The organism is Bifidobacterium sp. LH_419 (genome assembly GCF_056356955.1).
This window is the reverse complement of the sequence record NZ_JBKEVG010000002.1, coordinates 173,015-222,950: the sequence shown is the minus strand read 5'-3', so window position 1 is coordinate 222,950 and position 49,936 is coordinate 173,015. Positions and strand designations below refer to the sequence as shown.

Annotated in this window: 38 protein-coding genes and 5 tRNA genes (1 of these 43 only partly in view); 14 read left to right on the top strand and 29 right to left on the bottom strand. The window is 65.6% G+C overall.

Annotated elements, in window-relative coordinates; translation table 11 throughout:
- Positions 1-398: 398 nt before the first annotated feature.
- The gene (locus AC1AYX_RS03530; protein WP_476502198.1) at positions 399-3,530 is read right to left on the bottom strand and encodes a bifunctional [glutamine synthetase] adenylyltransferase/[glutamine synthetase]-adenylyl-L-tyrosine phosphorylase; all 3,132 of its coding nucleotides are present in this window, start codon (positions 3,528-3,530) and stop codon (positions 399-401) included.
- Positions 3,531-3,675: 145 nt separating this feature from the next.
- On the opposite strand from AC1AYX_RS03530, the gene AC1AYX_RS03525 reads away from it, so the two are divergent.
- Positions 3,676-4,050 carry a hypothetical protein gene (locus tag AC1AYX_RS03525; RefSeq protein ID WP_476502197.1) on the top strand — a complete coding sequence of 125 codons (375 nt, stop codon included), beginning with the start codon at positions 3,676-3,678 and terminating at the stop codon, positions 4,048-4,050.
- A gap of 112 nt (positions 4,051-4,162) precedes the next feature.
- Here AC1AYX_RS03525 and metF read toward each other — a convergent pair whose 3' ends face one another.
- From metF to AC1AYX_RS03490, 7 genes are all read right to left on the bottom strand, one after another.
- Complete coding sequence (metF, locus tag AC1AYX_RS03520) at positions 4,163-5,017, bottom strand: methylenetetrahydrofolate reductase [NAD(P)H] (RefSeq protein ID WP_476502196.1); 855 nt, start codon at positions 5,015-5,017, stop codon at positions 4,163-4,165.
- 80 nt (positions 5,018-5,097) lie between these two features.
- Positions 5,098-7,404, bottom strand: a complete 2,307-nt coding sequence (gene metE, locus AC1AYX_RS03515; protein WP_476502195.1) for a 5-methyltetrahydropteroyltriglutamate--homocysteine S-methyltransferase — start codon at positions 7,402-7,404, stop codon at positions 5,098-5,100.
- Positions 7,405-7,687: 283 nt separating this feature from the next.
- Positions 7,688-8,245 carry a SixA phosphatase family protein gene (locus AC1AYX_RS03510; protein WP_476502194.1) on the bottom strand — a complete coding sequence of 186 codons (558 nt, stop codon included), beginning with the start codon at positions 8,243-8,245 and terminating at the stop codon, positions 7,688-7,690.
- A 127-nt stretch (positions 8,246-8,372) separates the two neighbouring features.
- Positions 8,373-9,428, bottom strand: a complete 1,056-nt coding sequence (locus AC1AYX_RS03505; RefSeq protein WP_476502193.1) for a tRNA (adenine-N1)-methyltransferase — start codon at positions 9,426-9,428, stop codon at positions 8,373-8,375.
- 95 nt (positions 9,429-9,523) lie between these two features.
- The gene (locus AC1AYX_RS03500; RefSeq protein ID WP_476502192.1) at positions 9,524-10,462 is read right to left on the bottom strand and encodes a transporter substrate-binding domain-containing protein; all 939 of its coding nucleotides are present in this window, start codon (positions 10,460-10,462) and stop codon (positions 9,524-9,526) included.
- 8 nt (positions 10,463-10,470) lie between these two features.
- Positions 10,471-11,421 carry a magnesium transporter CorA family protein gene (locus AC1AYX_RS03495; RefSeq protein WP_034528002.1) on the bottom strand — a complete coding sequence of 317 codons (951 nt, stop codon included), beginning with the start codon at positions 11,419-11,421 and terminating at the stop codon, positions 10,471-10,473.
- A gap of 156 nt (positions 11,422-11,577) precedes the next feature.
- On the bottom strand, positions 11,578-12,423 hold the full coding sequence (locus AC1AYX_RS03490; protein WP_476502191.1) for a histidine phosphatase family protein: 846 nt from the start codon (positions 12,421-12,423) through the stop codon (positions 11,578-11,580).
- A 109-nt stretch (positions 12,424-12,532) separates the two neighbouring features.
- On the opposite strand from AC1AYX_RS03490, the gene AC1AYX_RS03485 reads away from it, so the two are divergent.
- From AC1AYX_RS03485 to AC1AYX_RS03475, 3 genes are read left to right on the top strand one after another with little or no spacing between them, the layout of a single operon-like run.
- The gene (locus AC1AYX_RS03485; RefSeq protein WP_476502190.1) at positions 12,533-13,777 is read left to right on the top strand and encodes a THUMP-like domain-containing protein; all 1,245 of its coding nucleotides are present in this window, start codon (positions 12,533-12,535) and stop codon (positions 13,775-13,777) included.
- A gap of 4 nt (positions 13,778-13,781) precedes the next feature.
- The gene (locus tag AC1AYX_RS03480; RefSeq protein WP_476502189.1) at positions 13,782-14,099 is read left to right on the top strand and encodes a hypothetical protein; all 318 of its coding nucleotides are present in this window, start codon (positions 13,782-13,784) and stop codon (positions 14,097-14,099) included.
- A gap of 17 nt (positions 14,100-14,116) precedes the next feature.
- Positions 14,117-14,398 carry an addiction module antidote protein gene (locus tag AC1AYX_RS03475; RefSeq protein ID WP_476502188.1) on the top strand — a complete coding sequence of 94 codons (282 nt, stop codon included), beginning with the start codon at positions 14,117-14,119 and terminating at the stop codon, positions 14,396-14,398.
- 98 nt (positions 14,399-14,496) lie between these two features.
- On the opposite strand, the gene AC1AYX_RS03470 is transcribed toward AC1AYX_RS03475, so the two are convergent.
- Positions 14,497-14,901, bottom strand: a complete 405-nt coding sequence (locus AC1AYX_RS03470) for a pyridoxamine 5'-phosphate oxidase family protein (RefSeq protein ID WP_476502187.1) — start codon at positions 14,899-14,901, stop codon at positions 14,497-14,499.
- Between the two features lie 172 nt (positions 14,902-15,073).
- On the opposite strand from AC1AYX_RS03470, the gene AC1AYX_RS03465 reads away from it, so the two are divergent.
- Positions 15,074-16,009: a DMT family transporter gene (locus AC1AYX_RS03465; RefSeq protein WP_476502209.1), complete on the top strand. Its 936-nt coding sequence runs from the start codon at positions 15,074-15,076 to the stop codon at positions 16,007-16,009.
- Positions 16,010-16,171: 162 nt separating this feature from the next.
- Positions 16,172-17,275 carry a hypothetical protein gene (locus AC1AYX_RS03460; RefSeq protein ID WP_476502186.1) on the top strand — a complete coding sequence of 368 codons (1,104 nt, stop codon included), beginning with the start codon at positions 16,172-16,174 and terminating at the stop codon, positions 17,273-17,275.
- Positions 17,276-17,488: 213 nt separating this feature from the next.
- Here the strand turns inward: AC1AYX_RS03460 and AC1AYX_RS03455 are convergent.
- The 9 genes from AC1AYX_RS03455 to guaA form a co-directional block, all read right to left on the bottom strand.
- Positions 17,489-17,561: transfer RNA gene (locus AC1AYX_RS03455), tRNA-Ala, on the bottom strand.
- 55 nt (positions 17,562-17,616) lie between these two features.
- Positions 17,617-17,689: transfer RNA gene (locus AC1AYX_RS03450), tRNA-Ala, on the bottom strand.
- A 121-nt stretch (positions 17,690-17,810) separates the two neighbouring features.
- Entirely contained in the window at positions 17,811-18,521 is a 711-nt protein-coding gene (locus AC1AYX_RS03445; protein ID WP_476502208.1) for a histidine phosphatase family protein, read from the bottom strand.
- Positions 18,521-18,904 (bottom strand): ribosome silencing factor, encoded by a 384-nt coding sequence (gene rsfS, locus AC1AYX_RS03440; protein ID WP_034526502.1) that lies wholly within the window; start codon positions 18,902-18,904, stop codon positions 18,521-18,523. Before rsfS ends, AC1AYX_RS03445 begins: the two co-directional genes overlap by 1 nt.
- An 83-nt stretch (positions 18,905-18,987) precedes the next feature.
- The gene (glmU, locus tag AC1AYX_RS03435) at positions 18,988-20,379 is read right to left on the bottom strand and encodes a bifunctional UDP-N-acetylglucosamine diphosphorylase/glucosamine-1-phosphate N-acetyltransferase GlmU (RefSeq protein ID WP_476502185.1); all 1,392 of its coding nucleotides are present in this window, start codon (positions 20,377-20,379) and stop codon (positions 18,988-18,990) included.
- 99 nt (positions 20,380-20,478) lie between these two features.
- Positions 20,479-20,549 (bottom strand) — tRNA-Gln (locus tag AC1AYX_RS03430).
- 41 nt (positions 20,550-20,590) lie between these two features.
- Positions 20,591-21,610, bottom strand: coding sequence for a ribose-phosphate diphosphokinase (locus tag AC1AYX_RS03425; RefSeq protein WP_476502184.1), 1,020 nt, complete (start codon positions 21,608-21,610; stop codon positions 20,591-20,593).
- A gap of 94 nt (positions 21,611-21,704) precedes the next feature.
- Complete coding sequence (locus AC1AYX_RS03420) at positions 21,705-23,498, bottom strand: acyltransferase family protein (RefSeq protein ID WP_476502183.1); 1,794 nt, start codon at positions 23,496-23,498, stop codon at positions 21,705-21,707.
- Positions 23,499-23,778: 280 nt separating this feature from the next.
- On the bottom strand, positions 23,779-25,341 hold the full coding sequence (gene guaA, locus AC1AYX_RS03415) for a glutamine-hydrolyzing GMP synthase (RefSeq protein ID WP_476502182.1): 1,563 nt from the start codon (positions 25,339-25,341) through the stop codon (positions 23,779-23,781).
- 458 nt (positions 25,342-25,799) lie between these two features.
- On the opposite strand from guaA, the gene AC1AYX_RS03410 reads away from it, so the two are divergent.
- From AC1AYX_RS03410 to AC1AYX_RS03400, 3 genes are all read left to right on the top strand, one after another.
- Positions 25,800-28,277, top strand: coding sequence for a phosphoketolase (locus tag AC1AYX_RS03410; RefSeq protein WP_034526492.1), 2,478 nt, complete (start codon positions 25,800-25,802; stop codon positions 28,275-28,277).
- Between the two features lie 205 nt (positions 28,278-28,482).
- The gene (pta, locus tag AC1AYX_RS03405) at positions 28,483-30,153 is read left to right on the top strand and encodes a phosphate acetyltransferase (RefSeq protein WP_476502181.1); all 1,671 of its coding nucleotides are present in this window, start codon (positions 28,483-28,485) and stop codon (positions 30,151-30,153) included.
- A gap of 130 nt (positions 30,154-30,283) precedes the next feature.
- Positions 30,284-31,513, top strand: coding sequence for an acetate/propionate family kinase (locus AC1AYX_RS03400; protein ID WP_163197983.1), 1,230 nt, complete (start codon positions 30,284-30,286; stop codon positions 31,511-31,513).
- Positions 31,514-31,654: 141 nt separating this feature from the next.
- Here AC1AYX_RS03400 and aroA read toward each other — a convergent pair whose 3' ends face one another.
- From aroA to AC1AYX_RS03385, 3 genes are all read right to left on the bottom strand, one after another.
- The gene (gene aroA / locus AC1AYX_RS03395) at positions 31,655-32,992 is read right to left on the bottom strand and encodes a 3-phosphoshikimate 1-carboxyvinyltransferase (RefSeq protein ID WP_476502180.1); all 1,338 of its coding nucleotides are present in this window, start codon (positions 32,990-32,992) and stop codon (positions 31,655-31,657) included.
- 48 nt (positions 32,993-33,040) lie between these two features.
- Positions 33,041-34,186, bottom strand: coding sequence for a hypothetical protein (locus AC1AYX_RS03390; protein ID WP_476502179.1), 1,146 nt, complete (start codon positions 34,184-34,186; stop codon positions 33,041-33,043).
- A 162-nt stretch (positions 34,187-34,348) separates the two neighbouring features.
- Complete coding sequence (locus AC1AYX_RS03385) at positions 34,349-35,518, bottom strand: ABC transporter permease (RefSeq protein WP_476502178.1); 1,170 nt, start codon at positions 35,516-35,518, stop codon at positions 34,349-34,351.
- Positions 35,519-35,591: 73 nt separating this feature from the next.
- Between AC1AYX_RS03385 and AC1AYX_RS03380 the strand changes: the two genes are divergently transcribed.
- A tRNA-Pro gene (locus AC1AYX_RS03380) sits at positions 35,592-35,665 on the top strand.
- Positions 35,666-36,453: 788 nt separating this feature from the next.
- Here AC1AYX_RS03380 and AC1AYX_RS03375 read toward each other — a convergent pair.
- Together AC1AYX_RS03375 and AC1AYX_RS03370 are read right to left on the bottom strand one after the other, a co-directional pair.
- Entirely contained in the window at positions 36,454-37,473 is a 1,020-nt protein-coding gene (locus AC1AYX_RS03375) for a lipocalin-like domain-containing protein (protein ID WP_476502177.1), read from the bottom strand.
- Between the two features lie 51 nt (positions 37,474-37,524).
- Complete coding sequence (locus tag AC1AYX_RS03370; protein WP_476502176.1) at positions 37,525-38,937, bottom strand: DHA2 family efflux MFS transporter permease subunit; 1,413 nt, start codon at positions 38,935-38,937, stop codon at positions 37,525-37,527.
- A 185-nt stretch (positions 38,938-39,122) separates the two neighbouring features.
- Between AC1AYX_RS03370 and AC1AYX_RS03365 the strand changes: the two genes are divergently transcribed.
- From AC1AYX_RS03365 to AC1AYX_RS03350, 4 genes are all read left to right on the top strand, one after another.
- Positions 39,123-39,668, top strand: coding sequence for a hypothetical protein (locus AC1AYX_RS03365; RefSeq protein ID WP_476502175.1), 546 nt, complete (start codon positions 39,123-39,125; stop codon positions 39,666-39,668).
- A gap of 120 nt (positions 39,669-39,788) precedes the next feature.
- Positions 39,789-40,061: a hypothetical protein gene (locus AC1AYX_RS03360; RefSeq protein ID WP_476502174.1), complete on the top strand. Its 273-nt coding sequence runs from the start codon at positions 39,789-39,791 to the stop codon at positions 40,059-40,061.
- 33 nt (positions 40,062-40,094) lie between these two features.
- Positions 40,095-40,772 (top strand): MFS transporter, encoded by a 678-nt coding sequence (locus tag AC1AYX_RS03355; RefSeq protein ID WP_476502207.1) that lies wholly within the window; start codon positions 40,095-40,097, stop codon positions 40,770-40,772.
- Position 40,773: 1 nt separating this feature from the next.
- Positions 40,774-41,655 (top strand): ABC transporter ATP-binding protein, encoded by an 882-nt coding sequence (locus AC1AYX_RS03350; RefSeq protein ID WP_476502173.1) that lies wholly within the window; start codon positions 40,774-40,776, stop codon positions 41,653-41,655.
- A gap of 874 nt (positions 41,656-42,529) precedes the next feature.
- Here AC1AYX_RS03350 and AC1AYX_RS03345 read toward each other — a convergent pair.
- From AC1AYX_RS03345 to AC1AYX_RS03320, 6 genes are all read right to left on the bottom strand, one after another.
- Positions 42,530-42,617 (bottom strand) — tRNA-Leu (locus AC1AYX_RS03345).
- Positions 42,618-42,733: 116 nt separating this feature from the next.
- A complete protein-coding gene (gene glgX, locus AC1AYX_RS03340) occupies positions 42,734-44,875 on the bottom strand; it encodes a glycogen debranching protein GlgX (protein ID WP_476502206.1) in 2,142 nt (713 codons plus the stop codon).
- A 140-nt stretch (positions 44,876-45,015) separates the two neighbouring features.
- On the bottom strand, positions 45,016-45,633 hold the full coding sequence (locus tag AC1AYX_RS03335; protein WP_476502172.1) for an NUDIX hydrolase: 618 nt from the start codon (positions 45,631-45,633) through the stop codon (positions 45,016-45,018).
- 4 nt (positions 45,634-45,637) lie between these two features.
- Positions 45,638-46,570: a Nif3-like dinuclear metal center hexameric protein gene (locus AC1AYX_RS03330; protein ID WP_476502171.1), complete on the bottom strand. Its 933-nt coding sequence runs from the start codon at positions 46,568-46,570 to the stop codon at positions 45,638-45,640.
- A 53-nt stretch (positions 46,571-46,623) separates the two neighbouring features.
- Positions 46,624-49,470 (bottom strand): DNA polymerase I, encoded by a 2,847-nt coding sequence (polA, locus tag AC1AYX_RS03325; protein WP_476502170.1) that lies wholly within the window; start codon positions 49,468-49,470, stop codon positions 46,624-46,626.
- Positions 49,471-49,503: 33 nt separating this feature from the next.
- Positions 49,504-49,936 carry the 3' portion of an ANTAR domain-containing response regulator gene (locus AC1AYX_RS03320; RefSeq protein ID WP_476502169.1) on the bottom strand. The gene runs 359 nt beyond the window's last position, so only the last 433 of its 792 coding nucleotides appear in the window; its start codon lies beyond the right edge, outside the window; the stop codon is at positions 49,504-49,506.

Below are 49,936 nucleotides of genomic sequence, written 5' to 3'. Positions count from 1 at the left end.
AGCGGGAATCGGACTGGCAATCATTGACTATAAAGAAGTAAGTAGTACAACACACTCTTGAGTTCTCAAACCACCACCACGCGCCGAACACCCCGGAAACCAACCAACAGCAGACAACCGGACCGCTCAGCGGCAGCGAATGAATAACCTACACCACACCGACCAACACCGCAAACCCACACCACAAAACACACCCAAAAACCCCGGAAACACAAGCATCCACCGGCGTGTCGCAACACACACGAAACACCACCCCAACAACCCCCTCAGCCCGCCGAAGACGGGCAGCCCCCCCACAGGGAGAGCAGACACCGTTATCTCTTCCCCGCGCGATTGCAGAGGGCCGGGCGACGGACGCATGCCGCATCGCGCCGCCCGGTTCCCATACCCCGGACCACTCAGCGCCCGTAGAACAGACGGTCGGTGACCTCCCTGGCCTTGCGCATGACGGCGAGCAGGTCGTTCTCGAAATGCTGCCCGCGGTTCGCGTCGTAGCCGAGGTAGACGGCGATGCCGCCGAGCGAATACATGTCGTCGGGCAGGATGTCGGCCTGGTTGACGCGTCCGGACCACAGGTAGTTGCCGTTGCGCGCCGCCGTGCACATCGTCCACGCGTGGCGCAGGGTCGCGGCGTCGCCCGCGTCGATGAGCTTGCGGCGTTCGAGCACGTCGAGGGCCGCCAGGGTGCCGCCAACGCGCAGCTCTTTGATGTCGCCGGCGTGACGCAGCTGCATGAGCTGCACGGTCCATTCCACGTCGGATAGGCCGCCTTTGCCGAGTTTGAGGTGGCGGTCGCGGCGCACGTTGCGCGGCAGTCGTTCCGCCTCCATGCGCGCCTTGAGTTTGCGGATGTCGCCGATTTCGGCGTCGGTCAGGTCGACGTGCGGGTAGCGCAGCGGGTCGGCGAGATTGGTGAGGAAGTCGCGTGCGAGCGCCTCGTCGCCGGCCGCGTACCGGGCGCGCAGCAGCGCCTGCCGTTCCCACGTGCTCGACCAGGAACGGTAGTACTCCTCGCAGGAGGCGTAGGAGCGCACGAGCGGCCCGTTCTTGCCTTCCGGCCGCAGATCCAGGTCGAGTTCGATCTTCGGTTCCAGCGTGGTCGGCCCTTGCAGGATGGCGCGCAGGTCTTCGACGACCTTGCGGGCGAACAGGTTCGCCGTGCGCTCGTCGACGCCGTCGCCGGGACGGTAGATGATGATCGCGTCCGCGTCGGAGCTGAAGTTCACCTCACGTCCGCCGTAGCGGCCCATGCCGATGACGGCGAGCGCGGCAGGCGCCGCGGCGGCCCCACCGGCATCGGCGCCGCCGTCCGCCCCGAATTCGCGCATCCGGTTGTTGACCGCCCAGGTGAGCGCCGCGTCGATGATCGCGTCATACACGTCGGTCATGCCTTCCAATGACGCGGCGTCGTCCATCACGCCGCTCATCCAGGCGAGGCCGATGCGTTCGATCTCGTGCCGGCGCATGGCGCGCATCGATGTGGCGAAGTCGTTGATGTCGCCCGCGTTGCGTTCCAGCGAGGAGCGGCATTGCACGTCGAGGCTGTCGCGTGTGCGCGCCTTGAGTCGTTCGTCGTTGCCGAGCCAGGTGACCGATTCGACGGACTTGTTGAGCGCGTCGCCGAGGAAACGCGAATTGGACAGCACGTGGCACAGGCGCTGTGCGGCGGATGTGGAGTCGCGCAGGAAGCCGAGGTATTCGCTTTCGGTGCCGAAATGCTCTTCGAGTTTGCGCCAGTTGAGCAGGCCCATGTCCGGGTTCTGGCCTTGGCCGAGCCATTCGAGCACGGCGGGCAGGATGATGCGGTTGATCTTGGCGGCGCGCCCGAGGCCGTTGGTGAGGGCGACGACGTGGCGCATGGCGGCGTCCGGATCGCCGAATCCGATGGAGCTGAAGCGTTCGCGGGCCGCATCCTGGCTCAGGTCGATCTGGTCGTCCTCCAGTTGCGCGGAGACGGGCAGCATCGGCCGGTAGTAGATGTCGAGGTGGAGGTGGCGCACTTCGCGGCGCGTCTCGTCGTAGCGTTCGACGAGTTCCTCCGGGTGGAGGCGGAAGGCGCGCGCCACGCGGCGCAGCTCCTGGTTCTGGTTCAGCGCGTCCACGTCCACGTCGCGTTTGCGTTCGAGCCCGCCGAGGTTCGCCCCCGCGCCCAGGTCGGGGAACAGGTGGGTGCGTTTCAACGCCCACATCTGCTGACGGTGTTCGAGCACGCGTTCGAACCGGTAGTCGGCGGACATCCGCGCGGCCTGTTTGCGCGACACGTAGCCGCCTTCGGCGAGACGCGCCAACGATTCGAGCGTGGAGCGGGTGCGCAGCGTCTCGTCGGTGCGCCCGTGGACGAGCTGGAGCATCTGCACGGTGAATTCGACGTCGCGCAGACCGCCTTTACCGAGTTTGATCTCGCGGTCCTTGAGCGGCGCGGGGATGAGGTCTTCGACGCGCTTGCGCATCTTCTGGCAGTCGTAGACGAAGTTGTCGCGTTTGGCGGCGGACCAGACGAACGGTCGGGTCATGTCCATGTAGGCGCGTCCGAGCTCCGGGTCGCCGGCGACGGGCCGGGCCTTCAGGAGCGCCTGGAACTCCCAGTTCTCCGCCCACTGCTCGTAGTAGCCCTGATGCGAGTCGATGGTGCGCACCAGCGGGCCGTCCTTGCCTTCGGGCCTCAGCCCTCCGTCGATCTGCCACAGGGTCGGTTCGGCGACGCCCATGATCACGGACTGGCATACGCGTTGCAGGGTGGTGGCCATCTTCGTGCCGATGCGGATGAGCTCCTGGCGTCCGATCTCCTTGTCGGCGGGTTCGACCGCGTAGATGAGGTCCACGTCGGACACGTAGTTGAGTTCCTGGGCGCCGAGCTTGCCCATGCCGATGATGACGAACCGTACGTGTTCGCTGCCGGGCACTTCGTGGCGGGCGATGGCGAGCGCGCCTTCGAGCGCCGCGTCGGCCAAATCGGACAGTTCGCGGCTGATGGTCGGCTGGATGGCGCACGGGTCGGCGGCGGTGGCGTCCTGCGCCATGATGGCGGCGAGCTGGCGGCGGTAGGTGCCGCGCAACGCGGTGGCGGATTCGGCGAGCGGAAGCGTGGCGGCGGGCGCGGCCGTCTCGTCCGGATCGGCGCCGACGGCCTTGAGGATGTGCGCGCGTCGTTGCGCGTGGTCGTACAGGTGGCTGTCGCAGCTGTCCTTGGATGCGGCTTCGACGAGTTCGGGACGGAAGCGCATGAGCTTGCCGAGCGCGTCGGATACGCCGAGCACGGTGACGAGCCGTTCGAACGCCGGCTGGTCGGGCACCATCTCCTCGAAGTCGCGTCCCTGGCTCTGCACGGCGTTGGTGATGCCGACAAGGTTGGCGAGGGCCGCGTCCGGGTCGCATGCCTCGGCGAGCGCCTTGAGGATGAACCGCAGCCGATCGTCCGGCACCCCGTCGGCTTTGAGACGGTCGAACTGCCCGCGCGCGTCGTCGAGGTTCTGCAGGCCCGCGCGGATCAGATCCATCGCGGAGGGGCGGAATGCGTCATTTGCGTTCATACCTAGCTAATGTACACCGCGCCCTGCGTTAGACTGGGACGCGGTCGCAATCGTTTCGCGGCGGGGCCTCTCACGGCGGCCGGCGCCGCATGTCGGACGCCGCGCCGCGCACGCGTGCCGCGGACGGTCCGGAAAGGGTATGGTCATGAACGCTGTTGATATCGCGGGCGTCGTCGCCTCGTGCGTGGTCGGCGTGCCGATAGGCGTGTTCTTCGGTCTGGTTCCGTTCAGGAAGGACGAGCTCACCGAGGAGCAGAACAAGGCCTCGCAGGTGCTCGGCGTGGTCGGCGTGGGTCTGATCGTCGTGCTGATCTTCATGAAGCAGGACGCCGCCTCCTGGGCGGCGACGTTCGCGATGCTGGCGGGCTTCGCCATCGGCAAGATTCCGCCGTTGCACGCGTGGGCGCTCCGTCGTTTCCCGTGGCTGCAGCCGAGGAAGGCTCCGGTAAAGCGCGGCGGGGGAACGGCGGAAAGGCGTCGAAGAAGCGGAAGTGACGCCCGTTCCCCGCATCGCGGATGACGGAAGGCGGTGGATTCCCGACATGGGATTCCACCGCCTTCCGTCGATTCGGGACCGGCTCGGCGGTGATTCGGCGCCGCTCCCGGACCACAGGATCACCGCCGAATCGCCGTCACTCCTCCGTCTTGGTGAACAGGGGACGCACGTTGCGCCAGATGCGGCGCGTGGTGGCGGGACGGTTCATCGTGTACAGGTGCACGCCGTCGACGCCGTGGGCGACGAGGTCGGTGATCTGCGCGGACGCGTAGTTGATGCCCGCCTCACGCAACGTGGGCACGTCGTTCCCCCACCGCTCGAGCAGCGCCTCGACGGCGGGCGGCACGACCGTGTTGTTCTTCGCGGCCATGGAACGCAGCGACTTCGCGCCGTTGATCGGCATGATGCCCGCCTCGATCGGCACATCGATGCCGGCGGCGCGCGCCTTGTCGAGGAAACGGTAGAAGTCCTCGTTGTCGTAGAACAGCTGGGAGATGAGACGCGTGGCGCCGGCGTCGACCTTGGCCTTGAGATAGTCGATGTCCTGGTCGAGCGAGGCGGCCTGGTAGTGGCCTTCCGGATAGCAGGCGCCGAACACCTTGAGATCCGGCTTGCGGGCGCGGATGTAGCGCACCAGGTCGATGGCGTGCTCGAAGACGCCGACTGGGGTCTCCCCTTCGATGTAGTCGCCACGCAGGGCGAGCACGGCGTCGACGCCGGCGTGCTCGAACATCTCCAACGCCTCGTCGACCTTCGCCTCGTCGGAGTAGAGGGCGGTCAGATGGGCGACCGTGGGGATGCGGTACTCCTTGCGGATCGTGTTGGCGATGCGCGCGGTGGCGGTGCGGTCGGCGTGCGTGCCGTGGCCGTAGGTCACCGAGATGAAGTCCGGGTGCATGCCCTGCAGGCCGTCGAGCGTGTCGTAGATGGTGCCGACGGGCGCGTCCCGCTTCGGCGGGAACACTTCCAGCGAGAACATCGGCTGATGCATGATTGAAACCTTCCTTCGCGAGTGAGGCTCCCTCTTGGGGAGGGAGCCTCACTCATCTCATTGCGTTGCCGCTGACGCGATCACTTGGCGAGCTGGGCGCGCACGGCCTTGGCGGCGGCGACGAGGTGCTCGAGGCTCGGCCAGGTCTCCGCGTTGCCGCGGGTCTTCAGACCGCAGTCCGGGTTGATCCAGACCTTCTCGACGTCCATCTTCTTGAGGATCTCGCCGATGCGCTCCTCGATCTCCTGCTCGGAGGGGATGCGCGGGGAGTGGATGTCGTAGACGCCCGGGCCGGCCTCGGTCTCGAAGTTGGCCTCGTGGATGGCGTCGAGCACGACGAGGTCGCCGCGGGACGCCTCGAAGGAGATCACGTCGGCGTCCATCGCGTCGATATCGCGGATGATGTCGTTGAACTCGGAGTAGCACATGTGCGTGTGGATCTGCGTGGTCGGCTTGACGCCGGAGTGCACGAGACGGAACGCGGGCACGGCCCAGTCGAGGTACTTGGAGTGCCAGTCGGTCTTCCTCAGCGGCAGCTTCTCGCGCAGCGCGGCCTCGTCGATCTGGATGACCTTGATGCCGGCGGCCTCCAGGTCGAGCACCTCGTCACGGATGGCGAGGGCGAGCTGCTGGGTCTGCTGCTCGTGGGTGATGTCCTCGCGCGGCCAGGACCAGTTGAGGATGGTGACCGGGCCGGTGAGCATGCCCTTCATGACGTGGTTCGTGCGGCTCTGCGCGTACGAGGACCATGCGACGGTGATCGGCTTGGCGCGGGAGACGTCGCCCCACACGATCGGGGGCTTGACGCAGCGGGTGCCGTAGGACTGGACCCACGCGTTCTTGGTGAACAGGAAGCCGTTGAGGTTCTGGCCGAAGTACTCGACCATGTCGTTGCGCTCGAACTCGCCGTGGACGAGCACGTCGAGGCCAATCTCCTCCTGGTGCTTGATGCACGCGTCGATCTGGCCCTTGATGAACTCGTCGTACGCTTCCTTGGTGATCTCGCCCTTGCGGAACTTCGCACGCTCGGCGCGCACCTCGCGCGTCTGCGGGAAGGAGCCGATCGTCGTGGTGGGCAGCAGCGGCAGGCCGAGGGCCTCGCGCTGCAGCTTCTGACGCTCGGCGCGGGCCGGCTGGCGCGTGTAGTCGGCGTCGGTGAGGGCGGCGATGCGCTCGGCGACCTTCGGGTCGGCGGCCACGCGGGTGCCGTCGAACAGCTCCTGGTTGGCGGCGAGCGCCGGATCGGCCTTGCGGGCCTCGTCGTCGGCGTCGGCGAGCGTGGCGATCTCCTTGAGCTCGCCGAGCTTCTCGACGGCGAACGCGAAGTGCTTGAGCACGGCCGGGTCGAGGGCGGTCTCGCCTTCGGTGCTGAACGGCACGTGCAGCAGGGAGCTGGCGGTGGAGACGGCGACGTTCGGCGTGACCTGCTTGAGGGCGTCGACGAGGCCGAGGCTCACGGCGTAGTCGTTGCGCCAGATGTTGCGGCCGTTGACGACGCCGGCGAAGATCGTGGTGCCCTCGGCGACGCCGTGCTTGGAGACGGCGGCGAGGTTCTCGTCCTTGCCTTCGTTGAGGTCGAGGCCGATGCCGTCAAAGCCGAGCAGGTTGACGGTCTCGTACACGTCGGCGATGTGGCCGAAGTACGTGTTGAGCAGCACCTTGATCTTGCCGTCGCGGGCGGGCAGGATCTTCGCGTAGAGGCTCTTGAACAGCTCCACGTCGCCCGGCTGCTTGTCGAGCACGAGGAACGGCTCGTCGATCTGGATCCACTTGGCGCCGAGCTCGTTGAACTTGGCGAGCGCTTCGGCGTACACGGTGGCGACCGCGTTCACGAGGCCCTTGTCGAAGGCGAGCTCCTGGGCGTCGTCGTCGCGGGCGAGCTTGAGGAACGTGTACGGGCCGATGAGCACCGGCTTGGTCTCGATGCCGAGCTCCTTGGCCTCGAGGTACTCGTCGAACGGCTTGGTGCCGTTGAGCTTGATCTCGGTGGACGGCTCGATCTCCGGCACGATGTAGTGGTAGTTGGTGGTGAACCACTTCTTCATCGGCAGGGCGGTCACGTCGCCCTTGTCGCCCTGGTAGCCGCGGGACATGGCGAACAGGGTCTCCTCCGGCTCGGTGAAGCCGAGGCGCTGGTAGCGCTCGGGGATCACGTTGAGCAGGATCGCGGTGTCGAGCAGCTGGTCGAAGTAGCTGAAGTCGTTGCTCGGGATGAGATCGACGCCGGCGGCGGCCTGGAGCTTCCAGTGCTTGGCCCTGAGCTCCTTGGCGGTGGCGTGCACCTCATCCAGCGAGGCGTTGCCCTTCCAGTAGGCCTCGATGATCTTCTTCAGCTCTCGGTTCTGACCGATGCGCGGGAATCCGGACACGGACGTGAGTGCAGCCATGAATCCTCCATACTGCTAGCGTTAACGAAACGGCTTTTCAACCCGCCCAGCCTATCAAACACATCCGCAAACAGGGTCATCAGCGACGGTTAAGTGTCGCTATCAATCGGCTTTATAGCGCCGTTTCCCGACCTTGTTCAACGAGCGCTTGGCAACCGGACGAATACACGAGCGGCGAGTATACGCCGCCCGCGTCGTTCCCGCGCCGCCATGACCATATACCGGTTGCGATACCGGTTGCGATACCGGCCGCGTCCGTCCGTGCCCGCCCCGGCGAGGGCGCTCAGTCGAAGTCGGAGGAGCTCATCACGGCGAGCAGGTCGCCGGAGTGCACCTGCCACTGCTTGAACGGCTTGTCGGAGCCGAAGATCACCACGCCCGCGGTCTGGAGCCCCAGATTGAGCAGGTCGAGACGTTCCGGATCGGATTCGGAGGAGGCGAGCCACTGGCTGGCGATCGAGACGGTGGGCTCATGGCCGAGCACCATGAGCACGCGCGCCTTGTCCTTGACGTGCGTGAGCTCGTCGAACACGGCCTGCATGCCGCCGTCGTAGAGGCTCTGATGGTAGTCGACCTTGGGCTTGTCGCCGAAGGTCTTGAGCATCTTGCCCAGGGTCTGGCGGGCGCGCGTGGCGGCCGAGCAGGCGATGGCGTCGGGCACGAGCTTCATCTCGGCGAGCCCCTTGGCGACCTTCTTCGCCTGCTTGAGCCCCTTCGACGTGAGCTCGCGGCCGTAGTCGCCCTCGGCGCCGAACGGCTCCGCCTTCGCATGCCGCATGACGATCAGGATGTGGTCGTAGCCCTTGGCCCGCTTCGCGACCTTGTTCGGATTGACTCCCATCTTGGGCCTCCCAGCCTCGATGTCCACCGCCTCACGCGTCATATGCACGCGTCATATGCGTCATATGCGTGAGCGCTCACGAATACATCATTCAATTATACGTCCGCGCCCGCGCCCGCGCATCACGTCAGGCGTCGAGCGAGCCCACCTGACGGTCGAGGTCGCGCAGCACCTTGCGCAGCTTGCGGTCGGAGATGTCGCGCAGCTCGAGATCCTCCAGCTGCGCCTCGCGCTCCTCGGCGGTCATCTCGTCCACGTCGGTGACGGTGTCCTTGGCGGGGCGTTCGCGCTTCTTCAGCGCCGTGAAGCCGTCGGCCATGGCCCGCGCGACGACGAGGAATCCGGTGTGGCCGATCATCTGGTGGTCGGGGCGCACGGCGAGGCCGGCGACCTTCCAGCTGCGTTCGAGCGTCTCCTGCACGACCGGCTCCGTCCACCGCCCGGATTCGCGCAGCGCCTCGACCATGCGGCTCATCTGCGTGGTCGTGGTGATGTAGGCGACGAGCACGCCGCCGGGCGCGATCACCCTCCACGCCTGTTCGAGACGGTTCCACGGGTCGAGCATGTCGAGCATGATCCGGTCGTAATGGTGTTCGGGCAGCCCGGCCGCCACCGTGTCGAAGTCGCCGGTCCTCAGGTCCCACCACGCGGGCTTTCCTCCGTAGTAGAGCGTGGCGTTCGCCTCGGCGACGCGCGCGAAGTCGGGTCGCAGCTCGATGGTGGTGAGCCCGCCGTTCTCCCCCACCGCGTCGAGCAGGTTGACGCTCATCGCGCCCGAGCCGGCGCCGGATTCGAGCACGCGGTGCCCGGAGCGGATGTCGCCGAGCTGGATGACCTGCGCGATGTCCTTCGGGTACATGATCTGCGCGCCGCGCGGCATGGACAGCACGTAGTCGGCGAGACGTGGGCGCATCACCGCGTACTGCCATCCGCCGATCGCGCGCGCCGCCTTCCACGGCTTGCCGGCGTCGCGTTCCGGGTGGAGGGCGTTGACCTGCGCCTCGCGTTTCGCGGTGACGGTGGTGACGACCACGCCTTCGGTGCGTCCGATCACGTCGTCGTGCAGGATCAGGCCGTGCTCGGTCTGCGTGCTACCTCCGGCGACGATCTGGTCGGTGATCTTCTTGCCCTTGCGGTCGGTGAACTGCACCTTCTCGCCCGCCTGAAGCGGTCCACGTCGCATGAACGGTCTCCTTAGCTGTCTGCTGTCGTTCTCGGGAAACGTCGACGGAACGTCGACGGAATACGGTCATCGTGCCCTATCGCACGGACTACCGCCTACCGTGCCGGCCGCCAGCCGGTCGCGTCGGCGAGCGCGTCCAGCGCGGCGCGGTACGAGCCGTCGGCGCGCATGTCGTCGAGCGCCTCGGCGATGTCGGCGGCGAGCGTGACGGCTCCGGCCTGCACGGCGATGCCGTAGCGCACGCTCCCGTAGCGCACGCCCTTCACGCGCGCCGTGAGCGTGCCGCCTTCGTCGCGCGCGAGTCCGGCGAGCGTGACGGCGTCGCCGGCGATCGCGTCGGCGGTGCCGACCATGAGGTCGGTGACGCATTGCGGGTAGGTGTCGCGTTCGCGCGTCCTCGCCCGCGGCGCGACGGCGAGCAGCGCGTCTTTCGCGCCGCTGCCGGCGACCGCGCAGACGGACTTGCCGGCGAGCGCGGCGACGTCGCCGAGGCTTCCGGCGTCGTCGGGGCGTGCGAGCAGTCCCTGTCGCGTGGTCAGGTACGGTCCGGCGTAGGTGGCGCCGGCATCGGAGGCGACGCCCGTCGCGCCCGCGTCACCGTCCTTGCCGCCACTGTCCCGGCCGTCGTCGTTCCCGTCGTCGGCGGGCATCGGCATGCCGGCGACGACCATGTCGACGGTGCCGTCGGCGAGCAGTTCGAGACGGTTGGCGGGTTCGACCTGTTTGAAGACGATCTGCTTGTTCGCGTATCCGAGTTTCTTGGCGACGTATCGGGCGATCTCGACCTCGAATCCGCCGTAGCCGCCGTCATGCCAGCGTGACAGTCCCGGCTCGTCGGAGGCGACGCCGATCGCGATGGTGGGGCCGTCCGGCTGTCTCACCGTGGAGGGGGCGCCGCCGCAGCCCGCCGTCGCGGCGAGCGCGAGCGCCGTCAGCGCGGCGGCGAGGCCCCGCGCGACGCGCGTGCGCGCGCCCGGCCGGCGGCTCGCATGGTAACGCCGCGGGCGATCGGTTCGGTTGCGGATGGCTGCCATGCGGCGCCTCACTTGAACATGCGCGAACGGGTGAGGAACCAGGTGACGGCGACGGACAGCGCCACGGAGATGAGGATGATGACGGCGAAGCCCCATGATTTGTCGGTCAGCGGCATGCCGAGCATGCCGTCCTGGAAGTTCATGCCGTACATGGAGAAGATGAGCGTCGGGATGGACAGCGTGATGGAGATGATCGTGAAGATGCGCATCACGTTGTTCAGGTTGTTGGACACGATCGAGGCGAACGCGTCGGTCATGTTCGCGAGAACGCCGCTGTAGATGTTGGCCATCTCGATGGCCTGCTTGTTCTCGGTGATGACGTCGTCGAGCAGGTCCTCGTCGTCCGGGTACTGCTTGATGCGCTGCAGGGTAGTGAGCTTCTCCATCACGATCTCGTTCGATTTGAGGGAGGTCGTGAAGTAGACCAAGGTCTTGGAGAGCTCCATGAGCATCACGATCTCGCGGTTCTGCATGGAGTGGCGCAGCTTGAGTTCGAGCTTGTCGCTCTCGCGGTCGATGATGCGCAGGTAGCGCAGGTACATGGTGGCGTTGCGGTAGAGGATCTGCAGGATGAACCGGGAGTGCATGTACGTGTTGAACCCGCGGATCGTGCCCTCCATGAACGGGTGGAGCACGGGCGTGTCCTGCATGCACACGGTGATGATGAGATGCTCGGTGACGATGATCGACAACGGGATGGTCTCGTACCAGTCGCGCCCGCCGCGCTCCTCGACGGTCGGGATGTCGACGATGACCATCGTGTAGTCGTCCTCGACGTCGACGCGGGACCTCTCCTCGTCATCGAGCGGCGCACGCAGGTCGGCGAGGTCGACGCCGGTCTCGGAGGCGACGGTGGCGAGCTCCACGTCGGTGGGTTCGCTCAGGCACAGCCAAGAGCCGTTCTCCGGTTTGTCGACCCGCTCCACTTGGCCGTTAATGGTGCTGAACATCCTCAACATCGTCTCTTCACCCGCCTTTCGCCGCGTCCGTCCGATCGGGGCCCGCCCCGAAAACCTCGACAAGTCTAGTCCCATGTACGGGACGTGTGCCGACGGATATCGCCATTGCGGTTGAATTCACGGTGAATTCGCGAGACGCCGCGGCCGATGCGGACGTCACCAGTTAATCGGCTTCCAGGCGGGCATGTGCGGACCCCTGAGTTCGGCGGGGCCGTTCTCCCAGTCTCCGAGGTTCGCGACGGCGGGACCCTGGTTGTGTTCGACGAGGTCGAACATCGGCTCGGCCGCGGGCTTCCCATTGACCGTGTGGCGTACGGCGAGACGGCTCCAGCAGGCGTTGCGCATCGAGCCGACCGCGTTCATGCCGTCCGGGTCGAGGCCGAGCAGTTCGCTGATCGTCGCGACGATCCACGAGCCGTGGCCGACGAGCATCAGCGTGACGGGCCGCTCGCCCGCATAGGCGGGGTCGGCGATGATGTCGCGCACGGCCTTCGCGCCGCGCTCCCCCACGGCCCGGCGGCTTTCCACCCCATAGGCGGTCTCGCCGCCCTCATGCCGCTTCCATGAGGCGTAGGCTTCGGCGTCCACCGCGCGCACCTCGTCGCGGGTCAGGCCCTCCCATTGGCCGAAGGAGCGTTCGCGCAGACGCGGGTCGGGCGTGACGGGAAGGCCGAGGATGTCGGCGAAGGCATGCGCGGTCTGCATGGCGCGGAACAGGTCGGAGCTGATGACGGCCATGCGGCGGCGTGCGGCGGGGGCCTCCTCGTATTCGAACGTGCGGGTCCTCTCCCGGGCCTCGGGTCCCGGCTGCGGGATCGCCGCGGGATCGTCGGCGAGGCGGCTCACCTTCGCCCAGTAGTAGCGGGCGGCAAGCGCGAGCCCGGACTGGTCGGCCTGCCATTGGCCGACGATGTCGAGCGGCACGTCGATCTGCCCCTGCAATCGGCGTTGGAGGTTGTAGTTCGTGCGTCCGTGCCTGAGCATCACGATCTCGTCGATCATCGTCGGTCCTTTCCGTCGCCTGCGGCCGTGCCGCCATCCACGTCCCAGCTTCCCACATGACCGCCGGTGCCGCCGCCGCGGCGCGCCGGGCCGCCGGTACAATGGAGCGGTGTTGATTTCGGATGCCACGCGCGCCTTCGCCCGCGCGCATAGGGATGGGGACGTGCGCGACCTCGCGCTGCACGCGAAGCCGGGTCCGGACGTGGATCTCACGGCCGCGTTGGAGCAGATCGCCGGATTCCGGACGGCGCGCGTGAAGCTGCCCGGCTGGGCGGCGTGCGAAGGCGTCGTCTATCCGCCGCACCTGGCGATGGAGCAGTGCTCGTCGGAGGCGACGGCGCGCTACAAGGCGGACGTCGCGCGGCGGATCGTCGCGGGCGGCTCACCGACGACGCTGATCGACTTCACCGGCGGTTTCGGCGTGGATTTCTCGTATATGGCGCGCGCGTTCGACCATGCGGTCTACGTGGAGCGGCAAGAGCATCTGTGCGAGCTGGCCGCGCACAACCTGCCGGCGCTCGGTCTCGCGCACGCGCGCGTCGTGAACGACGACGCGGCCGTCTATCTCGCGACGTTGCCGGACGATGCGGCGACGATGGCGTTCCTCGATCCGGCGCGACGTGACGCGCATGGCACGCGCACGTACGCGATCGCCGACTGCACGCCGGACGTGCTGGGGCTCATCAATCGGCTGCTCGCCGTCGCGCCGCACGTGATGGTGAAGCTCTCTCCGATGCTCGACTGGCATAAGACGGTCGCCGATTTCGCGGGACATGTGCATGAGGTGCATATCGTGTCCGTCGCCAACGAATGCAAGGAGCTGCTGCTCGTCATCGGCCGCGACGCGTGCGCCGCGCCGCGGGTCTTCTGCGTGAACGACGGGCGGGTATTGGCGTTCGATGCGGATGATGACGGGAACGACGGGAACGACGCCACGGCCGGCGACGATGCGGCCGGCGACGCGGTATCGGCCGACCCCGCCGACCCCGGTTCGTGGCGGTACCTGTACGAGCCGAACGCGTCGATCATGAAGGCGGGCTGCTTCGCCCTGCTCGCACGCCGGTTCGCCGTCGCCCCGGTCGCACGCGACAGCCACCTGTTCGTCTCCGGGAATCCGGTCGAGGATTTCCCCGGCCGCGCGTTCGAGGTCGACATGGTCGCCACGATGAACAAGAAGGAGCTCAAGCGCCTGACGGACGGACTCACGCACGCGAACATCGCCACACGCAACTTCCCGCTCCCGGTCGCCGCGCTGAGGAAGAAGCTCAAACTCAAGGACGGCGGCGACGCCTACCTGTTCGCCACCACCGACGCCGCCGGCCGCCACATCGTCATCCGTTCGCACAAGCGATGATTCATTGACGCTCCATCTTCTCAATCATGTCTTTTCAATCATGTTTGTGAAGATTCCCGAGGGCTCCGACCACATTCCCCGTACGGTTTGCGTCACGACCGTCACGTTCGCGACGATGTGCATACGTAATGCTCATCATCGCCACGAGGACGGGAGCCGACATGCAAAGCGAGCACTCGGCGGCACAGTTGCCAAACTGTATCCCAAAAGATACAATCAATCATCGCCTATAAAGCAAGGCGCGCTCATGCTGCTGCTTGCCGGCGGTACGAAACGCGGGCAGCAGCGGGACATCGAGCGCGCCAAGAAAATGCTTGCATGACTCAAGGAGGATGGACAATGGTGAACGTCAGCACATGGGATGCGAGCGACTACATCAACGATGAACAGGACGCGATCGACTATCTGGACGCTGTCGCGGAAACGGGGGACCCCGCGCTGATGCAGGCGGCGCTCGGTGACATCGCCCGCGCACGTGGCATGGGACGCATCGCCGCCGAGGCGGGCGTCGGTCGGGAAAGCCTGTACAAGAGCCTGAGTCGGGACGGCAATCCAAGCTTCCAGACCATCGTCAAGGTGGTCCGCGCGCTCGGAGGCCGAATCAGCATACAACCCGTCTGATCGGCTGCGATCGGCTGCGATACGAGACAGGCCCCGGTCCGATGCGCGGAAGCGGTCATCGGCCCGGGGCCCTGCACGGAAAACGTGGGCCGGAAGGCTCAGTCCTTCTCGATGGTCTTGCCGGCGGTGGGGCCGGAGGCGAGGTTCTGGATCTCGGTGACTTCGAGCACCGGGATGACGGCCGGCTTCTTGGTGCCCTTCTCCTCGGCGACCTTCACTTGGCTCTCGTAGATGGCGTCGTCGGAGTGCAGGGTCACGGTGCCGCGGAAGCGGTAGCCCTTCTTCTCGGCGAGGTTCGCGAACGCGATGACCAGCGGGGAGCCGTCCTTGAGGTTCTCGTAGGCCTGGCCGGCGGTGCGCTCGTGGTAGGCGATGTGGTTGTCGTCGAGCACGAACAGGCTCATCTTCGGGCCGAGGTCGAGCTGGCCGTCCTTGGAGACGGTGGAAATCCAGCCCAGATTGTTCTCGATGAAGGTCTTCATCTCGGCGGTGATCGTTGCCATGACAGTGTCCTTTCGTTGCAGCGGACGGTTGTATCCGCCACCCACCTTACCCACTCCCCCGACGCGCCCGGCCGCCGTTCGCTGTGAGGATGCCCACATGGGCATGTCACGGCCGCGCGGGCCGTATCGTATGAGCGTCCGGCAACATTCGGGAAAGGAACGCACGATGGGCATGCGGATGGTCGAACGGTTCAACGCGCTGCGCAGTCGCTGGTCACGCTCGTTCCCGCCGAATCTGGCGCGCATCATGCTGCTCGCGTGCGCGGCGCTGTGGGGCGGTAGCTATCTGCTCGCCAAGGTGGCGATGACCGCGATCCCGCCGCAATGGCTGATGGCGTTGCGCATGGCGGGCGCCTGCGCGTGCATGCTCGCCCTGTTCCACCGTCATATCCTGCCTGCGCTCGACCGGTCGATCATCGTGCCGGCGCTCGTGGTGGGCGTCACCTATTGGGGCACGATGGTCACGCAGATGACGGGCCTGCAGACGATCGACCCGGGGCGCAGCGCGTTCCTGACCGCCGCCTACTGCGTGCTCACGCCGTTCGCCACGTGGATCGTCTCCCAAGTCCGGCCGAAGGCCATCAACCTGGTGGCCGGCGTGATCTGCCTCGTCGGCGTGGGATTCGTCTCGCTCAAAAACGGCATGACGCTCTCCCCGTCCGTCGGCGACTGGCTGACAATCGGCACGGCCGTCGTCTTCTCGTTCAACCTCACCTGCCTCGGCGTGTATACGAAACGCTTCGACCCGATCGCCGTCACCTTCGTGCAGTTCGCCGTGGCCGGTGTGCTGTTCGTCGCGGGCGCCGCGTTCACCGAGCCTGCACCTGACGCCGCCTGGCTCGCCCCGCCGGTGGTGGCGAGCGTCCTCTATCTGTTCCTCGGAGCCACGATGAGCGCGCAGATCATGCAGAACATCGGACTCGCGCACGTGCCCGCCTCGCAGGCGTCGATCATCATGTGCACGGAGAGTCTGTTCGCCGTCTCGTTCTCCGCCCTGTTCTGGGGCGAACGGATCACGTGGAGCTCGCTGGTCGGGTTCGCGCTGATCTTCACGGCCGTGCTGCTGTCCGTCTTCAAGCCGACGCGCCATTCGCTGCACCGCAACTGAACCACGGGCATGCCGGCGCGTCCATGTGACGCCGACATGTCGCTTGTGTGGAGATTCCCGCACACATGTAAGCATTCTGAGTCTTTCGTGGACGCCACAGACTATTCCCAGCGGTTTTGGGTACGTTCTATCTTCGTGAAGAAGTTTTTCCAAGGCATATCGATGTCGCAGATCATCGCGGGATCGCTTGCCGCCGTCACCTCGTTCCTCTTGTCCGCGAAGATCGGCATCGCGGGCTCGGTCATCGGCGCGGCGGCCAGTTACGTGATCTCCACGCTGGCTTCGAACATCTACGGCACGATCCTCAAGGCCTCCGGAGAGAAGCTCCAAGAGGTCAATCCGTTGAGCGGCAATTCCGCCGACAAGAAGGACGGCGACGCCGAGTCCGCCGCCGACTCGGCTGACGACGCCGACGACACCAAGACGAACGGCACGGCCACCGCGGAAGACGCGGACACCGCGGACACCGGCGACGAGACCGTCATCGGGCGCTTCAACGCCACCGATGTGCTCGAAGCGGGCGGGAAGGGCCGTACTCTCGGCATCGGCGACGTGCCGCTGCCGCCGGCGGCCGGCAGGACGGCGCCCGCGACGAACACCAGCACCTACAACGTGGCCGAGCTACGCGGCAAGCGCAAGATCGACCCGAAGCGCATGGCCATCATCGTCTCCGTGGTGAGCGGCCTGGTGGGCGTGGCGATCACCGCCGGCGTGGTCATGCTGTTCACCAACGGCCATGGCACCGACTCCGTGGTGCGTGACATCGTAAGCCCGTCCTCCACGTCCAAGACCACGACGGACACCGACACGACCACGCAGGAGACGCCGACGAAGCCGGAGAAGCCGAGCGACCAGTACGGCTACGACACGACCGACGGCACGGACACCGACACGACCGACGGCACCGGCAGCACGAAGTCCGGCAGCAAGTCCGGCACGTCGGGCTCGTCCTCCGGTTCGGAGTCATCCTCCGGCACGTCCGGCTCCAGCTCGTCCTCGGGCACGAGCGGCTCCTCGTCGTCCGGTTCCTCCTCGTCCGGTTCGTCGTCCTCCTCAGGTTCGAGCAGTTCGAACGGCTCGTCCTCGTCGGGCACGAGCGGCTCCGAATCGTCCGGCGGCACGTCCTCCGGCTCCGGCTCGTCGTCCTCGTCCGGTTCCAGCGGCTCGGGTACGAGCGGCTCCGAATCGTCCGGCGGCACGTCGGGTTCGTCCTCCGGTTCGACCGGATCCGGTTCGACCGACACCGGTTCCGGCGCCACGAACTGACGGTCCGTCGACATCATCGAGCGCCCTCCCAGTCCGACGTGGCCGGACCGGGAGGGCGCTCGGCGTAAGCGCCGCCGATCCTGCGACAGCATCCACACCACGCCCGGGATTTCTAAAACACCACGTTTGGTTCCTATAACCCCGATACACGGATACGCCGAAACAACACGAAGGCCCGCAGGAAACCAATCCTGCGGGCCTTCGCCGTATCTGTGGAGCTAAGGGGATTCGAACCCCTGACCCTCTCCATGCCATGGAGATGCGCTACCAGCTGCGCCATAGCCCCGTATTCATTTATCCGTGAACGCCATCATCGAAGTCATTCGAATCATCGCGTTTCGTGGAGCTAAGGGGATTCGAACCCCTGACCCTCTCCATGCCATGGAGATGCGCTACCAGCTGCGCCATAGCCCCGTATTCATTTATCAGCCCGCCGTGCGAACCTCGTATACATTACGACGAAGAACCGTTTCAGGCAAATACGCGTGTCGTCCGCGTGTCGCGCTTGCGGCACGCGGACGACAATCGCGCCACGTCAGCGTTCCTTCTCCCATTCGGGCGTGTCCGCGATGGCCGGACCATGGTTGTATTCGGCGAGACGCCAACGGAACGTGCCGTCAGGCATGTCCATCAGCGCGAGCCGCACCCAATGCGCGTTGCGCATCGAGACGACCGTGGCGAACGTGGGATCCACCTTGTCCAGCCCGAGCAGGGTCTGCAGGGTCTGCGCGATCCACGCGCCGTGGGAGAACACGAACAGGTCGGTGTCCTCCCCCGCGCGCGTGGCCCAGTCGTTCAGCGCCTCCATGCCGCGCATGCCCACGTGGCTTTTGGGTTCGGCGCCGTACTTGAGTTCGCCGCCGCCATGCATGCGCCATGAGGCGAAGTCCTCCGGGTAGCGTTCGGCGAGTTCGGCGACGGCGTGGCCGTCCCATTCGCCGAAGCTGCGTTCGCGCACGCGCTCGTCGTCATGCACTTCGACGCCCGCCCGGGGGCCGCCGAGCGCGTCGGCGAACGCCTGCGCGGTGGCGTGGGCGCGGCTCAGGTCGGAGGAGACGATGAGACGTCCGGTGACCTCCGGACGCCGGTCGACGTACAGCGACTTCAGCGCGGCCGCGGTCTGGACGACCTGCCACCGGCCGACGGCGTCGAGCGGGATGTCGACCTGCCCCTGCAGCTTGTGCGCCGCATTGTAGGAGGTGCGCCCGTGACGCACGAGGAAGACGGATCGGACGTGGCGGACCATCATTCGGCGCTTTCCGGGTGCGCGAGCTCCAGGTCGATCTGCGGGCAGTCGCGCCACAGACGCTCCAGTCCGTAGAATTCACGGGATTCCTCGTGCATCACGTGAATCACGTAGTCGCCGTAGTCGAGCAGCACCCACTGGCCTTCGGTGAGACCTTCGCGGTCGCGCGGCTTGCGCCCGTCGCACTTGAGGTAGAGATCCTTTTCGATCTCCTCGGCGACGGCGAGCACCTGGCGCTCGTTGGATGCGCCGGCGATCATCATGATGTCGGTGATGCCGAGCGGTCCGGTCACGTCGTAGGCGACGATGTCGGTCGCCTTGACGCGGTCGGCCGCCTCGGCGGCGATGCGGATGTCGTCGATGGATGACTGCAGTGCGGTCATGAATCTCCTCGTGTCTGTTGCGTGATCTGAATGGTCGGAATCGCCGGAATGGCCGGAATGGCCGATACGCCCACGAGCGCCGGTCAGCGCTCCCAGGCGGGCTTCCAGCCTTCGACGTTGTGCTGCGTGTTCTCCGAGTACACCATCGTGTCGTCGGGAACGGCGTGGCGGATGACGGATCCGGCGCCGGAGGTGACGTTGTCGCCGACCTCCACGGGCGCGACGAGCAGGTTGCCGGCGCCGATGTGGCAGCCGGCGCCGATCGTCGTGCGGTTCTTGTGCACGCCGTCGTAGTTGGCGGTGATGGTGCCGCCGCCGACGTTCGTATGGTCGCCGAGCTGCGCGTCGCCCACGTAGCTCAGGTGCGGCACCTTGGTGCCGTTGCCGATGTGCGCCTTCTTCATCTCGACGAAGGCGCCGGCCTTCGCCTCCTCGCCGAAGTCGTTGCCCTGGCGCAGGTACGTCCACGGGCCGATGTTGGTGGCGCGGCCGATGTGGGATTCCTGAACGCGGGAGCGTTCGACGACGGCCTCGGCGTCGATGGTCGCGTCGATGAGCGTCGAGTACGGTCCGACGACCGCCTCCTCGCCGATGACCGTGTGGCCTTGGAGGAACGTGCCGGGCAGGATGGTCGCGTCGCGGCCGATCTCGACGTCGTCCTCGATCCACGTGGTCTCCGGGTCGAGGATGGTGACGCCGGCACGCATCCACGCCTCGCACACGCGGCGGTTGTGCGCCTTGGCGAGCGCGGCGAGCTGCACGCGGTCGTTGACGCCTTCGACGCTCAGGGGGTCGGGGGCGGTGAACGCGCCGACCTTGCCGTCGGCGCGGGCGGTCTCCAGCGCGTCGGTGAGGTAGAACTCGCCCTGCGCGTTGTTGGACTTGAGGTCGGCGATGGCGCGAGCGAGCAGTTCGGCGTCGAACACGTACACGGAGGTGTTCACCTCCTGCACGGCGAGTTCGCTGCGGTTCGCGTCCTTCTGTTCGACGATGCGCAGCACGTTGCCTTCGCGGTCGCGGATGATGCGGCCGTAGCCGGTCGGATCGTCGAGCACGGTGGTCAGGACGGTGGCGCCGTTGCCGGATTCGTTGTGGAACGCGACGAGCTTGGCGAGCGTGTCGGAGTCGAGCAGCGGCATGTCGGAGGCGGCGATGAGCACGGGGCCGGTCAGCGGGCCGTTCTCGGCGAGCTGCGCCATCGCGCACTGCACGGCGCGGCCGGTGCCGGGGATGTCGTCCTGGTTGACGATGGTGACGTCCTCGTCATAGGAGCGGGCCGCGGCGGCGACGCGCTCGGCCTGGAAGTGGACGACCACGGCGAGCGTGTCCGGATCGAGCGCCTTGACGGAGTCCATGACGCGGTTGAGGAAGGTCCTGCCGGCGAAGGCGTGCAGCACCTTCGGCTTCTTGGAGCGCATGCGGGTGCCTTCCCCCGCGGCGAGGATGATTGCGGCGGTCACTGCCGAAGATGCCATATGCGTGTCGTTCCCTTCACTTGGCGTGTCATCTGTTCCAGCACCTAACGATAGACGGCCGCCCGGATGTGCCGGACGGCCGTCTGCGCGGTGTAGGCGTTCCCCCACCTGGATTCGAACCAAGACAAAGGGTTCCAAAGGCCCGTGTGCTGCCATTACACCATGGGGGACCGGCGGCGTTCGCCGCCAAGTGTTTATTTATACCATAAGGTCAGGCGAAAAGGAAACCCTGGCCATGGTGCTCGGGGTACGTGTCGAACAGCTCGGCCACGGAGCCGTCCTCGAACACGGCGCGGATGGCACCGGCGAGCAGCGGGGCGATGGACAGGACGGTCAGTCCGTCCCAGCGCTTCTCCTCGGGGATCGGCACGGTGTCGGTGAGGACGACCTCGCGGGCGCCGCTCTCCTTGAGGCGTTCGACGGCGGGACCGGACAGCACGCCGTGCGTGGCGACCACGGTGACGGACTTCGCACCGGCCTCGCGCAGCACCTTGCATGCGCCGGCGATCGTGCCGGCGGTGTCGATGAGGTCGTCGACGAGCACGCAGTCCTTGCCTTTGACGTCGCCGACGACGCGGTTGGCGACGGCCTGGTTCGGACGGGTGATGTCGCGGGTCTTGTGCACGAAGGCGAGCGGGCCGCCGCCGAGGCGCTGCGCCCACTGCTCGGCGACGCGGATGCGGCCGGCGTCCGGGGAGACGACGGCGACGTTGTCGAGCTGGCCCTGGAAACGGTCGCGGATGTAGTCGACGAGCACCGGCATGGCGATGAGATGGTCGACGGGGCCGTCGAAGAAGCCTTGGGACTGCGCCGCGTGCAGGTCGACGGACATGATGCGGTCGGCGCCGGCGGTCTTGAGCAGGTCGAAGATGAGACGGCAGGAGATGGGCTCGCGGCCGCGGTGCTTCTTGTCCTGGCGGGAGTAGCCGAGCAGCGGGCAGACGGCGGTGATGGAGCGGGCGGAGGCGCGCTTCAACGCGTCGATCATGATGAGCTGCTCCATGATCGCCTTGTTGATCGGCTGGTAATGGCTTTGCAGCACGAACACGTCGGCGCCGCGGACCGATTCGGTGTAGCGCACGTACATCTCGCCGTTCGCGAAGTCGTATGCGGTGGTTTCGAGCACGTCGATGCCGAGCTGGTCGGCGACGTCCTGCGCGAGTTTCGGATGAATCCTTCCCGTGACGAGAATAAGGTTCTTGTCGGGCTTCCCTTCGAGGATTGCGCTCACCGTATCTCCCAAACGTTGTTTGCAGTTATCAATGGACGAAAACCAAGTGTAATGGCCATAGCCGACCTGCTCCGCGGGCACGCGTCGCGCGGGTTCAGTGCCCGGCGGCGATCCATGCGTCGATGGACCGTCGGATGGCCTGCGCGTAGAGGTCGCCGCCGTCGGGGTGGATGCCGTCCGCGGCGAGGTGGTCGGCGTTGGCGGTGGCCATCGCGTCCCAGTCGGCGACGAGCACGTTGCCGGGGTGTCCGGCGGCGAAGTCGGCGAGGAGCTGGTTGTTCGACGGGATCCACGAGCGGTCGCCGTGCGCGTTGACGAGCACGAGCACCCGGTCGGGGCCGATCATGTCGAGGTAGCGGTCGAGCTGTTCGGGCGGGATGGGACCGTTGGTGGCGAGGCCGAGCACGACCCACTGGCGCAGCCCGTCGCCCTTGCCGGACACGATGCCGATGCCGGCGAAGCTGGAGCGCGACACCTGCGCGTCGATGTCGATGCCGGGGAACACCCGCTGCATGCCTTTGGCGCCGGCGAGCATGACGGAGTCGCCGATGGCGGTGATGTCGTCGCCGGCGGGCATGGCGTGCGCCGGTCTGCGCGGCGCGGGGGCCTGGGCGCGGCCGAGCGCCCGTTCGGCGTCGAAGCGCGCGGCCTGCCGTTCGAGCGCGATCTCGACGGAGGTCCTTTCCGGCGCGTCCCGTACGGCGTACACGCCGCCGACGATCACGGACAGGAGGACGACGCAGGAGACGACGATGCGCACGAAGCTCCTCCAGGTGACGAAGCCCAAGGGGACGACGATCGAGACGACGCCGCCGACCGCCGCGGGACGTTCGACGAGGATCCACGAGACGGCGGTGGCGAGGATGGCGACGGCGAGCGTGACCGGCAGCACCCATGGACGCATGTCCCGTCCGGGCGCGAGACGCGGCAGCGCGGCGGAGACGATGAGCCACACCGGCCAATGCCAGAGATACAGGCCGTAGGAGTAACGGCCGAGGAGGGCGAGCGGGCGGAACACGAACTGGGACTGCATCCATGAATCGGTCTGCACGGTGCCGGCGATGAGCAGCACGGCGAGCACGCTGGCGAGCGGGATGCCCCATCGGAACGCGTCGGCGTCCTGGTCGCCGCGGAAGGCCATGTCGATGAGCGCGATCGCGGCGATGAAGGCGACGGCGGGCGCGAGGACGCGCCGGGCGCGCACGATCCACGGCAGACGGTCGCCGATGGCGACGTGGCGGTTCGCGACGATCCAGGCGAGGGCGACGCCCAGCATGAAGCCGGTGGCGTGCGTGTCGGTGCCGAAGTAGACGCGCGTGGGGTCGGCGCCGGGCTCGTACAGGAGGTTCATCGACAGGGCGCTTCCCACGGCGAGGGCGAGGGGGACGAGCACGGAGCAGCGGCTGCGCCGGATGCGGTGCATGATCCATGCGAGGAGCGGCGTGACGAGGTAGAGCTGCATGAGCACGGAGACGAACCACAGGTGCCGCAGCAGCTGCGGGTTCATCTGGCCGAAGTAGCTGTTGCCGCTGGCGATGGCGTACCAGTTGTAGCACCCGAGCGCCACGGTGACGATCTGGTCGCGGATGCGGACGAGCAGGTCCCCGTCGAGCAGCCATGCGGCGGTGCAGACGGCGGGCACCATGAGCACGAGCGCCGGGTAGAGGCGCGCGAAACGTCTGGGCCAGTACTCCTCGAGGCCGAGCCCCTCCCCCGCGTTCAACCGGGTGAACATGCCGCTCACGGCCAGGAATCCGGACACGGTGAGGAACACGTCCACGCCGTAGAATCCTCCCGGCAGCCATGACTGCTCGCAGTGATACAGGATGATGGCGATGAGGGCGAGTCCCTTGATGCCGTCCAATCCGACGAAATGCCGACGTGCCACTGTTCTTCTCTACTTCTCTTGTCTCTCGTTCTTCCCGCGTCCGCCGGGTTGTTCCCGCAAACCGCGACAGTGACAGACTAGTAACACTCCCCCCGCCGACGCGCCTTTCCCGTGTCGTCGTTCACGCCACATTCAAAAAGGCCCGGAACGTCGGAAACGTTCCGGGCCCTCTCACCTCACCGGGGAATCGCAGGATGCGCGCGGAGACCGCCGTCCGAAGGCGAAGGCGTACGACGGTACGTCGAGCCCGAGGAAAGGCGGCATACGCTCCATCCCGCGATTACTCCCATTCGATGGTCGCCGGCGGCTTGGAAGTGCAGTCCAGCACGACGCGGTTGATCTGGCGGCATTCGTTGGTGATGCGGGTGGAGATGGTGGCGAGCACGTCGTAGGGGACGCGGGACCAGTCGGCGGTCATGGCGTCCTCGGAGGAGACGGGCCTGAGGACGATGGGCGAGCCGTAGGTGCGCTCGTCGCCCTGGACGCCGACGGAGTGGACGTCGGCGAGGAGGACGACGGGGCACTGCCAGATGTCGCGGTCGAGGCCGGCCTTGGTGAGCTCCTCGCGGGCGATGGCGTCGGCCTCGCGCAGGACGTCGAGGCGTTCGCGGGTGATCTCGCCGACGATGCGGATGCCGAGGCCGGGGCCGGGGAACGGCTGGCGCCAGACGATCTCGTCAGGCAGGCCGAGCTCGGTGCCGATGGCGCGGACCTCGTCCTTGAAGAGGGTGCGCAGGGGCTCGACGAGCTGGAACTTGATGTCCTTGGGCAGGCCGCCGACGTTGTGGTGGCTCTTGATGTTGGCCGCGCCGTCGCCGCCGCCGGATTCGACGACGTCCGGGTAGAGGGTGCCCTGCACGAGGAACTTCACTTCCTTGCCGCGGGCGCCGGCCTCCTCGAGGACCTGGAGCTGGGCCTTCTCGAAGGTGCGGATGAACTTCTCGCCGATGATCTTGCGCTTGCGCTCGGGCTCGGAGACGCCCTTGAGGGCGTCGAGGAAGTCGTCGGCCGCGTCGACGGTGATGAGGCGGATGCCGGTGGCCTCGACGAAGTCGTGCTTGACCTGCTCGACCTCGCCCTTCCTGAGCAGGCCGTGGTCGACGAACACGCAGGTGAGCTGGTCGCCGATGGCCTTGTGGACGAGGGCGGCGGCGACGGCGGAGTCGACGCCGCCGGACAGGCCGCAGATCACTTCGGCGTCGCCGACCTGCTCGCGGATCTTCGCGACCTGGTCCTCGATGATGGAGGAGGCGTCCCAGTCGGAGCCGAGGCCGGCGCAGTCGTGGAGGAAGGTCTCGATGAGCTGCTGTCCGAGGGGGGTGTGCTTGACCTCGGGGTGCCACTGCACGCCGTAGAGCTTGCGGGACTCGTCGGCCATGGCGGCGACGGGCGCGCCCTCGGTGTGAGCGAGGACCTCGAAGCCGGCGGGCGCGGTCTTGACGGCGACGCCGTGGCTCATCCACGTGCTCTGCTCGGCCGGGGAGCCGGCGAGGATGGCGTCGGCGTGGTCGATCGTGGTCTCGGTCTTGCCGTATTCGCCGAGGGCGGCCTTGTCGACGTCGGCGCCGAGGGCGTAGGCCATGGCCTGGAAGCCGTAGCAGATGCCGAGCACGGGCACGCCCGCCTCGAAGAGCTTCTTGTCGACGCGCGGGGCGCCGGGCTCGAAGACGGAGGCCGGGCCGCCGGAGAGGATGATCGCCTTCGGATCCTTGGCCAGCATCTCGTCGACGGGCATCGAGTGGGGCACGAGTTCGGAGTAGACGTTGGCCTCTCGGACGCGACGGGCGATGAGCTGGGCGTACTGGGCGCCGAAGTCGACGACGAGCACAGGACCTGTTGCCATGGATGTTCCCCTAACGTTTATCGGGATGTAACTTGATGACTTGCCGGACCATTATCCCCGTCCAACGAGACAAGGGGAAAAGGCCGTTTTCATGTGCGGAAAACGCACTTCCTCCACATGCCGGCACGGCCAACACGCCGGGAGTGAACATAACGAAACGAACGTGCCCCATCGCGCGAAAAGCGTTGTTTCCATTGATATTCCAACGTTTTCATTTCGTCTTGCCGCATTTTTGATGCGCACAATCGCACGGGCAATTCACACAAAACCAGCAAAAATCAAAACAATTCCGAACACACCCGCAAGAAATCGTTCAAAAGTCGTGTTGTCCTCGTACCATAACGAGTGATTGGGAGCGGAAACCGCATAACCGCAAGGCTGTACGGCACCGCGACCGAGTGGAAATAATCAATCGCGCGACGATCGCACGATCGGCGCGCAGGAGTACAGGAGTACACATGACGAGTCCTGTTATTGGCACCCCTTGGAAGAAGCTGAACGCTCCGGTTTCCGAGGAGGCCCTCGAAGGCGTTGACAAGTACTGGCGCGTTGCCAACTACCTCTCCATCGGCCAGATCTACCTGCGTAGCAACCCGCTGATGAAGGAGCCCTTCACCCGCGAGGACGTCAAGCACCGTCTGGTCGGCCACTGGGGCACCACCCCGGGCCTGAACTTCCTGATCGGCCACATCAACCGCTTCATCGCCGACCACGGCCAGAACACCGTGATCATCATGGGCCCGGGCCACGGCGGCCCGGCCGGCACCTCGCAGTCCTACCTGGACGGCACCTACACCGAGACCTTCCCGAAGATCACCAAGGACGAAGCCGGTCTTCAGAAGTTCTTCCGCCAGTTCTCCTACCCGGGCGGCATCCCGTCCCACTTCGCTCCGGAGACCCCGGGCTCCATCCACGAGGGTGGCGAGCTGGGTTACGCCCTGTCCCACGCCTACGGCGCCATCATGGACAACCCGAGCCTGTTCGTCCCGGCCATCGTCGGCGACGGTGAGGCCGAGACCGGCCCGCTGGCCACCGGCTGGCAGTCCAACAAGCTCGTGAACCCGCGCACCGACGGCATCGTGCTGCCGATCCTGCACCTCAACGGCTACAAGATCGCCAACCCGACCATCCTGTCCCGCATCTCCGACGAGGAGCTCCACGAGTTCTTCCACGGCATGGGCTACGAGCCGTACGAGTTCGTCGCCGGCTTCGACGATGAGGACCACATGTCCATCCACCGTCGCTTCGCCGAGCTCTTCGAGTCCATCTGGGACGAGATCTGCGACATCAAGTCCGCGGCCAACACCGACAACGTGCACCGTCCGTTCTACCCGATGCTGATCTTCCGCACCCCGAAGGGCTGGACCTGCCCGAAGTACATCGACGGCAAGAAGACCGAGGGCTCCTGGCGTTCCCACCAGGTGCCGCTGGCCTCCGCCCGCGACACCGAGGCCCACTTCGAGGTCCTCAAGAACTGGCTCGAGTCCTACAAGCCGGAGGAGCTGTTCGACGAGAACGGCGCCGTCAAGGACGATGTCCTCGCCTTCATGCCGAAGGGCGAGCTGCGCATCGGCGCCAACCCGAACGCCAACGGTGGTGTCATCCGCGACGACCTGAAGCTCCCGAACCTCGAAGACTACGCCGTCAAGGAAGTCGAGAAGTACGGCCACGGCTGGGGCCAGCTCGAGGCCACCCGTCGTCTGGGCGTCTACACCCGCGACATCATCAAGAACAACCCGCACGACTTCCGCATCTTCGGACCGGATGAGACCGCCTCCAACCGTCTGCAGGCCTCCTACGAGGTCACCAACAAGCAGTGGGACGCCGGCTACATCTCCGACGAGGTCGACGAGCACATGCACGTCTCCGGCCAGGTCGTCGAGCAGCTGTCCGAGCACCAGATGGAAGGCTTCCTGGAGGGCTACCTGCTCACCGGTCGCCACGGCATCTGGAGCTCCTACGAGTCCTTCGTGCACGTGATCGACTCCATGCTCAACCAGCACGCCAAGTGGCTCGAGGCCACCGTTCGTGAGATCCCGTGGCGCAAGCCGATCGCGTCCATGAACCTGCTGGTCTCCTCCCACGTCTGGCGCCAGGACCACAACGGCTTCTCGCACCAGGATCCGGGTGTCACCTCCCTGCTGCTGAACAAGTGCTTCCACAACGACCACGTCATCGGCATCTACTTCGCCACCGATGCGAACATGCTGCTGGCCATCGCCGAGAAGTGCTACAAGTCCACCAACAAGATCAACGCCATCATCGCCGGCAAGCAGCCGGCCGCCACCTGGCTGTCCCTCGACGAGGCTCGCGCCGAGCTCGAGAAGGGTGCCGCCGCTTGGGATTGGGCCTCCACCGCGAAGTCCAACGATGAGGCCGAGATCGTGCTTGCCGCCGCCGGCGATGTCCCGACCCAGGAGATCATGGCCGCCTCCGACAAGCTCAAGGCCATGGGCATCAAGTTCAAGGTCGTCAACGTGGTGGACCTGCTCGCTCTGCAGTCCGCCAAGGAGAACGACGAGGCCCTGTCCGACGAGGAGTTCGCCGACATCTTCACCGCCGACAAGCCGGTGCTGTTCGCGTACCACTCCTACGCCCACGACGTGCGCGGCCTGATCTACGATCGTCCGAACCACGACAACTTCAACGTCCACGGCTACGAGGAGGAAGGCTCCACCACCACGCCGTACGACATGGTTCGCGTGAACGAGATCGATCGTTACGAGCTGACCGCCGAGGCCCTGCGCATGATCGACGCCGACAAGTACGCCGATGAGATCAAGAAGCTCGAGGACTTCCGTCTGGAAGCCTTCCAGTTCGCGGTCGACAACGGCTACGATCACCCGGACTACACCGACTGGGTGTACTCCGGCCTGAACACCTCCGAGAAGGGCGCCATCACCGCCACCGCCGCCACCGCCGGCGACAACGAGTGACGCGCCGCCTCTCCACGAGGTGATCGCATCCCGTAAGGGCTGAATGGGGCCCGGGTTCCATACCCGGGCCCCATTCGTATATTCCGACGCATTCTCCCGCAACTTTCCGCGAATTTCACGGCAACACGTGCGTGAACGATAACAAGCGCCGCTACAATGAAGGGTGGCTACATCCGCACTGAATCATCAAAGGAGACTGACACCAGTGACCGTCACCCGTGTATACATCGCAAGCCCCGAGGGCGCCAATGGCCGCAACGTCGTCGCATACGGCGTCCTCAACGCGCTGACCTCCAAGTACAAGACGATGGTGTTCCGCCCCGCCGTGTCCAACCACGACCACTTCACCCCGGTGCTGCTCGCCGCCTCGAACGCGGGCCTCGGCGTCGCCCTGTCCACCGGACTCGACATCCACAAGGTGCGCGCCGACAAGGAGACCGCCCGCGGCGACATCGTCGGGGCCTTCAACGACGCCCTCGCCGTCTCCCGCGCGGACGCGGCGCTCATCGTCGGCACCGACAAGTCGCACGTCAACGATCCGACCACCTACGAGTTCAACGCGAACGTCGCCGCCGACCTGCAGGCCGGCGTGTTCCTCTCCATCTGCACCATCGACCGTTGGCCGGACGAGCTGGACGAGACCGTGAAGCTGTCCATCGAAGGCATGGAGGCCGCCGGCAACAAGGTGCTCGGCATCTTCGTGACCGGCTGCGAGCCGCGTCACGCGTTCTCCGTCAAGCAGACCCTCGCCAAGTACGGCCTGCCCGTGTGGACGATCCCGCAGGTGCCGTTCACCGACGAGGACAACAAGACGCTGGCGCTCGAGACCTTCCGCGCGAACGCCCCCACCGAGGAGGTGCTCGCCGCGCTCGACGTGGACGACGACTTCCCGATCACCCCCTACGCGTTCCAGTACGGCCTGATCGGCAAGGCCAAGACGAACAAGAAGACGATTGTCCTGCCTGAGGGCGAGGAGGACCGCATCATCAAGGCGGCCGACTTCCTGCTCGAGCGCGAGGCCGTGAACCTCATCATCGTCGGCGAGAAGGACGCCATCCTCGCCCGCGGCAAGGAGCTCGGGCTCAAGTACCTCGACCGCGCCCGTTTCCAGTCCATGGACGACGAGGAGATCCTCAAGCCGATGGTCGAGAAGCTGTGCGAGCTGCGCGCCAAGAAGGGCATGACCGAGGAGCAGGCCCGCAAGCAGCTCAAGGACGCCAGCTACTTCGGCACCATGCTCGTCGTGCTCGGCCAGGCCGACGGCCTGGTCTCCGGTTCCGTCAACTCCACCGCCAACACGGTGCGCCCGGCCCTGCAGGTCATCAAGACCAAGCCCGGCCAGAAGCTCGTCTCCGGCGCGTTCCTCATGTGCTTCAAGGACCACGTGGCCGTGTTCGCCGACTGCGCCATCAACCTGAACCCGACCGCCGAGCAGCTCGCCGAGATCGCCATCCAGTCGGCGGCGACCGCCAAGTCGTTCGGCATCGACCCGAAGGTCGGCATGCTCTCCTACTCCACGCTCGGCTCCGGCAAGGGCCCGGACGTCGACGTCGTCGAGGAGGCCACGAAGCTCGTCAAGGAGAAGGCCCCGGACCTGCCGGTCGTCGGCTCCATCCAGTTCGACGCCGCCTGGTCGCCCACCGTGGCCGCCACGAAGGCCAAGGGCAACGACGTCGCCGGCCACGTCAACGTGTTCGTGTTCCCCGACCTGTGCGCCGGCAACATCGCGTACAAGGCCGTGCAGCGCTCCTCCGGGGCGCTCGCCATCGGCCCGGTGCTGCAGGGCCTCAACAAGCCGGTCAACGATCTGAGCCGCGGCGCGCTGGTGCAGGACATCATCAACACCGTCGCCCTCACCGCCGTCACCGCGCAGTGATCCGATGAACGTCCCCACGGTCTTCCCGTCATTCGGCGGGAGGACCGTGTCTTGTAGCAAGCAGCGAGTAATCTAAACACTTGGAAAGCCGTGTTTCACGGTACGACAACCACAATGGAGGATGCCCACAATGGCGAAAACCGTCCTTGTCATCAATTCCGGCTCCAGCTCGATCAAGTACCAGCTGGTGGACCTCGAGACCGGCGAGGGTCTCGCTTCCGGCCTCGTCGAGAAGATCGGCGAGCCGATCGACGGCCACTACAAGCACGAGTACAACGGCGAGAAGCATGAACTCGAGGAGCCGATCCACGACCACGAGCAGGGTCTGAAGCGCGTCCTCGGCTTCTTCGAGGAGTACGGCCCGAAGCTGTCCGACGCGGGCATCGTCGCCGTCGGCCACCGTGTCGTCCAGGGCGGCTCCCTCTTCCCGAAGCCGGCCCTCGTCACCGACAAGACCATCAACCAGGTCAAGGATCTGGCCGTCCTCGCCCCGCTGCACAACGGCCCTGAGGCCAAGGGCGCCGAGGTCATGCGCTCCCTGCTGCCGGACGTGCCGCAGATCTTCGTCTTCGATTCTTCCTTCTTCTTCCAGCTGCCGAAGGCCGCCAGCACCTACGCGCTGAACAAGGAGATCGCCGACCAGTACCACATCCGCCGCTACGGCGCCCACGGCACCTCCCACGAGTTCATCTCCTCCGTGGTGCCCGAGGTCGTCGGCAAACCGGCCGAGGGTCTCAAGCAGATCGTCCTGCACATCGGCAACGGCGCCTCCGCCTCCGCCGAGGTGTCCGGCAAGCCGGTCGAGACCTCCATGGGTCTCACCCCGCTCGAGGGCCTCGTCATGGGCGGCCGCACCGGCGACATCGACCCGGCCGTGGTCTTCCACCTGATCCGCAACGCCCACATGAACGTGGACGAGCTGGACGCCCTGTTCAACAAGCGCTCCGGCATGACCGGCATGACCGGCTTCGGCGATCTGCGCGAGGTCCACCGTCTGGTGGCCGAGGGCAACGAGGACGCCAAGCTGGCCCTCGACGTCTACGTGCACCGCATCGTGAGCTACATCGGCAACTACACCTACCAGATGGGCGGCTGCGATGTCATCACCTTCACCGCCGGCGTCGGCGAGAACGACGACATCGTGCGCAAGATGGTGTGCGACAAGCTCGCCCCGTTCGGCGTGAAGCTGGACGAGGAGAAGAACGCGACCCGCTCCAAGGAGCCGCGCATCATCTCCACCCCGGATTCCTCCGTGGTCATCGCCGTCATCCCGACGAACGAGGAGCTGGCCATCGCCCGCAAGTCCGCCGCCATCGCCGAGGCCGGCGAGGACACCTACGGCAACAAGTTCGCCAAGTGAGTCCCGTCGCCTAGGCCCGTCCGACCGGTCGCCTAGACCGTGGGACGGATTGATACGGCATACGGGAAGGCCCCTGATCTCCATCATCATGGAGGTCAGGGGCCTTCCCGTATTCGATTCGCTTCCGGGCTGTCTCGACGGCTACTCCCCCAGCAGCCCCCGCCACATACCCGTGAAATCGGGCAGCGTCTTGCGCGTGGTCTCCACGTCGACGACGAGCACGCCGTGCACCGCCAATCCGATCATCGCGGCGAACGTGGCCATGCGATGGTCGGCGTAGGACTCCATCACCGCGCCGTGCAGGTCGCCGCGCGGCACCGGCGTGATCGCGATGCCGTCGGGCAGCTCCTCGGCCTCGCCGCCGATCCGCCTGATCTCGGTGACGAGCGCCTCCAGACGGTTCGTCTCATGGCCGCGCAGATGTCCGATGCCGATCATGCGCGTCGGCGCGTCGGCGAATACGAGAATCGCGGCGAGCGACGGCGCGATCTCGCCGGCCGCCGTCAGATCGAAATCGCCGAGACCGCGGATCGTGCCGTCGGACGTGACCTGGCAGTAGCGCACGCCGTCCTCCTCGGGAAAGGCGACGGTCGCACCCATGCGCTCCAGATAGCCGGGCAGGAGACCGCCCGGCTGCGTGGTCTCGACCGGCCAATGCGGCACGCGCACGGTGCCGCCGGCGATGAGCGCCGCGCCGAGGAACGGCGCCGCGTTCGACAGATCCGGCTCGACGACGACGCGCTCCGGCAGCTGCAGCGCGTGCGGCGCGACGGTCCACACGCGTGCCGCCTCGTCGGCCGAGGCCGCTCCCCCGGCGCCGTTCACGTCGGCGACGGTCATGCGGATGTGCGGCAGGCTCGGCGTCTTCTTCCCCGTATGCGTGAGCGTGAGACCGCCCGGCAGACGCGATCCGACGAGCAGCAGACCGGAGATGAACTGCGACGATCCGGACGCGTCGATGGACACGTGCGCAGCTTCGGCGGGAAGTGCGGCGGGCGGCGTGACGGTGAACGGCAGGAAGCCTTCCTCGCCATGGTATTCGACCGTCGCACCCAACTGCTCCAATCCGTCGAGCACCGGCTTCATCGGGCGTGCATACGCCTGCTCGTCGCCATCGAACCGCACCGGGGCGTCGGCGAACAGGGCGAGTCCGGGCACGAAGCGCATCACCGTGCCGGCGAGTCCGCAATACACGTCCACGTTGCCATGGAAGCGTCCGTCGGCGGGCGGCGTGACGGTGACGGTCGTCTCATTGCCCGGGGCGACGGCGCAGGTCACGCCGAGCGCCTCCAACGCGCCCATCATCAGTTCGGTGTCGCGCGAGCGCAACAGGCCGACGAGCGTGACCGGTTTCTTCCCCAATGCGGCGAGAATCAGATACCGGTTGGACAGGGATTTGCTGCCGGGAATAGTGACGACGGCATGCAACGGGCCGTCCGCCTTCGGCGCGGCCCACAGGTTCTTCTGCGATTCACTCATGCCACCATCGTATCGGCATCATGGCCGAACCGCGTGGATGCGTCCGTCTTACTTGGAGCGCTCCTCATACCCCTGTTTGAGCACGTCGTTGAGCTTCTGCAGCAGCGTGGACGGATTCGCGTTCTCACGCGACTGGCGCAGCTTGTCCTGGAAGTCGTTGATCGCGCCCGACGAGGCGTCGAGGTCGACCAGCTGCGCGGACAGCGTCTGGAGCTGCTGCGCCTGGTCCGAACCCGAGCTGATGGCCGAGATGTCGCCGAGCGCCTTGATCTGGTCGACCACGGCGGCCATCTGGTCGAGCGACTGGGTGAGCGTGCCGGAGAATTCGGAGACGACCTTCGCCTTCGCCTTCGCCAACGATTCCGTCGACGTACGGCAGGAGGCGATGTACTGCTCGTATTGGGCGGTGAAGTCGCTGTCGTACACGGTGCCGCTCGGCGTGTTCCCGCAGGCGTCGTTCATCGTGGACAACGCCTGGGCCGAATCCGCGAGATTGGCGGACATGTCGGCGAACCGGTTCGCCTGGCGCACATAGGAGGCGTAGGCGGCGGCGACGTCCGTGTCCCTGTTGGCCCTGAGATCGGCGAACGACGCCGCGGATTCACGCAGCTTCGCGGCCTGCGTCTTGAGTGCGCTCACCTTGTCCGCATCGTAGCCGACACCCTGCGTATAGAGGAATCCGAGCGCGTCGTCGATGGCGGCCGAGGTCTTCTCGTATTGGCGCTGCATCGCCACCGTGCGTTTCGTTCCGGCCGAATAGTCGGAGGCGCGCACCGAACCGAACGGACGGACGACGACGAGCGTGACGATCAGGGCGATGACCACGATGACCACGACGACCGCGACGGCCACGCCGATCATCGCGGCGGCCGGCGGGCGGCGACGCGGCAGTTCGACGGGAGCCACCAGCGTATCGAAATCGGGGGCTTCGAGCGGATCGCGCGGAACGTCGTCGGAAGCAGGTCCGGTGGGTTCCGCATCGCCGGTCACGGCAGGGGCCGTGGCGGGAACATCCGCGGAAACGTCCGCGGAAACGTCCGCAAGATCGCCCGTAGGTGCGTCCGCCGCGGGACCGCCCGCGGTGAAGGAACCGTTATCCGCCGCGTCCGCGCCGAGAGGCGGGATGACCGTCGTCTCCTCACCGTGGTGCTGCATGTCCTCGGAGGAGCCTTCACCCTGCTTGTCGTCGGTCATACCTTCTCCCTCTGTCTGGCGGGTGGCGGGGGACGCCGCGAAGACGCGGCGGCGCGTTCATGCGATTGCGCAAAGCAAGTGTACTGGTGAGAGAAGACGGCCATGTATCATGCGCGCCGTACATACGGACCCGCGCATGCGGCCCGTCGCGCGCCGGCGTCGTCAGCGGTCGGAAGCGATGCGGGACTCCGGCATGTCCGCCCTGCGCGCCGCCTGTTCGGCGGTCTGCGCGTGCACGAGCTCCATGGCGACGCGATCGGCCTCGATGGCGGCGATCTGCCGCGAGAACACGATAAACCAGCCGAGGAACAGCATGCCGGCGAGCGCCTCCACGTTGGTGAGCGTGTTGCGGCCGAGCATCATGTTCCCCCAGAATCCGGCGCACAGGAGCGCGGCCAGATCGGAGCCGACCATGACGACCCTGCTGATGCGGGGGGCGAGCCACGGCAGCAGGAGGAACAGGACGAGCATGACGAACGGCAGGCCCTTCGCGCAGATGTTATGCATGAGGTTGTGCGGCGTGTAGCGGAACGCGCCGATGCCGATGAACGCGAGACCGGAGACGGTGAGCAGCACGGACAGCACGGCGATGCGCACGGTGAAATGCGGGATGTCGTAGCCGCGGTTCGGATCGTCGCGCGTGCGGTCGTGCCATAGTCTCATGAGCCGTTCGGTGGTGACGAGCTCGGACACGGCGAAGTAGCTGACGATGATGACGCACACGCCGGCGAGCATGAGCGTCGAGTTGAACATCGTGGCGGCGAACGTGGTGCGGTCGCCGAGCTGGGAGAAGTTGTTGTGGTACCAGTACGGGTCGTCGGTGGTGAGTCCGGCGACGCACACGCCGGAGACGACGAAGAACGGCAGGAGCGAGGCGAGGGTCTTCGCGCTCATCATCTCCGCCTGCACGAACGTCATGTAGCCGACGACGCCGGCGAACGCGGCGCATACGGACGACATGTAGCCGACGAACAGCGTGCCCATCATCTCGTTGATGGCGCCGAGCAGCGCGAACGTGGAGAGGAACGTGGTGGCCGCGTACACGACGGACAGGGCGAGCGTCTCGAACGTGCGGCGCAGCGGCACGAGCCATCCGGCCTTGAGCGTCATCGACCGCGAATGGCTCATGTATCCGGCGCAGAAGGAGAGGACCGCGCAGGCGGCGACGATGCCGGAGCATACGGAGAAGCGGCGTTGCGTGACCTGCCAGATGGCGGAAGCGTATTCGAGATACAGGTTCATGCCGACGGCGCCGGCGAACGCGCACAGGATGAAGGCGACGAGTCCGCCCGTCTCGGCACGCTGGTGGCGGCCCATGCGCATCGTCTCCATGGCTCCTCCCGTTCGTGTCACGTCCACCTGTATTGTACAATGACTGATTGTGCCTGCTTCGGCAGAGCCACGACGGGCTGTAGCGCAGCTTGGTAGCGCGTCTGCTTTGGGAGCAGAATGTCGCAGGTTCAAATCCTGTCAGCCCGACCCGAAAGCCCTACTCCCGCTTGGGATGTAGGGCTTCTTTGTTTTGCTTCGAGGCTGCTCGTTAACATAATTCCAGTGTTAACGGATTAGCCGAATCCGCTAACACTTTTTGTTAACGTCGGACGATGCCAGTAATCCTTGTGATTCCAAGGGTTTGGGTACGATTGGCGGCATGTCCACGATGATTGACGTGTATCCAACGACGGATTACCTGCCCTTGGTCGAAGAGACGCGAAGCCGCACCCAGAAGCTCTATCAGCGACTGCTCGACCGGTACGGCATCGACAGCACCGTGGAGGTGAAGGCGTTCTATTACTGCAATCCCGACGAAGAATTACGTCGCGTGGATCCGGCCACTCGCTGGCGTACTGAAATGGATCTCTACTTCACATATGCGATTAACGGCGAGTGGCGTTCGGGGTCGTTCCCGACGCTGATGAAGCGCGCTCTGATCGAGCAATACGATATTGATGACTTCATGAACTCCGATGGGGAAAGGGGCTACCCGCCATCACGGTTGGGGGAATGCGAGCCGCTCGATGCCAATGAGTTCGACGTGCCGCTATCGGGGGAAGAAATGGGAGGTTTTTATGGATTAAATAAAAACAAGGAGTCAAGCCCGTCTCGTGTTGTGCGCGAGACGGGCTTAACTTGTGCGAGAGCCCCCGAAAGGCTATTCCGTGCCCATTCCGAATCCCTTGTTCACCGGCCCGTTGGGCTGTGGCTTTCTTCGGCGGGTTGGCGGAATCGGCCCGACGCCGGTGATTTCGGAGGATGGGCCGGTGTTGTCAGTTCCATCCTCCGACGAGTTCGAGACAGCAGTGGCCCGCCACCGAGTGTCCTCGGTAGGTGCCGACCACTTGGCTTGCGCCTTCGTATTTGCGGCCGGAGGGGTTCGGCGAGGCGATTTCCTGTTCGTCCATGATGGATGTGACGGTGAGCTTCGCTTCCCATTCGGGGATGGAGATAGTCCATCCGGTCGGGTATTTCATGCCGGTCACAGGACTTTCCCACACGTTGAAGGAGTCGTCGACCATCGGATCCACGCCGGCGGAAGATTGGGTGCCGTCCTCGTGCAGGACGCTGGCCCAGCAATGTTCGCTGCCGGTGGCCAGTTCGGTTACACCCCATAGGCTGATCACGTCGGGATCGTTGTCGAAGCAGAGGTTCATCCACAGCCATTTGCAGTTGTAGCCGTCCTTGAGGCTTCTGTCTTTGGGCATGCCGGCGAACTGACGGTCCATCCATACCATCCCCTCCACCTCGTGGCGCTGGCCGTCGAGAGTGATGACGCCTTTGGCGGCCATGTGCGGGAACGAGTATTGGTAGTTGGCCACTCCGGCGATCTGGAAGTAGCCGGTACCGAGACTGTAGAGTGGGTATCCGGTGCCGTGCAGGTCGAGGTAGATGGATCCGTCCGGCATGGCCGATGCGATGCGCATGTTGTCGAGGTCGCCTTCGATGACGTCCTTGTCGGTGTGGATGTGCAGTCCCTGGCCTGCGACTTGTCCTCGCCTGACCTTGTAAAAGCGGTCTTCGTGACGGTAGATGCGTCCGGTCTCATCGGTGATGGACAGCACGCTGTTGATCATGCGCACCGGCAGGTATTTGGAGAGCTGCAGGACGCTGACGTGGTACATGAAGTCGAGGGTGTGTCCGTCCGCCTCGAAATGGCCGACCCAGAACCATGAGTTGCCGGCTTTGTCGGTGCGGATGAAGGTGTCCCGGATGGGGTCCACCAGCGGTTCGGTGCCGTGGCGGAAGGTGCGGATGTTGTGGGTCAGCGAGTTGTTCGTGGTGTTCATCATGTCTCGTTTCGTTTTGGTTCCGTGTTGTCTGTTGATGCGCTGTCGGTTCGGTCACTGTCCGGCGAGGGTCCGTTTCGTCGCGCCACGGCGAGTCCGAGTCGTCAAGAGCGCCGTGATGAGGGCGGCCGCGAGGATGACCGCGATGGCGGCGAATGCCAGCGTCGAGCCGAGTATGGATTGCGCGTGTCCGGTGGCGGTGGGCGCGAGTGTGGTGGACAGCGCGGAGATGGACACGATGAGGGCGGTGCCCATCGAGGAGGCGATCTGTCCGACGGTGTTGGTCACGCTTTGCGCGTGTCCGATGTTTTCGTTGTCGAGCGCGTTGATGCCCCAGGTGTTCACCGGGGTCATGGCGAACATGAGTCCCGTGTAGAGCACGGTGTAGGCGCATGCCGTGAGGATAACCGAGGCGTCCGCGCCGAGCAGAGCCATGAGCACGCCGCCGATGGTCATGACCGTCAGGCCGGGCAGGGCGACCTTGCGGATGCCGTATTTGTCGAACATGCGGCCCGAGACGATGCCGCAGCATGCGCCGATGAGGGCGCCGGGAAGCATGGCGAGCCCGCTGGCGGTGGCGGATGCGCCGAGCACGGTCTGGATGAACATCGGCACCATGACGTTGCAACCCATGAGGGCCGCCTGCATGCATGCCACGATGATCACCGAATGCGCATAGGTGCGGTTGGCGAGGATTCCGACGCGCAGCATCGGTTCCTTCGCCTTGAGCTGTCGGCGCACGAACACGGCCACGAGCAGCACGCCGACGACGATCAGCGAGACGGTGAGCATCATGTTGCCGGTGGACGTGAACGTGGACAGCCCGTACAACAGGCATGCCAGACCGACCGAGGAGAGCAGCACGGAGACAAGGTCGAACGCACCCGGTTGGAAGCCGTCGAAGTTACGCAGGTAGACGGCGGCCAACGCGATGACGATCAGCGAGACTGCCGCCATGATGACGAACAGCGTGCGCCAGCCGAACGAGTCGATGATCACGCCGGAGACGGACGGGCCGAGCGCCGGGGCGAAACCGACGACGAGTCCTGTGATACCCATTGCCGTACCGCGGCTTTCCTTGGGGAACACGAGCAGGATCACCGCGGTGACCATCGGCATGATCGCGCCGGTGCACAGGGCCTGCAGCACCCGGCCGACCATGAGCAGGGGGAAGGTCGACGCGAATGCGGCGACGAGACTGCCGGCCGCGAACAATGAGATGCATCCAATGAACAGCCTGCGGGTGGAGAAGCGCCCCATGAGGAACGCGGCGAGCGGGATGACCATCGCCTCGACCAGAGAATAGCCGCTGGACAGCCACTGAACGGTGGTGGAATCCACCCCGAGGTCCTTCATGATGGACGGCAGCGCCGGCGTGACCACCGACATGTTGAGCACGGCCAGCAATGTGCCCATGAGCAGCACGATGACCATGATCCATTGTTTTCTGTTGATGCCAAGTTTCACAATAACACTCCAATAAGCAATAGTTATTGATTATTCAACGGGCATCAATTATTATCGAAACGCAACGGATGACAACCACCGATATGCGACATTTCTCGCTTATTCGACGATTCGCCTGAATCGTCGAACAACCCACGGCTTATGGGACGGAGCGGGAATGACGCTACCGGCAGAACGAAAGGAGCATGGTGACCGATCTGCGCATCATCAAAACCCGCAAGGCAATCCGCGAGGCGTTCCTGCGCCTACGGGCATCAGGAGTTCCGGTCTCGAAGGTCAAGGTCAAGGGCATCTGCGACCTTGCGCTCGTCAACCCGAGCACGTTCTACAAGCATTACCTCGACGTATACGACCTCAACGACAAGCTTGAGGACGAGACCATCGACGCGATGCTGGAGCATTACCCCGACAAGGACAAGATCCTGTCCGATCCACCCGCATTCCTCAATGGCTGGAGACCGGCCATCGACAGCCAGATCGACGATCTGCGCGTCCTGTTCGCAGGCCGCCCCGAAGCCATGTTCCGCAAAATCGAATCGACGCTCGTCGAACGTTACTCCGCCCGAGCAGCGAACGAACGCGAGCGCATCGCCGCCGTCTTCTCCATCGCCGGGGCCCTCCACTCGCTTGGCCTGCTCAAGCTGGAAGGCGGACAAAGCGACGACGAGATCATCGCGGCGGTCGTCGAAAACCTCAACGCCATCGCCGCTCGGATCCCCGACGGGCGATAACGAACACCCCCTATACGAATCAACGGCATCATCACACGGATACTCTTTAATCATCTAGTCGATCATCATGGAACAAATAACAGAACGTCATCCCATCCCCTCGTCGGCATCGAACGCACCGTGCTGGCCGCGATGGTGTTCCTGACGCTCGGCATTGTGATCCGTTCGGCATGCGGCACCATCGGACTGTGGGCCGGCACGTTCGTCATCGGTTGCTCGATCGCGGTGGGCAACGTTCTGGTGCCGGCCATAGTCAAACGCGATTACCCCGGTCACACATCACTTGCCACCGGCATGTACTCCGCATACATGACCGGCATGGCCGCGTTCGCCTCGGCCGTGACATTGCCCCTGTCCGATGCAATCGGGCGGCGGGGCACGCTCGGCATCTGAGCCATTCCCGCCGGAATCGTCACGCTGCTGTAGCTGTGGCGTTCACGGGCGAATGCGCGAAGGACGACCCCGGCTGCGAAGACCACCACCGATGCGCAGCCCCGCAGCCGACGGAGTACGGCATCGGAGACCCGACTCCGAGTCTCCATGTGGAAAAGGCCGGAGGCATGGGCCGTCACCCTGTTCATGGGGCTGCAATCCGTGAACTATTACGTGTGCGCCACCTGGCTGCCCACCATCGAGGTCTCCTTCGGCGTGCCCGCCGACCGGACCGGCTGGCATCTGGCGGTCTTCCAGCTCGTCGGCATCGTCATGGGACTGCTCATCCCCGTGCTGCTGAAGGGCGACAGCCAGGTCGCCGCCGTTGTCGTCGCCAGCGTGCCATTGGCCATCGGCGCGCTCGGACTGGCATTCGCGCCGCGGCTCGATCTGCTGTGGATCATCGTCGCCAGCATCGGCTCGGGATGCTCTCTGGTCATGGCGCTCTCATTGATCGGATTGAAGACCTCGACCACCGAGGAGACGACGCAACTGTCGGACATGGCTCAATGCGTCGGATACCTGCTCGCCGCGGTCGGTCCCATGTTGGCCGGAACAATCTACGACATCACCTCGGGATGGCGGACGGTGCTCATCATGCTGGCCATACTGGCCGTCGCACAGACCGCCATCGGCATCATCATCGGACGGAATACGGAAGCGGGGCGATGACATGCTCGGCGAAACAACCCACGACGCAATGGTACTAGCCCGGTCGGTGGGCTACTATCGCAATCGGCGGCCGATCCTTGCCGACGTGAACCTCACCATTGCCACCGGCGGACTATGGGTGCTGCTCGGACCGAACGGAGTGGGAAAATCCACACTGCTGGAAATGATCGCGATGCGCACCTACCCCAACGTCGGCGAACTGCGCGTCTTCGGGGACCGAACAGTCGCGGGCTCGGACCCGGAGCGTCGTCGCACCCGCGTGGCCATCGTCTCGGCGGCGTTCGGGCACAACATCGGGTCGGGAATGAACCCGCTCACGGTCGTCGTCTCGGGGATTCCACGAGGAACGAAGGATTCGGCCGACGAGGCATACGAGAAGGTGTACGCGATGATGCGCCGGCTCGGCATCGCATATCTGGCCGGCAAACAGTGGCGCAACCTGTCCGAAGGCGAACGCACGAGGGTGATGATCTCACGCGCGCTCGTCTCGCCGGCGGATCTCCTGATCTTCGATGAACCGACCACCGGCCTTGATCTGGGCGGCCGTGAAACGGTGTTGCGAGAACTGTCGGCGCTGGCCTCGCGAGGGGACGAGCGCACGATGCTGCTCGTCACGCATCAGGTGGAGGACATCCCCGCCGGATTCGACCATATCGCGATGATGGGCCGAATGATGGAACACGAGTGCATGACATACCTCGACACGCATCCGCGCATCTACGCCACACTTGACGGCAACACGACACCGGGAACCATCACGTTCACCGGACCACTTGACGAAGGACTTACCGACGAACGTCTCGAATCGATGTTCGGCGTCCCGCTACACGTAGAGCGAACCGGGCAGCGATGGAGGGCCTCGCACCGGCTGCGTTTCGCATGAGCGGTCCGAATGAATGCCTCGTCGCCGGCTCCAGTGCTCCTCAGTCATTATGTCGCATTCGACTGGGGAGCACTGGAACCGATGCAGACACAACCGGGACACAGCGACCGCGGAAAACAACGAAATCAGCAGCGATCAGCGAAATCTCACGAAAGTCGTCCAAACGGCGTCATTGCAACGAAAACGCACCTAATGAAGTCCTCGAAAACCAGCGAATCAACCCTTCAAAATAACAAGGGGTTGCTCATTCGTCATCAGATGAATAGGGAGCACATGTCGCTCTCTTCGACATCGCAACCAGCGAAGCAAGCGAAAGCAGACCGCAAGAGTGCTAACACAGCTTCAGAACGGCATTCGCGACACGCCGCATGATTCCGCCATTTCCAAGCTCCAAGACGCTAACATTTTGCTAACAATGACCGTCACAATTTGCCAATCGCAGCGGCCTGAACAAAGAAACTCGAAACTCAAAAATGGCTTAATTCCAAGGTTTCTGAGGTCAACCAAGACGGCTGACCCGAGCCAAGAACCCTCGAATCCTAACAGGATGTCGCAGGTTCAAATCCTGTCAGCCCGACCCGTAGCCCTTGCTCACCCACCGGTGAGCAAGGGCTTTTTCTTTCTCTCTCCCCCGCCCGCAACTCCCATGGTGCGGCAACACAAAATCTCCATATCGGCGGAAAATGGCCGTTTGCGGCAACCGCACCATGAGGGTTTCACCGCACCATGGGGTCGCGGTCCCGGCACGGCGGCACGGTGGCACGATGCCACGGCGGCACGGGGCCTATGATCCCGGCACGGCAACGTCGACAACGCGGGTATCGGGTATACGGAAAAGACCCCGGGTTCCTTGGGAACCACGGGGTCTTGCCGGTGTCCGGGATGAGACTTGAACTCACACGCCTGTATAAAATAGGCACTAGCACCTCAAGCTAGCGCGTCTACCATTCCGCCACCCGGACAGGTGTTGTCTTGGCAACGAGTGAATACATTACCAGAACATGACGAATCGTCAAATCCGCGACACGCCGGTGGAGCGGAAAGACCGCCCCGCCGGCGCGCCCGTCGGGAACATCCGTCAGAAGTTGCGCGGCTGCTTCGGCTTCTCGGCGCTCATCAGCAGCATGAAGCTACGCGACTGCGCGGTAATCGCGAATCCGGCCTCGTAGTTGAGCACGGGCCCCTTCGGATTGTGCGTGTCGACGATGAGCTTCCACTTGCGCCCATAGCGCTCGTCCGGCAGCGTGAACTGGATGGGCTCGTAGTGGGCGTTGAAGATGAGGATGAAGTCGTTGTCGACCATTGGGTTGCCGTAGTAGTCGAGCTCGGGGATGTTGGAGCCGTTGAGGTACACCATCATCGAGAACGCGTGCGTGTTCTGCCAGTCCTCCATATCCATGATGGAGCCGGTGTGGTCGAACCATTCGACCTGCGGGATCGTCTCCGTGTCCTCCCCCGGCTCACGGCCGGAGAAGAAGCGGCGGCGGTGCAGGACCGGGTGGTCGAGACGTAGGTGGATGAGCTTCGAGACGAACTCGAACATGTCCTCGCGGGTCTCGTCGAGGTCCCAGTCGGTCCACGAGATCTCGTTGTCCTGGCAGTAGGCGTTGTTGTTGCCCTGCTGCGTGCGCTCCACCTCGTCGCCGCCGCAGATCATCGGGATGCCCTGGCTGACGAGCAGCGTGGAGAGCATGTTGCGGATCTGGCGCTGGCGCAGCTCGTTGACGTCGCGGATCGTGGTCGGCCCTTCGACGCCGCAGTTCCACGAGCGGTTGTTGCTTTCGCCGTCGCGGTTGCCCTCGCCGTTCGCCTCGTTGTGCTTGCCGTTGTACGAGACGAGGTCGTTGAGGGTGAAGCCGTCGTGTGCGGTGATGAAGTTCACGGAGGCGACCGGTCGGCGCCCGTTCATCTGGTACAGGTCGGACGAGCCCATGAGTCGCGACGCGAACTCGGGCAACGTAGACGGCTGCGAGCGCCAGAAGTCGCGCACGGTGTCGCGGTAGCGGCCGTTCCATTCGGACCAGCTGGACGGGAAGCCGCCCACCTGATAGCCGCCGGAGCCGAGATCCCACGGTTCGGCGATGAGCTTGACGCGGCTGATGATCGGATCCTGCTCGACGATGTCGAAGAACGCGGACAGCTTGTCGACCTCCTGGAACTGGCGTGCCAGCGTGGCGGCAAGATCGAAGCGGAAGCCGTCGACGTGCATTTCGGACACCCAGTAGCGCAGCGAGTCGGTGATGAGCTGCAGGGCGTGCGGCGAGCGCATGAGCAGCGAGTTGCCGGTACCGGTGGTGTCGAAGTAGTGCCGCTGGTCGTTGTCGACGAGACGGTAGTAGGCGCGGTTGTCGATGCCCTTGAAGCTCAGCGTGGGGCCCATGTGGTTGCCTTCGGCGGTGTGGTTGTACACCACGTCGAGGATGACCTCCATGCCGGCCTGGTGGTACGCCTTGACCATCGACTTGAACTCGTTGACCTGCTGACCGCGCTCCCCCGCCGACGAGTACGCGTTGTGCGGGGCGAAGAAGCCGATCGTGTTGTAGCCCCAGTAGTTCGACAGGCCCTTCTCCTGGAGGAACGAGTCGTTGACGAACTGGTGGATCGGCATGAGTTCGATGGCGGTCACGCCGAGCTTCTTCAGGTATTCGATGACGGTCGGGTAGGCGAGACCCGCGTAGGTGCCGCGGATGTCCGGCGGCACGTCGCGGTTGAGGTTGGTCATGCCGCGCACGTGCGCCTCGTAGATCACGGAATCGTGGTACGGGATGCGCGGGTGCTGGTCGTTGCCCCAGTCGAAGTACGGGTTGACGACCACGGATTTCATGGTGTGGGCGGCGGAGTCCATGTCGTTGAGCACGCCGTCGTTGTCCGGGTCGGAGAAACGGTAGGAGAACAGGCTCTCGTCGCCGTCGATGTTGCCTTCGATGGCCTTGGCGTAGGGGTCGAGGAGCAGCTTGGCGGGGTTGCACCTGAGGCCCTGGCCGGGGTCGTAGGGGCCGTGCACGCGGTAGCCGTAGCGCTGTCCCGGCTGGATGCCCGGGATGTAGTTGTGCCAGACGTACGAGTTCTGCTCGGTCATCGTGATGCGCGTCTCGTTGTCGTCATCGTCGAACAGGCACAGTTCGACGCTGTCGGCCACTTGGGAGAACAGCGCGAAGTTCACGCCGGCGCCGTCGTAGCTCGCGCCGTACGGATAGGTCAAACCTGGTCGTATCTGCATATTCACCAGTATCGCACCTCCATGTGTGGTGAATCGTCACCGTATATGAACAGTCGGTGATGGGTTGGGTCGCCGCCGTCGAATCGTGGCGATCCGCGATTCGGCGGCGCTCGTCGGCGGTCATGGGCCGCCGGAAGTCGTCAGTCGTGTGCGGTCAGTCGCCGTATCGTCTCGTGTTGGATGGCGATGATCGAATTGGACGCGGTGATGCGGGTGGCGAGAAGCTCCTCCCAGCCGACCCACGCGGATTCGACGTGCTCGTCCGGGTCGAAGTGCCGGGGCACGTTCCTCCACGCGTCCAGATGGATGACCATGATGTGGGCGAGTTCGTCGGTCATCCCCTCCGACGAATAGTAGTCGCCGACATGGTCGATGCGCATCGCCTCGTCGGAGGCGGGGGCGACGCCGGTCTCCTCGGCGAGTTCGCGCAGCGCCGCGGCGCGCACGTCCTCGCCCTCGTCCATGAGCCCGGCGGGCAGCCCGTACGCGAAGATGTCGCTGCCCGCGCGGTACTCGCGTTCGATGAGGTAGCGGTCCGTGGTCACGTCGTGCACGAGCATGACGACGCAGGGGGCGTGACGCAATACCTGCCGGCGGATCGGCACGACACCGCCGCCGTTCGTGGTCAGTCCGATGGTCATGTCCTCCACGTGGAAGATGGCGCCGCGGTAGACCTCGCGGCGTTCGATCACCTTCGCCGGCACGTTCATGTCGATGCCGTCGGAGCTGGCGTCGAGCACGGCGCGTTCGTCCGTCATCGTCTCACTCCCCTTCCGTCGTCATGTCCGTCGTCGCGTCAGCGCTCCGGTGGAGCGAAAGCGTCCACGGATCCGTGTCGCGGCGGATCCAGTTCGTTTCAGGGCGTTCGCCGAAACGCCGTTCGAGCGCGTCGGCGATGTCGCCGACGGCGTAACGGAACCACATCGATTCGATGGCCGAGTGCGGCGTGTTGACGAGGCACGGGCGCGCGTGCGCGTCGCCCGTGCCGAGCGTGACGCCCGCCGCGCGCATCGACGCCTCGTATCGCGCCTGTTCGATGGCGTCGGTGGCCGGATGATGGCGCAGGTCGCTGGTCACGTACACGTCGACGCCGGCGGCGCGCACCTCGTCGAACAGGGAGTCGCCGGAGCCGGGCAGCACGGCGACGGTCTCGACGGGCGTATCCGGGTCGCCGCACGCCTGCACGCCGAGCGCGGTGTCGATGGGCAGCGCGTCGCACACGCGTCGCGCGAACTCGCGCAGCGTGACGGGCTCCGGCAGGCGTCCGACGCGGCCGAGTCCGACGGGACCGGCCGCGCCCGGATCGTCGATCGGCACAAGCGCGCGCTGGTCGACGAGGCCGAAGCCGTCGGCCGCGGCCTGTCCGACGCCTCGCACCGCGCAGTCCGCGTTGGTGTGTCCCACCCACAGCGCGCATCCGGAGCGGCTGAGACGGTTCACGATCATGCCGCGCGCGCCCAGCCCGGACACCTGATGCACGGAACGGAAGAACAGCGGATGATGCGCGACGAGCAGGTCCGCGCCCCATTCCAGCGCCTCGTCGATCACGGCCATGGTCGGGTCGCAGGCGAACGCGATACGCGTCACCGGCGCCGTGAGGTCGCCGACGATGAGGCCGGGCGCGTCCCAGCTTTCCGCATATTTGAGCGGATACAGCGTTTCGAGCGTGTCGACGGCCTGGTTGAGGTTCGTCATCCTTCTCTCCTTTCCTTTCCGACGGCGGCCGGCCGGTGCTGGTCGGATGCGGGTCAGTGCGCGGCGAGTTGCCAGTCGTCGCCGATGCCGGTGGACACGTCCAGCGGCACGTCGAGCGCGACGGCGTGCTCCATCGCGTCCCTGACGAGTGCGGTCGCCCGCTCGGCCTCGCCGGGCGCGATCTCGACGACGAGTTCGTCGTGGATCTGCAGGATGATGCGGCTCTTCAGCCCGCCGTCCCGCAACGCCGAATCGGCGCGGATCATCGCGATCTTCATGATGTCGGCGGCCGTGCCCTGGATGGGCGCGTTGAGCGCGGCGCGTTCGGCGGCGTCGCGCACGGTGCGGCTGGTCGACTTCAGTCCCGGGAAGTAGCGGCGGCGGCCGAACATCGTCTCCGTGTAGCCTTTGCGGCGCGCCTCGGCGACGCATGATTCGAGATAGTCGTGCACCTTGCCGAACGTGGCGAAGTACTTGTTCTTGAGGCCCTCCGCCTCGCCGGGGCTGATCTTGAGCTGCTGGGACAGGCCGTACGTGCTCAGTCCGTAGGCGAGGCCGTAGCTCATGGCCTTCACGTGGCTGCGCTGGTCGGCGCTGATCTCGTCGACGGGCAGCTGGTAGACGAGGCTCGCCACGTAGCGGTGGAAGTCGGCGCCGCTGCGGAACGCCTCGATGAGCGCCTCGTCGCCGGACAGATGCGCCATGATGCGCAGTTCGACCTGCGAATAGTCGCAGCTCATCAGCGATTCGAAGCCCTCCCCCGGCACGAACGCGGAGCGGATCTCGCGTCCGGCCGCATTGCGGTTGGGGATGTTCTGCAGGTTCGGGTCGACCGAGCTCAGACGCCCGGTGGCGGCCACGGTCTGCTCGAACGTGGTGTGGATGCGCCCGTCGGCCGGGTTGACCGCGTCGATCAGCGTGGCGACGATCTGCTTCAACTTGTTGGTCTCGCGGTGGCGCAGAAGCGCGCCGAGGAAGCCGCTGGCCCGATCGTCGTCCGCGTTGCGCACGTACAGGGTCTGCAACGCGTCCGCGTTCGTCGTGTACGAACCGGATTTGGTGCGTTTCGTGGGCTTCAGGCCCATGTCCTCGAACAGGACCTTGGCGAGCTGCTTGGGGCTCTGCAGGTTGACGCGCGAACCGGCGTTCTCCCAGGCGATGCGCTGCGCCTGCTCGGCGTCGGCCGCGAAGCCGGCGCGCATGTCCTCCAGGCGGCGTTCGTCGACCTTCGCGCCTTCCGCCTCCAGCCCGTACAGGACGCGGGAGACGGGCAGCTCGATGTCGGTCAGGAGCTTCGACTGGTCGTCCGCGGCGATGCGCGGCCTGAGCTCGCGGGCGAGCGCGGCGACGATGGCCGCGTCGCGCAACGTGCCCTGATCGGGTTCCGCGCCGTCGTTCGCGCCGTCTACCGCGGCGCCGCCGGTCTCGTCGGCGTCGCCCGCGTCAAGGTCGAGCAGACCCTGCGTCGCCTCCTCGTGCTCCTCCAGATGGAGGTCGAGGAACTGGGCGGCGGCCTGTTCGAGCGAATCCGCGTGGAAGTCGGGTTTGACGAGGTAGCCGGCGAGCTTCGTGTCGAACGCGGGGGTCGGCAATGCGACGCCGGCGGCGGCGAGCAGATGCAGATGCTCCTTGTATCCGTGGACGGTCATCGTGCCCGCGTGGGCGGCCACCACGTCGCGCAGTGTGTCGACGATTCCGTCGTCCGCCAGCGCCGGCTTGTCGACGACGATGGCCTCGCCGCCGGCGAGCAGCACGACGGCGTCGACCGCGGCGCGGCCCGGACGCGCGTCTCCGGACGCGTACAGCACCCAATCGGGCTGATCGTCGGCCGTTCCGTCGGACGTTCCGTCGGCTGTTCCGTCGGCCGCGGGCAGATGGCGCTCCGCCCACGCACGCAGGGACGCGGCGTCCGCCGCACGTTCCGCATGCGGCATGTCGAGCGTCGGGGAATCGTCGGCGGCCGTCGACGCGCCGGACGGGAGCACGGGCGCGACGCCGTTGTTGAACGTCTTCATCAGACGGCTCTTGGTGCGCGCGCCGAATTCGAGCTTGGTGAAGAGGGCGTCGAGACGTCCCGCGTCGATGCCGGAGAACGTGAGGTCGTCGACGGTCACGCCGAGGTCGACGTCACGCACGAGCGCGTTGACCTTGCGGTTGAGCATCACCTGGTCGATGTTGGCGCGCAGCGCCTCGCCCTTCTTGCCGCCGATCTCGTCCGCATGCTCGCGGATCGCGTCGAGGGAGCCGTACTGGTTGATCCATTTGGCGGCGAAGCCGTCACCCACGCCGGGCACGCCGGGGATGTTGTCCGCCGTCTCGCCGCGCAGGGCCGCGAGATCCGGGTACTGCTGCGGCGTCACCTTGTATTTGGCGACGACCGCGTCCGGCGTCATGTGCTTGAGGTCCTTGAAATGGTGGCCCGGGTAGAGCACGGTGACGTTGTCGTCGATGAGCTGGAACGCGTCGCGGTCGCCGGACAGGACGAGCGTATGGTAGCCGGCCTTCTCGCCCATCGTGGCGAGCGTGCCGATCACGTCGTCGCCCTCGTAGCCGGGCTTCTCGATGTAGGTGACGCCCAGCGCGGCGAGCATCTCCTGGATGAGCGGCAGCTGGGTGAGCAGCTCCTCGGGGGCCGCGTCGCGCGTGCCCTTGTACTGGGGCAGCAGCTCGTTGCGGAAGGTGCCGCCCTTCACGTCGAAGGCGACGGCGAGATGGTCGGGCTTCTCCGAATCGACGACTTGCGAGAGCATCGAGGCGAAGCCCCAGACGGCGTTCGTGGCCTGTCCGGAGGAGGTGGAGAAGTTGTCGACCGGTAGAGCGAAGAACGCGCGGAACGCCAGCGAATGGCCGTCTACGACCAGCAGCGTTCCGCGCGTCGGCGTGGATTCTTGTTGCGCCATGTATCCGTGAACGTCCGTTCCGTTCGGCCCGTCTCAGCGCTCGTTGCGTTCCGGCTTCGGGTCGCCGTACTTGGCGATGATGGCCATGGCGAGACGCTTCTTCGGGATGCGCTGGTCCATCGAGGTCTTCTGGATCCAACGGAACGCGCCCTGCTCGGAGAAGTCCGCCTTGTCCATGAGCAGACCCTTCGCGCGGTCGACGAGCTTGCGCTCCTCCAGCGTGTCCTGCGCCTTCTGGAGGTCGGCCTGCGCCTTGGCGAGCTCCTCCTTGGTCTCCTTGAGCTTCGCCTCGCTGCGCTCGACGTTGTCGAGTAGGTCGTTGATCTCGGCGAAGCGGCCCATGGCGACCTCGAGGGCCGGGATGAGCTTGGACTCCTCGTACGGCTTGGTCACGTAGGCCATGGCACCGGCGCCCGTGGACTTCTTGACGAGGTCCGGCTGGGAGAAGGCGGTGAGCATGACCACG

Bases quoted from the DNA above. Each gene is read 5' to 3' on its own strand.
- AC1AYX_RS03530 (WP_476502198.1), bottom strand. From the start codon at position 3,530: ATGAACGCAAATGACGCATTCCGCCCCTCCGCGATGGATCTGATCCGC.
- AC1AYX_RS03525 (WP_476502197.1), top strand. From the start codon at position 3,676: ATGAACGCTGTTGATATCGCGGGCGTCGTCGCCTCGTGCGTGGTCGGC.
- metF (WP_476502196.1), bottom strand. From the start codon at position 5,017: ATGCATCAGCCGATGTTCTCGCTGGAAGTGTTCCCGCCGAAGCGGGAC.
- metE (WP_476502195.1), bottom strand. From the start codon at position 7,404: ATGGCTGCACTCACGTCCGTGTCCGGATTCCCGCGCATCGGTCAGAAC.
- AC1AYX_RS03510 (WP_476502194.1), bottom strand. From the start codon at position 8,245: ATGGGAGTCAATCCGAACAAGGTCGCGAAGCGGGCCAAGGGCTACGAC.
- AC1AYX_RS03505 (WP_476502193.1), bottom strand. From the start codon at position 9,428: ATGCGACGTGGACCGCTTCAGGCGGGCGAGAAGGTGCAGTTCACCGAC.
- AC1AYX_RS03500 (WP_476502192.1), bottom strand. From the start codon at position 10,462: ATGGCAGCCATCCGCAACCGAACCGATCGCCCGCGGCGTTACCATGCG.
- AC1AYX_RS03495 (WP_034528002.1), bottom strand. From the start codon at position 11,421: ATGTTGAGGATGTTCAGCACCATTAACGGCCAAGTGGAGCGGGTCGAC.
- AC1AYX_RS03490 (WP_476502191.1), bottom strand. From the start codon at position 12,423: ATGATCGACGAGATCGTGATGCTCAGGCACGGACGCACGAACTACAAC.
- AC1AYX_RS03475 (WP_476502188.1), top strand. From the start codon at position 14,117: ATGGTGAACGTCAGCACATGGGATGCGAGCGACTACATCAACGATGAA.
- AC1AYX_RS03470 (WP_476502187.1), bottom strand. From the start codon at position 14,901: ATGGCAACGATCACCGCCGAGATGAAGACCTTCATCGAGAACAATCTG.
- AC1AYX_RS03465 (WP_476502209.1), top strand. From the start codon at position 15,074: ATGCGGATGGTCGAACGGTTCAACGCGCTGCGCAGTCGCTGGTCACGC.
- AC1AYX_RS03460 (WP_476502186.1), top strand. From the start codon at position 16,172: ATGTCGCAGATCATCGCGGGATCGCTTGCCGCCGTCACCTCGTTCCTC.
- AC1AYX_RS03445 (WP_476502208.1), bottom strand. From the start codon at position 18,521: ATGGTCCGCCACGTCCGATCCGTCTTCCTCGTGCGTCACGGGCGCACC.
- rsfS (WP_034526502.1), bottom strand. From the start codon at position 18,904: ATGACCGCACTGCAGTCATCCATCGACGACATCCGCATCGCCGCCGAG.
- glmU (WP_476502185.1), bottom strand. From the start codon at position 20,379: ATGGCATCTTCGGCAGTGACCGCCGCAATCATCCTCGCCGCGGGGGAA.
- guaA (WP_476502182.1), bottom strand. From the start codon at position 25,341: ATGGCAACAGGTCCTGTGCTCGTCGTCGACTTCGGCGCCCAGTACGCC.
- AC1AYX_RS03410 (WP_034526492.1), top strand. From the start codon at position 25,800: ATGACGAGTCCTGTTATTGGCACCCCTTGGAAGAAGCTGAACGCTCCG.
- AC1AYX_RS03400 (WP_163197983.1), top strand. From the start codon at position 30,284: ATGGCGAAAACCGTCCTTGTCATCAATTCCGGCTCCAGCTCGATCAAG.
- aroA (WP_476502180.1), bottom strand. From the start codon at position 32,992: ATGAGTGAATCGCAGAAGAACCTGTGGGCCGCGCCGAAGGCGGACGGC.
- AC1AYX_RS03390 (WP_476502179.1), bottom strand. From the start codon at position 34,186: ATGACCGACGACAAGCAGGGTGAAGGCTCCTCCGAGGACATGCAGCAC.
- AC1AYX_RS03385 (WP_476502178.1), bottom strand. From the start codon at position 35,518: ATGGAGACGATGCGCATGGGCCGCCACCAGCGTGCCGAGACGGGCGGA.
- AC1AYX_RS03375 (WP_476502177.1), bottom strand. From the start codon at position 37,473: ATGATGAACACCACGAACAACTCGCTGACCCACAACATCCGCACCTTC.
- AC1AYX_RS03365 (WP_476502175.1), top strand. From the start codon at position 39,123: ATGGTGACCGATCTGCGCATCATCAAAACCCGCAAGGCAATCCGCGAG.
- AC1AYX_RS03350 (WP_476502173.1), top strand. From the start codon at position 40,774: ATGCTCGGCGAAACAACCCACGACGCAATGGTACTAGCCCGGTCGGTG.
- glgX (WP_476502206.1), bottom strand. From the start codon at position 44,875: ATGCAGATACGACCAGGTTTGACCTATCCGTACGGCGCGAGCTACGAC.
- AC1AYX_RS03335 (WP_476502172.1), bottom strand. From the start codon at position 45,633: ATGACGGACGAACGCGCCGTGCTCGACGCCAGCTCCGACGGCATCGAC.
- AC1AYX_RS03330 (WP_476502171.1), bottom strand. From the start codon at position 46,570: ATGACGAACCTCAACCAGGCCGTCGACACGCTCGAAACGCTGTATCCG.
- polA (WP_476502170.1), bottom strand. From the start codon at position 49,470: ATGGCGCAACAAGAATCCACGCCGACGCGCGGAACGCTGCTGGTCGTA.